General features: G+C 72.2%; 55 protein-coding genes (2 of these 55 only partly in view). 13 read left to right on the top strand and 42 right to left on the bottom strand.

Translation table 11 applies throughout. The features are described 5' to 3' along the window. The 4 genes from infB to rimP form a co-directional block, all read right to left on the bottom strand. A protein-coding gene (gene infB, locus ACQPY0_RS09120; RefSeq protein ID WP_432986827.1) for a translation initiation factor IF-2 crosses the window boundary here: on the bottom strand, positions 1-2,007 show its 5' portion. It extends 1,068 nt beyond the left edge of the window; the window shows 2,007 of its 3,075 coding nt (coding positions 1-2,007); it begins with the start codon at positions 2,005-2,007; its stop codon lies beyond the left edge, outside the window. A gap of 158 nt (positions 2,008-2,165) precedes the next feature. After that, the gene (locus ACQPY0_RS09115; protein WP_432995107.1) at positions 2,166-2,483 is read right to left on the bottom strand and encodes a YlxR family protein; all 318 of its coding nucleotides are present in this window, start codon (positions 2,481-2,483) and stop codon (positions 2,166-2,168) included. A 35-nt stretch (positions 2,484-2,518) separates the two neighbouring features. Further along, a complete protein-coding gene (gene nusA / locus ACQPY0_RS09110) occupies positions 2,519-3,553 on the bottom strand; it encodes a transcription termination factor NusA (protein WP_432986825.1) in 1,035 nt (344 codons plus the stop codon). Next, on the bottom strand, positions 3,550-4,101 hold the full coding sequence (gene rimP, locus ACQPY0_RS09105; RefSeq protein WP_432986823.1) for a ribosome maturation factor RimP: 552 nt from the start codon (positions 4,099-4,101) through the stop codon (positions 3,550-3,552). Before rimP ends, nusA begins: the two co-directional genes overlap by 4 nt. A 202-nt stretch (positions 4,102-4,303) precedes the next feature. Between rimP and ACQPY0_RS09100 the strand changes: the two genes are divergently transcribed. Both ACQPY0_RS09100 and ACQPY0_RS09095 read left to right on the top strand, forming a co-directional pair. Further along, a complete protein-coding gene (locus tag ACQPY0_RS09100; RefSeq protein ID WP_432986820.1) occupies positions 4,304-4,810 on the top strand; it encodes a hypothetical protein in 507 nt (168 codons plus the stop codon). Then, positions 4,807-5,238: a ferritin-like domain-containing protein gene (locus tag ACQPY0_RS09095; protein ID WP_432986818.1), complete on the top strand. Its 432-nt coding sequence runs from the start codon at positions 4,807-4,809 to the stop codon at positions 5,236-5,238. Before ACQPY0_RS09100 ends, ACQPY0_RS09095 begins: the two co-directional genes overlap by 4 nt. A gap of 231 nt (positions 5,239-5,469) precedes the next feature. Here the strand turns inward: ACQPY0_RS09095 and ACQPY0_RS09090 are convergent, their stop codons facing one another. Both ACQPY0_RS09090 and map read right to left on the bottom strand, forming a co-directional pair. After that, the gene (locus ACQPY0_RS09090) at positions 5,470-6,093 is read right to left on the bottom strand and encodes a VIT1/CCC1 transporter family protein (protein WP_432995105.1); all 624 of its coding nucleotides are present in this window, start codon (positions 6,091-6,093) and stop codon (positions 5,470-5,472) included. 77 nt (positions 6,094-6,170) lie between these two features. Beyond that, positions 6,171-7,028, bottom strand: a complete 858-nt coding sequence (map, locus tag ACQPY0_RS09085; RefSeq protein WP_432986815.1) for a type I methionyl aminopeptidase — start codon at positions 7,026-7,028, stop codon at positions 6,171-6,173. A 53-nt stretch (positions 7,029-7,081) separates the two neighbouring features. Here map and ACQPY0_RS09080 point away from each other — a divergent pair, with 53 nt between their 5' ends. Continuing rightward, positions 7,082-7,270, top strand: coding sequence for a hypothetical protein (locus ACQPY0_RS09080; RefSeq protein ID WP_432986813.1), 189 nt, complete (start codon positions 7,082-7,084; stop codon positions 7,268-7,270). Here ACQPY0_RS09080 and ACQPY0_RS09075 read toward each other — a convergent pair. The 10 genes from ACQPY0_RS09075 to ACQPY0_RS09030 form a co-directional block, all read right to left on the bottom strand. Continuing rightward, complete coding sequence (locus ACQPY0_RS09075) at positions 7,257-8,003, bottom strand: hypothetical protein (RefSeq protein WP_432986812.1); 747 nt, start codon at positions 8,001-8,003, stop codon at positions 7,257-7,259. The two genes, ACQPY0_RS09080 and ACQPY0_RS09075, sit on opposite strands and share 14 nt — an antisense overlap. Positions 8,004-8,085: 82 nt before the next feature. Then, positions 8,086-8,805: a gamma-glutamyl-gamma-aminobutyrate hydrolase family protein gene (locus tag ACQPY0_RS09070; RefSeq protein WP_432986810.1), complete on the bottom strand. Its 720-nt coding sequence runs from the start codon at positions 8,803-8,805 to the stop codon at positions 8,086-8,088. A gap of 4 nt (positions 8,806-8,809) precedes the next feature. Next, positions 8,810-9,712, bottom strand: coding sequence for an LLM class flavin-dependent oxidoreductase (locus ACQPY0_RS09065; protein ID WP_432986808.1), 903 nt, complete (start codon positions 9,710-9,712; stop codon positions 8,810-8,812). A 29-nt stretch (positions 9,713-9,741) separates the two neighbouring features. Next, positions 9,742-10,428 (bottom strand): gamma-glutamyl-gamma-aminobutyrate hydrolase family protein, encoded by a 687-nt coding sequence (locus tag ACQPY0_RS09060; RefSeq protein ID WP_432986806.1) that lies wholly within the window; start codon positions 10,426-10,428, stop codon positions 9,742-9,744. Between the two features lie 33 nt (positions 10,429-10,461). Next, entirely contained in the window at positions 10,462-11,229 is a 768-nt protein-coding gene (locus ACQPY0_RS09055; protein WP_432986804.1) for a 3-oxoacyl-ACP reductase, read from the bottom strand. Beyond that, a complete protein-coding gene (locus ACQPY0_RS09050; RefSeq protein ID WP_432986802.1) occupies positions 11,230-12,585 on the bottom strand; it encodes an aldehyde dehydrogenase family protein in 1,356 nt (451 codons plus the stop codon). An 11-nt stretch (positions 12,586-12,596) separates the two neighbouring features. After that, positions 12,597-13,949 carry a glutamine synthetase family protein gene (locus ACQPY0_RS09045; RefSeq protein WP_432986800.1) on the bottom strand — a complete coding sequence of 451 codons (1,353 nt, stop codon included), beginning with the start codon at positions 13,947-13,949 and terminating at the stop codon, positions 12,597-12,599. Positions 13,950-13,984: 35 nt separating this feature from the next. After that, positions 13,985-14,728, bottom strand: a complete 744-nt coding sequence (locus ACQPY0_RS09040; protein ID WP_432986799.1) for a FadR/GntR family transcriptional regulator — start codon at positions 14,726-14,728, stop codon at positions 13,985-13,987. Positions 14,729-14,788: 60 nt separating this feature from the next. Then, positions 14,789-16,348 (bottom strand): amino acid permease, encoded by a 1,560-nt coding sequence (locus ACQPY0_RS09035; protein ID WP_432986797.1) that lies wholly within the window; start codon positions 16,346-16,348, stop codon positions 14,789-14,791. Between the two features lie 52 nt (positions 16,349-16,400). Then, a complete protein-coding gene (locus ACQPY0_RS09030) occupies positions 16,401-17,360 on the bottom strand; it encodes a phosphotransferase (RefSeq protein WP_432986795.1) in 960 nt (319 codons plus the stop codon). 214 nt (positions 17,361-17,574) lie between these two features. Between ACQPY0_RS09030 and ACQPY0_RS09025 the strand changes: the two genes are divergently transcribed. Then, positions 17,575-20,076: a GcvT family protein gene (locus ACQPY0_RS09025; protein WP_432986794.1), complete on the top strand. Its 2,502-nt coding sequence runs from the start codon at positions 17,575-17,577 to the stop codon at positions 20,074-20,076. 22 nt (positions 20,077-20,098) lie between these two features. Here ACQPY0_RS09025 and ACQPY0_RS09020 read toward each other — a convergent pair whose 3' ends face one another. Then, positions 20,099-20,434 carry a YybH family protein gene (locus ACQPY0_RS09020; protein ID WP_432995103.1) on the bottom strand — a complete coding sequence of 112 codons (336 nt, stop codon included), beginning with the start codon at positions 20,432-20,434 and terminating at the stop codon, positions 20,099-20,101. 79 nt (positions 20,435-20,513) lie between these two features. Between ACQPY0_RS09020 and ACQPY0_RS09015 the strand changes: the two genes are divergently transcribed. Continuing rightward, positions 20,514-21,383: a LysR family transcriptional regulator gene (locus tag ACQPY0_RS09015; protein WP_432986792.1), complete on the top strand. Its 870-nt coding sequence runs from the start codon at positions 20,514-20,516 to the stop codon at positions 21,381-21,383. A gap of 37 nt (positions 21,384-21,420) precedes the next feature. Here ACQPY0_RS09015 and ACQPY0_RS09010 read toward each other — a convergent pair whose 3' ends face one another. Continuing rightward, positions 21,421-22,119, bottom strand: coding sequence for an SDR family NAD(P)-dependent oxidoreductase (locus ACQPY0_RS09010; RefSeq protein ID WP_432986790.1), 699 nt, complete (start codon positions 22,117-22,119; stop codon positions 21,421-21,423). A 104-nt stretch (positions 22,120-22,223) separates the two neighbouring features. Between ACQPY0_RS09010 and ACQPY0_RS09005 the strand changes: the two genes are divergently transcribed. Both ACQPY0_RS09005 and ACQPY0_RS09000 read left to right on the top strand, forming a co-directional pair. Next, a complete protein-coding gene (locus ACQPY0_RS09005) occupies positions 22,224-23,051 on the top strand; it encodes a helix-turn-helix transcriptional regulator (RefSeq protein ID WP_432986788.1) in 828 nt (275 codons plus the stop codon). 204 nt (positions 23,052-23,255) lie between these two features. Further along, positions 23,256-23,906 (top strand): Panacea domain-containing protein, encoded by a 651-nt coding sequence (locus ACQPY0_RS09000; RefSeq protein ID WP_432986786.1) that lies wholly within the window; start codon positions 23,256-23,258, stop codon positions 23,904-23,906. 726 nt (positions 23,907-24,632) lie between these two features. Here ACQPY0_RS09000 and ACQPY0_RS08995 read toward each other — a convergent pair. From ACQPY0_RS08995 to ACQPY0_RS08960, 8 genes are all read right to left on the bottom strand, one after another. After that, positions 24,633-25,187, bottom strand: coding sequence for a hypothetical protein (locus tag ACQPY0_RS08995; RefSeq protein ID WP_432986784.1), 555 nt, complete (start codon positions 25,185-25,187; stop codon positions 24,633-24,635). 90 nt (positions 25,188-25,277) lie between these two features. Further along, entirely contained in the window at positions 25,278-26,117 is an 840-nt protein-coding gene (locus ACQPY0_RS08990; RefSeq protein WP_432986782.1) for a GNAT family N-acetyltransferase, read from the bottom strand. A 115-nt stretch (positions 26,118-26,232) separates the two neighbouring features. Then, positions 26,233-27,399, bottom strand: a complete 1,167-nt coding sequence (gene ispG / locus ACQPY0_RS08985) for a flavodoxin-dependent (E)-4-hydroxy-3-methylbut-2-enyl-diphosphate synthase (protein WP_432986780.1) — start codon at positions 27,397-27,399, stop codon at positions 26,233-26,235. Between the two features lie 31 nt (positions 27,400-27,430). After that, entirely contained in the window at positions 27,431-28,726 is a 1,296-nt protein-coding gene (locus ACQPY0_RS08980) for a M50 family metallopeptidase (RefSeq protein ID WP_432986778.1), read from the bottom strand. Continuing rightward, entirely contained in the window at positions 28,723-29,919 is a 1,197-nt protein-coding gene (dxr, locus tag ACQPY0_RS08975; RefSeq protein WP_432995101.1) for a 1-deoxy-D-xylulose-5-phosphate reductoisomerase, read from the bottom strand. The genes ACQPY0_RS08980 and dxr overlap by 4 nt, the downstream gene beginning before the upstream one ends. 338 nt (positions 29,920-30,257) lie before the next feature. Continuing rightward, entirely contained in the window at positions 30,258-31,487 is a 1,230-nt protein-coding gene (aspS, locus tag ACQPY0_RS08970; protein ID WP_432986777.1) for an aspartate--tRNA(Asn) ligase, read from the bottom strand. Positions 31,488-31,921: 434 nt separating this feature from the next. Then, a complete protein-coding gene (locus ACQPY0_RS08965; protein ID WP_432986775.1) occupies positions 31,922-32,626 on the bottom strand; it encodes a DUF2786 domain-containing protein in 705 nt (234 codons plus the stop codon). Positions 32,627-32,636: 10 nt separating this feature from the next. Further along, positions 32,637-34,217 carry a Rieske 2Fe-2S domain-containing protein gene (locus ACQPY0_RS08960; RefSeq protein WP_432995099.1) on the bottom strand — a complete coding sequence of 527 codons (1,581 nt, stop codon included), beginning with the start codon at positions 34,215-34,217 and terminating at the stop codon, positions 32,637-32,639. 88 nt (positions 34,218-34,305) lie between these two features. Here ACQPY0_RS08960 and ACQPY0_RS08955 point away from each other — a divergent pair, with 88 nt between their 5' ends. Continuing rightward, positions 34,306-34,572: a DUF2631 domain-containing protein gene (locus ACQPY0_RS08955; RefSeq protein WP_432986773.1), complete on the top strand. Its 267-nt coding sequence runs from the start codon at positions 34,306-34,308 to the stop codon at positions 34,570-34,572. Between the two features lie 197 nt (positions 34,573-34,769). Here ACQPY0_RS08955 and ACQPY0_RS08950 read toward each other — a convergent pair whose 3' ends face one another. From ACQPY0_RS08950 to ACQPY0_RS08915, 8 genes are all read right to left on the bottom strand, one after another. After that, a complete protein-coding gene (locus ACQPY0_RS08950; protein ID WP_432995097.1) occupies positions 34,770-36,116 on the bottom strand; it encodes a DivIVA domain-containing protein in 1,347 nt (448 codons plus the stop codon). Positions 36,117-36,145: 29 nt separating this feature from the next. Beyond that, positions 36,146-37,336: a 23S rRNA (adenine(2503)-C(2))-methyltransferase RlmN gene (gene rlmN / locus ACQPY0_RS08945; protein WP_432986771.1), complete on the bottom strand. Its 1,191-nt coding sequence runs from the start codon at positions 37,334-37,336 to the stop codon at positions 36,146-36,148. A 281-nt stretch (positions 37,337-37,617) separates the two neighbouring features. Then, a complete protein-coding gene (locus tag ACQPY0_RS08940) occupies positions 37,618-38,637 on the bottom strand; it encodes a phosphatidate cytidylyltransferase (protein ID WP_432986769.1) in 1,020 nt (339 codons plus the stop codon). Further along, on the bottom strand, positions 38,637-39,194 hold the full coding sequence (gene frr / locus ACQPY0_RS08935; RefSeq protein WP_432986767.1) for a ribosome recycling factor: 558 nt from the start codon (positions 39,192-39,194) through the stop codon (positions 38,637-38,639). The genes ACQPY0_RS08940 and frr overlap by 1 nt, the downstream gene beginning before the upstream one ends. Then, complete coding sequence (gene pyrH, locus ACQPY0_RS08930; protein ID WP_432986765.1) at positions 39,191-39,982, bottom strand: UMP kinase; 792 nt, start codon at positions 39,980-39,982, stop codon at positions 39,191-39,193. Before pyrH ends, frr begins: the two co-directional genes overlap by 4 nt. A gap of 84 nt (positions 39,983-40,066) precedes the next feature. Next, positions 40,067-40,894: a translation elongation factor Ts gene (tsf, locus tag ACQPY0_RS08925; protein WP_432986763.1), complete on the bottom strand. Its 828-nt coding sequence runs from the start codon at positions 40,892-40,894 to the stop codon at positions 40,067-40,069. Between the two features lie 22 nt (positions 40,895-40,916). Then, positions 40,917-41,750, bottom strand: coding sequence for a 30S ribosomal protein S2 (gene rpsB / locus ACQPY0_RS08920; protein WP_432986761.1), 834 nt, complete (start codon positions 41,748-41,750; stop codon positions 40,917-40,919). 346 nt (positions 41,751-42,096) lie between these two features. Beyond that, positions 42,097-42,912 (bottom strand): pentapeptide repeat-containing protein, encoded by an 816-nt coding sequence (locus ACQPY0_RS08915; protein WP_432995095.1) that lies wholly within the window; start codon positions 42,910-42,912, stop codon positions 42,097-42,099. Positions 42,913-43,910: 998 nt separating this feature from the next. Here ACQPY0_RS08915 and ACQPY0_RS08910 point away from each other — a divergent pair. Beyond that, positions 43,911-45,053 (top strand): pyridoxal phosphate-dependent aminotransferase, encoded by a 1,143-nt coding sequence (locus ACQPY0_RS08910; RefSeq protein WP_432995093.1) that lies wholly within the window; start codon positions 43,911-43,913, stop codon positions 45,051-45,053. A gap of 53 nt (positions 45,054-45,106) precedes the next feature. Here ACQPY0_RS08910 and dprA read toward each other — a convergent pair whose 3' ends face one another. The 4 genes from dprA to ACQPY0_RS08890 form a co-directional block, all read right to left on the bottom strand. Beyond that, the gene (dprA, locus tag ACQPY0_RS08905; RefSeq protein ID WP_432986760.1) at positions 45,107-46,312 is read right to left on the bottom strand and encodes a DNA-processing protein DprA; all 1,206 of its coding nucleotides are present in this window, start codon (positions 46,310-46,312) and stop codon (positions 45,107-45,109) included. After that, positions 46,309-47,823, bottom strand: coding sequence for a YifB family Mg chelatase-like AAA ATPase (locus ACQPY0_RS08900; protein WP_432986758.1), 1,515 nt, complete (start codon positions 47,821-47,823; stop codon positions 46,309-46,311). Before ACQPY0_RS08900 ends, dprA begins: the two co-directional genes overlap by 4 nt. Beyond that, positions 47,823-48,176: a YraN family protein gene (locus tag ACQPY0_RS08895; RefSeq protein WP_432986756.1), complete on the bottom strand. Its 354-nt coding sequence runs from the start codon at positions 48,174-48,176 to the stop codon at positions 47,823-47,825. The genes ACQPY0_RS08900 and ACQPY0_RS08895 overlap by 1 nt, the downstream gene beginning before the upstream one ends. Before the next feature lie 161 nt (positions 48,177-48,337). Next, positions 48,338-49,261, bottom strand: a complete 924-nt coding sequence (locus ACQPY0_RS08890) for a bifunctional helix-turn-helix transcriptional regulator/GNAT family N-acetyltransferase (RefSeq protein ID WP_432986754.1) — start codon at positions 49,259-49,261, stop codon at positions 48,338-48,340. 163 nt (positions 49,262-49,424) lie between these two features. Between ACQPY0_RS08890 and ACQPY0_RS08885 the strand changes: the two genes are divergently transcribed. The 4 genes from ACQPY0_RS08885 (at position 49,425) to ACQPY0_RS08870 (ending at position 52,870) form a co-directional block, all read left to right on the top strand. Further along, positions 49,425-49,646: a hypothetical protein gene (locus ACQPY0_RS08885; RefSeq protein WP_432986752.1), complete on the top strand. Its 222-nt coding sequence runs from the start codon at positions 49,425-49,427 to the stop codon at positions 49,644-49,646. Next, positions 49,643-50,008, top strand: a complete 366-nt coding sequence (locus ACQPY0_RS08880) for a hypothetical protein (protein ID WP_432986750.1) — start codon at positions 49,643-49,645, stop codon at positions 50,006-50,008. Before ACQPY0_RS08885 ends, ACQPY0_RS08880 begins: the two co-directional genes overlap by 4 nt. Before the next feature lie 452 nt (positions 50,009-50,460). Further along, positions 50,461-51,372 carry a tyrosine recombinase XerC gene (locus ACQPY0_RS08875; protein WP_432986748.1) on the top strand — a complete coding sequence of 304 codons (912 nt, stop codon included), beginning with the start codon at positions 50,461-50,463 and terminating at the stop codon, positions 51,370-51,372. 334 nt (positions 51,373-51,706) lie between these two features. Next, positions 51,707-52,870: an aminotransferase class V-fold PLP-dependent enzyme gene (locus ACQPY0_RS08870; protein ID WP_432986746.1), complete on the top strand. Its 1,164-nt coding sequence runs from the start codon at positions 51,707-51,709 to the stop codon at positions 52,868-52,870. A 747-nt stretch (positions 52,871-53,617) separates the two neighbouring features. Here the strand turns inward: ACQPY0_RS08870 and ACQPY0_RS08865 are convergent. From ACQPY0_RS08865 to ACQPY0_RS08850, 4 genes are all read right to left on the bottom strand, one after another. Further along, positions 53,618-54,169, bottom strand: coding sequence for a murein hydrolase activator EnvC family protein (locus ACQPY0_RS08865; protein WP_432986744.1), 552 nt, complete (start codon positions 54,167-54,169; stop codon positions 53,618-53,620). A gap of 164 nt (positions 54,170-54,333) precedes the next feature. Further along, positions 54,334-54,654, bottom strand: a complete 321-nt coding sequence (locus ACQPY0_RS08860) for a DUF2469 domain-containing protein (protein WP_190249654.1) — start codon at positions 54,652-54,654, stop codon at positions 54,334-54,336. After that, a complete protein-coding gene (locus ACQPY0_RS08855; RefSeq protein ID WP_432986742.1) occupies positions 54,651-55,397 on the bottom strand; it encodes a ribonuclease HII in 747 nt (248 codons plus the stop codon). Before ACQPY0_RS08855 ends, ACQPY0_RS08860 begins: the two co-directional genes overlap by 4 nt. Before the next feature lies 1 nt (position 55,398). Then, positions 55,399-55,423, bottom strand: partial view of an NUDIX hydrolase gene (locus tag ACQPY0_RS08850; protein WP_432986740.1) — the 3' portion only. 434 nt of this gene lie beyond the right edge of the window; 25 of the gene's 459 nt are visible here — the last part of the coding sequence; the start codon falls outside the window, past its right edge; it ends in the stop codon at positions 55,399-55,401.

Raw genomic sequence — 55,423 nt, 5'->3', positions numbered from 1 at the left:
GCTCTTCGCCGAGATGTCGACGAACATCGTGTCGCCGCCGTACTCCTCGGCGACCAGCCCGTACTGCGTGAGCTCCTGCCGCACCTTGGCCGGGTTGGCCTCGGGCTTGTCGATCTTGTTCACCGCGACCACGATCGGCACCTCGGCCGCCTGGGCGTGGTTGAGCGCCTCGATCGTCTGGGGCATCACGCCGTCGTCGGCCGCGACCACCAGGACCACGATGTCCGTGGCCTGGGCACCGCGGGCACGCATGGCGGTGAACGCCTCGTGACCCGGGGTGTCGATGAAGGTGATCGCCCGGTCCTCGTCGCCGTGCTCGACGTGGACCTGGTACGCGCCGATGTGCTGGGTGATGCCGCCGGCCTCGCCGCCCGCGACGTTCGTCTGGCGGATCGCGTCGAGCAGCTTCGTCTTACCGTGGTCGACGTGACCCATGACGGTCACCACCGGCGGCCGGATGACCAGGCGCTCCTCGTCGACCTCGGCGTCGAGGTCGATGTCGAAGCGGGCCAGCAGCTCGCGGTCCTCGTCCTCGGGGCTGACGATCTGCACGTCGAAGCCGAGGTGCTCGCCGAGCAGCTGCAGCGTCTCGTTGGTGCACGACTGGGTGGCCGTCACCATCTCGCCCAGGTTGAACATCTCCTGCACGAGGGAGCCGGGGTTGGCGTTGATCCGGTCGGCGAAGTCCGACAGCGACGCACCCTGCGGGAGGCGGATCGCCTGACCCTGACCCCGCGGGGCGCCCGAGCCCATGGTGGGCGCGGAGAGGTTGTCGAACTCCTGTCTGCGCTGCTTCTTCGACTTGCGGCCGCGCGTCGGCCGGCCACCGGGACGCCCGAAGGCACCCGCGGCACCGCCGCCACGACCGCGACCGCCCGCGCCGCCACCCGGGCGACCGGCGCCGCCGGCACCCGCGCCGGGCGCGCCTCCGCCGCCACCGGGACCGCCGCGGAAGCCACCGCCGCCACCGCCACCACCGCCGGGACCGCCGCGGAAGCCACCGCCGCCACCGCCACCGCCGCCGGGGCCGCCGCGGAAACCGCCGCCACCGCCACCGCCACCGGGACCGCCGGGGCGACCGGCACCGCCGCCACCGGGACCGCCGCGGAAGCCGCCACCGCCACCACCGGGACGACCGGGACGGTCACCGCCGGGGCCGCCGCCCGGACGACCGGGCCGCTGGCTCGGCATCTGGGACGGGTTGGGGCGCGGACCACCCATCGAGGCCGGGTTCGGCCGCGGGGGCATGGAGGACGGGTTGGGCCTTGGAATGTTGCCGGGCGTCGGCGGGCGCGGGGTCGCGCCGCCGGAGACGCCGAACGGGTTGTTACCCGGAGACCGGGCCGGTGGACGGCCACCGCCGCCGGGGCGCGGGCCCTGACCGGGGCGCTGACCGCCCGGAGCCGGGGCGCCACCGCCGTCCCGGCCCGGCGCCGGGCCGGGACGGGGGCCGGGCGTGGGCGCGGGCCCACCGCCGGCGGGCGGCTGCGGGGTGTCACGCCGGGTGTTCTCCCGCTGACGGGCCTGCTGGGCGGCCTTCATCGCCGCTTCCTGCTCAGCCTTCAGCGCGGCGGCGCGCTGCTCCGCGGCCGCCACCTCGATGTCGTGTGCGCTCGTGGGCCGGACCGCCGGCGGGGCCGGACGCGGCGGGCCGGGCACGGGGCCACGGCCGCCCCCGCCTCCGGATCCACCTGATCCGCCGCTCGCGGGCGGCTGGGGCCGCTTCGGGGGTGCAAAGGGCTTCGCCGCCGGGGACGGCGTGGGACGGGGTGCCGCCGGAACGGGTGCCGACGGGGTCGCCGCTGACGGCGCAGGAGGTGCCGAGGGCGCCGGTGCGGACCCTCCACCGTTCTCGAAGCTCGCTCGCAGCCGGCGCGCCACCGGCGCCTCGACCGTGCTGGATGCGGACTTCACGTACTCGCCAAGCTCCTGCAGCTTCGCGAGCACGGTCTTGCTTTCGACCCCGAGCTCTTTCGCAAGCTCGTGTACGCGGGCCTTGCCTGCCACTACACTCCTCACCTCGAGGCCGGGCGGCAAGTTCCGCTCCGACCTCACTCGTGCACTTGAAGCCTGGTCATCTCAGGGACTTCATCGTGTGCTCATGTCCGTCGTCCTACCTTGCGTGTCCGGGTGGGGCGTCGCGCTCCCACCACCGGCGGTTCCGGTTACTGCGTATGCTCCGGCTCCGTCACCGCCGCCGAGGCGACGGCTTCGGCCAGCGGACCGGTGTCCAGGACTCCGGTGAGACGCAGTGCCCGCCCGAAGGCGCGCCTGCGCTCCGCCAGCGCGAGGCAAGCCGGATCAGGATGCAGGTGCGCTCCCCGGCCCGGCCGTCTGCGAGCCGGATCGGGGACAGCCCTGAACTGGCCAGGGCCGGTCTCGATCGCGACAAATCGCAGCAACTCGGAGGATGACGCACGCTTCCGGCATCCGATACAGGTGCGAACCGGCCGCGCAACAAACAGGGTCGGTTTCGCGGGCATGCCAGCCGGGGGCGTGCGACGTACCGTCAAGAAGTCTACCCTGCACTTTCGGCGCGCGCCGCGCCCGGTCCGGTGACGTGATCGACGTTGCTGTCCGGAGCGTTGTCCGGCTTGATGTCGATCCGCCATCCGGTGAGCCGCGCGGCGAGCCGCGCGTTCTGGCCCTCTCTGCCGATGGCCAGGGAAAGCTGGAAGTCCGGGACGGTTACCCGGGCGGCGCGGTTGGCCGCGTCGACGACCTCGACGTTGAGCGCTTTCGCGGGAGAAAGGGCATTGCCGACAAACTGCGCAGGGTCCTCAGACCAGTCGATAATATCAATTTTCTCACCGTGCAGCTCGCTCATGACCGCGCGAACCCGCTGCCCCATCGGGCCGATGCAGGCCCCCTTCGCGTTCACCCCCGCGACCGTCGAGCGGACCGCGATCTTCGTGCGGTGACCTGCCTCACGCGCGATCGCGGCGATCTCCACGGTGCCGTCGGCGATCTCCGGGACCTCCAGCGCGAACAGGCGCTTCACCAGGTTGGGGTGGGAGCGGGACAGGGTGACCTGGGGGCCGCGGAAGCCCTTGGCGACGTGCACCACGATCGCCTTGATCCGCTGGCCGTGCTCGTAACGCTCGCCGGGGACCTGCTCGGCCGCCGGCAGCATCCCCTCGATCTTGCCCAGGTCGATGGTGACGATGCCCTTCTCGGCCCGCGCCTCGTGCGCCTGGATCACGCCGGTGACCAGGTCGCCGTCGCGGCCGACGTACTCCCCGAAGTGCGCCTCGTCCGTGGCCTCGCGCAGCCGCTGCAGGATGACCTGCTTGGCGGTCATCGCCGCGATGCGCCCGAAGTCGTGGGGGGTGTCGTCGTACTCGCGCACGATCGCCCCCTCCTCGTCGACGTCCTGCGCGAGCACGGAGGCCGCGCCCGTGCGCCGGTCGATCTCGACCCGGGCGTGCGGGTTGGCCCCCTCGGTGTGCCGGTACGCGGTCAGCAGGGCCGTCTCGATCGCCGCGAGGATGGTCTCGAACGGGATCTCGCGCTCGCGCTCCAGGGCGCGCAGGGCCGCAAGGTCGATGTTCATGCCCCGCCCTCCTCTTCCTCGTCGTCTTCGTCGTCGTCGGCGTCGATGTCGTCTTCTTCTTCTTCGGGATCGGGCAGCTCGGCCAGCCGTTTGAGCTCGATTTCGACGCGGCCGGGGCCGAGGTCGGCGTACGAATACGTCTCCTTCGCCCCCTCGACGTCAAGCGTGACCCCGTCGTCGTCGGTGGCCAGCACCCGCCCGGTCACCTCCCGCCCGGCCGCCCTGACCTTCACCAGGCGGGTGCGGTTGCGCCGCCAGTGCCGCGGCAGGGTCAGCGGCCGGGACACCCCGGGTGAGCCGACCTCCAGCTCGTACTCCCCCGCGATGAGCTCGTCCCCCTCGGCCTCGGCCTTGTCCAGCGCCGCGGAGATGCTGCGGGAGAGCTCGGCGACCGCGTCCAGGTCCACCCCGGCGTCGCTGTCGACCGCGATGCGTAGCAGGTGCCGCCGCCCGACCCGGGTGACGGAGAGGTCTTCGAGGTCATAGCCGCCGGCCGCGACGACCGGCTCGACCACCGCCAGGAGGCGCTGTCGATGCTGCTGCGCCATTGATCGACACCCCTCCTTCAGACGCCCGCACGGGCGCACGACTCCACGCCGCCTGCGTCTTGGCGCGCGGGCGGCTCGTGCAGAGCGTAACGCGACGTGACTCGGGTCGTCCCGGCGGCGCTCCGAACGCCACCCGGGAGCGCCGTCGACCAGGGCTTCACAAGGGCGGGTACAGCACGAGGAGGGGCGATGGTGTTGACTAATGGCCGTGCCGATCCGCCGACGCGCCCTGCTCGCCGCCGCCGTGGCGGCCCCGACCGCGGTGCTGGCCGGCTGCGATCCGGGTGGCAAGGACGAGGGCCCGCGATACGACCCGACAACCGACACGCTCATGCCGCTGCTGACGCGCACGGTGGCGCTGCGCGAGCGCTACGGCGAGGTCCTGACCGCGTTCCCGGCGCTGCAGGACCGGCTCGGCCCGCTCAAGGACGACCACGCCGCGCACGTGATCGCCCTCGCCCGCGAGATCGGCCTGCCCGAGAACGGCCCGTTCCCGGCGCCGAGCGGCGCGACCGCGAGCGGCCCCGGGGCTGCGAGCGCCTCGCCGGTGCCGGCCGAGCAAGGCGCCGCCCTGAAGGAGCTCGCCGCGCTGGAGAAGGCGGCCCGGCAGGACGCGGAGGGGGCGTGCCTGGCCGCGCCGTCCTACCGCGCGGCCCTGCTCGGCTCGATCACCGCCTGCCGCGCCGGCCACCAGGAGGTGCTGGCGTGACGCCCGCCGACGAGCGGCTGATCGCCGCACTGGAGGCCGAGCACGCGGCCATCTACGGCTACGGCGTGCTGGGCCCCAAGCTCGACGGCGCCACGGCCGGCCTCGCGCACGACGCCGACAACGCCCACCGGGCCCGCCGCGACGCGCTCATGGTGCGCCTCGCCGGTGCCGGAGCGACCCCGCCGCCGACCGGGGCCTCCTATCAGCTGCCCTTCGCCGTCACCGACCGCGCGGCCGCGCTGAAGCTCGCGGTGCTGCTGGAAGAGCGCACGGCGGCGCAGTGGCGCCCGGCCCTGCCCGCCACCGACGGCGACCTGCGCAAGATCGTCCTCGACGCGCTCGTCGACTGCACCACCCGCGCGGTCGCGTTCCGCAAGGCGGGCGGTATGACCCCGCTCGTCCCGGCATTTCCGGGCAAGACCGGCTGAGTCCGGGCCTGCCGCCGGATACTCCCGAACTTGTGCCACAGCAAGGCCGCGGCACCCCGCCGGGCTGTCCGCTCCGCGACGATCGTTGCATCACGCCACGAGCGTCTAGACGAGAGGAGGGCCAGACATGCGCCGCACCGCGTGGGCCGGTCCGACGATGCAGCCGCGTCGTTAACGAGAACGCCGTCTCGTGAGCCTGCCGTCTCGGGGATGAACCGCCCCCGAGACGGGTCAGGCCGCGATACCGATCAGATGACCGATGAGATACGTCGCCCCGGCCGCCGCCGCCCCCAGCAGCAGCTGCCGGGCCCCGGACAACCACCAGGCCCGCCGCGTGAAGCGGGCGATGAGCGCGCCGGCCACGAACAGCCCCACCCCGCCCGCGCCCAGCGCGATCGGCAGCGACGCCGCGCCCAGCAGATACGGCAGCAGCGGCACCAGGGCCCCGAGCGAGAAGCAGACGAACGACGAACCGGCCGCCGTCCACGGCGAGGGCACGTCGGCGGGGTCCACGCCGAGCTCCTCCTGCGCGTGCACCCGCACCGCCGCCTCGGGGTTCTGCCCGAGGATCGTGGCCACCTCAAGAGCGAGTTTCTCCGGTACCCCCCGGGCCTGCCAGATCCGTGCCAGCTCGGCGGCCTCGGCCTCGGGGAAGCGCGCCAGTTCCCGGCGCTCCTTGAGCACCTCGGCCGCGACCTGCTCGTTCTGCGCCCGCACGCTGGTGAACTCGCCCAGCCCCATCGAGATCGCGCCCGCGACGAGGCCCGCGGCGCCGGTCAGCACGATCTCCCGCGGCGCCACCCCGCCCCCGCCGACGCCGGCGATCAGCGCGATGTTGGTGACCAGCCCGTCCATGGCCCCGAACACGGCAGCGCGCAGCCAGCCGCCGGAGACGTCGGCGTGGTGATACGCATCCTCCGCTGCGGGGTGGCTCACGGCAGGGTCAGGATCTCGAAGCCGTCCTCGGTCACCACGATCGTGTGCTCGAACTGCGCCGTCCATTTGCGGTCCTTCGTGACGACGGTCCAGCCGTCCTTCCAGATGTCGTACTCGTGGGTGCCCAGCGTGATCATCGGCTCGATGGTGAAGGTCATGCCGGGCTCCATGATCGTGGTGAGCCGCGGGTTGTCGTAGTGGGGCACGTAGAGCCCGGTGTGGAAGACTTCGTTGATGCCGTGCCCGGTGAAGTCGCGCACGACGCCGTAGTGGAAGCGCTTGGCGTACGCCTCGATGACCCGGCCGATCGCGTTGAGCGGCCGGCCCGGCGCGACCGCGCGAATCCCCCGCATCATGGCCTCGTGCGTGCGCTCGACGAGCAGCCGGGCCTCCTCGTCGACGTCGCCGACGCAGAAGGTCTGGTTGGTGTCGCCGTGCACGCCGCCGATGAACGCGGTCACGTCGACGTTGAGGATGTCGCCGTCCTCGATCACGGTGGAGTCGGGGATGCCGTGGCAGATGACCTCGTTGAGCGAGGTGCAGCAGGACTTCGGGAATCCCTTGTACCCCAGCGTCGACGGGTAGGCCCCGTGGTCGCACAGGAACTCGTGCACCACCTGGTCGATCTCGTCCGTGGTGACGCCCGGCCGCGCGTGCTCACCGGCCAGCACGGTCGCCTGCGCCGCCAGCTTCGAGGCGACCCGCATCCGCTCGACGATCTCGGGGGTCTGCACGTCGGACCCGCGGTGCTTGGCGGGCGCGCGCTTCCCGACATACTCGGGCCGCTTGACGGGGCCGGGAACCTGGCGCCAGGGAGTCTGCGTGCCGGGGGCAAGCGGAGCGCGAACCTTCATGGCCAGAAGCCTAACGCGCATCAACACAGGCCCGTCCGGGTAACCCCTCAGGCATGATCGACGACGAACGCATCCGCGACCGCTGCGACCTGCTGCCGGAGGAGCTGGCGGCCGGCAGCGACGACCCGCGGGCCCAGGCCGAAGCCGTCCTGCGCGACTCCGACGACCGGGAACAATACCGCGAGACCGCGCCTGACCTGCGCATCGAGCACCGTACGGCGGCCGAGGCTACCGCCGACTGACCGCTTCCCGGTGGAAGCGCTCCACCAGGGCCCGCGCCTCGTCCTCCCGCCCGGCCGGCACGACGAGGTCGGCCGTCTGCTCGCGAATGGGGTTGCCCCACTTCGTGCGCCGCGTCGCGGTGAACACGACCCGCATCGGCGACGCGGCCACCAGCTCCACGCCGGTCAGCGTCCCCGTGGGCGCAAACGCCGCGTACGCGCCCGGGCGCCGCAGCACCCCGAGCCGCCCGACCAGCACCTCCCCCGCGCGGGCGCGCCGCGCCGCCGGCCCGCCGCCGCCGAGCCACAGCACCAGCCCGCCGGCCGCGCCGGTGAGCACCAGGGCCCCGAGCACTGCCAGCAGCGCGGACACCTCGGTCACGAGCGCGGCCGCGACGGCCACGCCGACGACGACGCCGAGCGCGATGAAGGCGGGCCGGTTGAGCCGCCACTGCCGGGCGCGCTCGGCCGCGACCGCGGACGCCCACTGCGGCTCGTCGTAGCTCCACCTGACCCAGCCGCCGCCGGCCTCCAGTTCGGCCATCTCCTGGAGGTAGCGCTGCGGCCGCGTCAACCGCAGCACCACGAACCCCCCGATCCCCCAGACGATGGCCACGCCGGCCGCGACCGGCAGCAGATCGCCGGCCGGGCCCGGCCCGGTGAGCAGCCAGAAGACCGCCCCGAGCACGGGCGCGAGCCCGAAGATCATGACCAGCTGAATCCGTACGTGCTCAACCGCCAGGAGTCTGTTCACGGCCGCCGAGGGTAAGCAGGCTCACACGCGCCCCCGCCGCCTCGGACGACAACCCGACACCGTTACGTGCCGGTTCGGGGGGTCAAGGGCGGGTGGCCACCTGGTCCCGGCGGGCGCGGGCGGCCTCCACGAAGGCCGCGAAGAGGCGGAAGTCGGTGGTGTCCTCCGGGTGCCACTGCACGCCGACCGCGAACGTCTTCGACGGGTCCTCGACCACCTCGATCAGGTCGTCCTCCGGGCACCAGCCGGTCGGGACCAGGCGGCCCGGGTCGGCGCAGCCCTGGTGGTGGAACGAGTTGACGATCACCGCGTCGCCGAGGATCGCCGCCGCGCGGGAGCCGCGGGCCAGGCGGACCGGGTGCTCGCCGAACTTCGGGCCGCTGACCGGGCGGTGGTTGTGGTGGCCCAGCACGTCGGGCAGGTGCTGGTGGAGGCGGCCGCCGTACGCCACGCACATGAGCTGCATGCCGCGGCAGATGCCGAACAGGGGCAGGTCGGCCTCCAGGGCGGCCCGCATGAGCAGCAGCTCGGCGGCGTCGCGCTCGGGCTTGACCTTCGTGGTGGCGTGCGGGGGCTCGCCGTAGAGGTCCGGGTTCACGTCGGAGCCGCCGGTGAACATGATGCCGTGCAGGCCGTCGAGCACGTCGGCGTCGGGGTCGTCCGGGGTGACGAGCACCGCCCGGCCGCCCGACGCGTGCACCGCGTGCACGTAGGACAGCGGCAGGACCGCGGAGAAGGTGTCGTTGAGGCCGAAGCGGGTTTCCTCGGCGTACGTGGTCAGGCCGATGACCGGTCGCGACATGCCCTCAACTTAGCCCTACGGGGGTGAGGTTGTGCAGGATGTCCAGGGCCCGTTCCTCGGCCGCGACGGGGTCGACGTCCGGCCCGGCGATCGCGGGGTCGAAGTTGAGGTCGTAGAAGAGCTCGGTGACGCCCTGGGTGGAGAGCCACGCGACGTCCTCGCGGATCTTCTCCCAGGGGCCGTTGAGCAGGTCGCGGCCGGGCCGGAAGAGCACGCCGCGGCACACGATGCGCAGCGTGTCCGGGTCACGGCCGGCCTTCCGCGCGCCCGCGCGCACCAATGCGACGTCCTCGGCGATGCGGGACAGGTCCTGCGCGCTGCGGCTCACCCAGCCGTCGGCGATCTCGCCCGCGCGGCGCAGCGCGGCCGGCACGGAGCCGCCGAGCAGGATCGGCACGCCGCCCTCCTGCACCGGCCGCGGCCGCATGCGGCTGGGCGGGACGGTGTAGAAGTCGCCGTGGAACTCGCTCACCTCGTCGCGCCACAGCGTGCGCAGCACCGCGACGTACTCGCGCGCCCGCGCGGCCCGCTGGCCCCCGCTCGCCCCGGTGGCGGCGAACTCCGTCTCCGACCATCCGGTGCCCAGGCCGAGATCGACCCGCCCGCCGCTGAGCACGTCGAGGGTGCCGACCTGCTTCGCGACGTACGCCGGAGAGACGAACGGCAGGTTGACCACGGCCACGCCGAGCCGGATCGACTCGGTGCGCGCCGCGGCGAACCCGAGCGTGACGAGCGGGTCCAGCACGCTGCGATACACAGGGTCCAGCGGCTGGCCGTCGCCCACGAGCAGCCGCTGGAAGGTCCAGAGGGAGTCGTACCCCTGCCGCTGCGCCGCCACCGCGATGCGCCCCACCCGATCCGGCGTGGCCCACGTCCCCGACACCGGCAGCCCGAAACCGATCAGCATGCCCTGAACGTACCCAGATCCGGGCTCGCTCAGACGGAGTCGACGAGCGCGGCGAACGGCCGCACGTCGCCCGCCTCCTCCGGGTGCCACTGCACGCCGAGCACGAACCGGCGCGCCGGGTCCTCGACCGCCTCGATGACGCCGTCGTCGGCCCAGCCCGTGACGGTGAGCGACCCGGGCGAGTCGACGGCCTGGTGGTGGTACGAGTTCACGTCCGCCTCGTCCCCGAACACCTTCGCGGCCTTCGACCCCGCGGCGAAGCGCGCCGGATGCGCCCCGTACACCCCCGGCGCCGGCTGATGCCGCCCGTTGCCGAGCACGTCGGGCAGGTGCTGGATCAGCGTGCCCCCGTACGCGACCGCGAGCAGCTCCATCCCCCGGCACACGCCGAGCACCGGCCGGTCGGCGTCCAGCGCCGCGGCCAGCACCGCCAGCTCCCCCGCGTCGCGGTCCGGGCGCGTCTTCGTCGCCGGGTGCGCGGCCGCGCCGTAGCGCCCCGGCTCGATGTCCGCCCCGCCGGCGAGCACGAGCGCGTCGAGGCGCCTGACGAGGTCGGCCGCGTCATCGAGGTCGTCGGGCGGCAGCACCACGGGCCGGGCCCCGGCCTCGCGCACCACCCGCACGTAGGCCTCGGGAACCAGCACCGCCCGCGTGTCCCAGACTCCCCAGCGCGCCGCCTCCGCGTACGCGGTGATCCCCACGACCGGCCTCGCCATGCTGCTCTTCGCCCTCTCCCAAAAGCCGTAGCGCTACAGCGGCGTCACGTAGGCGCCGGTGATGCCGCCGTCGACCAGGAACGTCGACGCCGTGATGAACGAGGCGTCGTCGCTGGCCAGGAACGCCACCGCGCCCGCGATCTCCTCCGGCGTGCCGAACCGCCCCATCGGCACGTGGACCAGCCGCCGCTGCGCCCGCTCCGGGTCCTTGGCGAACAGCTCCATGAGCAGCGGCGTCGCGATCGGCCCCGGGCACAGCGCGTTCACCCGGATCCCCTGCCGCGCGAACTGCACCCCCAGCTCGCGCGTCATCGACAGCACGGCGCCCTTGGAGGCCGTGTACGCGATCTGCGAGGTCGCCGCGCCCAGCAGGGCCACGAAGCTGGCCGTGTTGATGATCGAGCCCTTGCCCTGGGCGAGCATGTGCGGGATCGCGTACTTGCAGCAGAAGTACACGCTCGTGCTGTTGACCTTCAGCACGCGCTCCCAGGCGTCCACGCCGGTGTCGAGGATGGAGTCGTCGTCGGGTGGGGAGATCCCGGCGTTGTTGAAGGCGATGTCGAGGCGTCCGTAGCGCTCGGCGACGCCGTCGAAGAGGGCCTTGACCGCGGCCTCGTCAGCCACGTCGGCGGCCACGAACTCGCCGCCGACCTCCTGCGCGGCGGCCCGGCCGGCGTCGGGGTTCAGGTCGACCGCGACCACCTTCGCGCCCTCGGACGCGAAGCGGCGCGCGGTCGCCAGGCCGATGCCGCTGCCGGCGCCGGTGATGACCGCGACGCGGTCCTGCAGACGTGGCTGCACCTATACCTCCGTGCTGAAGTAGACGTTCTTGACTTCACAGAACGCGGCGACCGCGTCCGGGCCGAGCTCGCGGCCGAGGCCGCTCTGCTTGACCCCGCCGAACGGGGTCCAGTAGCGCACCGAGGAGTGCGAGTTGACGCTGAGGTTGCCCGACTCCACGCCGCGCGCGACGCGGATGCCGCGGCCGAGGTCGCGGGTCCAGATCGAGCCGGACAGGCCGTACTCGGTGTCGTTGGCCAGCCGGACCGCGTCGTCCTCGTCGTCGAAGCGCAGCACGGACAGGACGGGGCCGAAGATCTCCTCGCGCCAGTGCCGGTCCCTGGTGGACCCGGCCGTGAGGACGGTCGGTGCCATCCAGTAGCCGGGGCCGTCCGGGGCCGTGCCGCGGAAGGCGACCGCCGCGTCGTCCACATAGGACCGGACGCTGTCGAGCTGGGCGGCGCAGATGAGCGGGCCCATCTGCGCCGACTCCAGGGCCGGGTCCTCGCAGCGGAACGCCCTGACGGACTGCTCCAGCAGGCCCATGAACTCGTCGTACACGCTCGCCTGGACCAGCAGCCGCGAGCGGGCGCAGCAGTCCTGGCCGGCGTTGTCGAACACGGAGCCGGGCGCGGACGCGGCGGCCTTGGCGAGGTCCGCGTCGGCGAAGACGATGTTGGCGCTCTTGCCGCCCAGCTCCAGCGTCACCCGCTTCACCTGCTCCGCGCAGCCGGCCATGATGCGCTTGCCGACCTCCGTGGACCCGGTGAAGCACACCTTGCGCACGAGCGGATGGGTGACGAAGCGCTGGCCCACGACGGAGCCCTTTCCGGGCAGTACGGTGAAGACCCCCTCGGGCAGGCCGGCCTCCAGGGCCAGCTCGCCGAGGCGGATCGCGGTCAGCGGGGTGAGCTCGGCGGGTTTGAGGACCACGGTGTTGCCCGCGGCCAGGGCGGGCGCGAAGCCCCAGCCGGCGATGGGCATCGGGAAGTTCCAGGGCACGATGACGCCGACGACGCCGAGCGGCTCGTAGAAGGTGACGTCCAGCCCGCCGGGGACGGGGATCTGACGGCCGCTGAGCCGCTCCGGGGCGCCCGCGTAGTAGTCGAGGACGTCGCGGACGTTGCCGGCCTCCCAGCGCGCGTTGCCGATCGTGTGGCCGGCGTTGCGGACCTCGAGCCGCGCCAGCTCCTCGTTGTGCGCGTCGACCACGGCGGCGAAGCGGCGCAGCAACCGGGCCCGGTCGCCGGGCGACACGGCCCGCCACGTGGCGAACGCGGCGTGGGCGCGCTCGATCGCGGCGTCGGTCTCCGCCTCGGTCAGCGACGGTACTGTCGCGACGACCTGCTCGTCGACCGGCGAGATGACCTCGTGCATTGGTTTACCCCTTAGAGACGTTCGAAGCCGCGCATGAGCTCCCAGTCGGTGACCGCCGCGTCAAACGCTGCCAGCTCGATGCGGGCCATGTTGGCGTAATGCGCGACGACGTCCTCGCCGAACGCCTCCCGCGCGGCCGCGCTGCCCTCCCACAGGACCAGCGCCTCACGCAGGGTCGCCGGCACGCGCGGAGCGGCGGCGTCCTCGTAGGCGTTACCGGTGTAGACGTCCTCGAGCTCCAGCGAGTGCCGGATGCCGTGCAGCGCGCCCGCGCACATGGCGGCGATGGCGAGGTAGGGATTGACGTCGGCGCCGGGGACCCGGTTCTCCACGCGCATCGAGGGGCCGTGCCCGACCAGGCGCAGGGCGCAGGTGCGGTTGTCCAGGCCCCAGCGGACCGCGGTCGGCGCGAACGAACCCGCCTGGAAACGCTTGTACGAGTTGATGTTCGGCGCGTAGAACAGCGTGAACTCGCGCAGCGTCGCGAGGATGCCGGCCATGGCACTCGCGAACACCGGCGAGACGCCGTGCCTGCCGTCGCCGGCCACCACGGGGTGCCCGCCGGCGGTGGAGCGCAGCGAGAAGTGGATGTGGCAGGAGTTGCCCTCGCGCGCGTTGGGCTTGGCCATGAACGTGATGGAGACGCCCTCCTGGGCCGCGATCTCCTTCGCCCCGTTCTTGTACAGCACGTGCCCGTCGGCGTTGGGCAGCGCGGCGTCGTAGCGGAACGCGATCTCCAGCTGCCCGAGGTTGCACTCACCCTTGGCGCTCTCCGGGGTGAGCCCGGCGCCGGCCATCCCGTTGCGGATGCGGCGCAGCAGCGGCTCGACCCGCGCGGTCTGCAGCAGCGAGTAGTCGGAGTTGAACAGGGTCACCGGCGTCAGGTCGCGGTATCCCTGGCGCAAGGCGTCCTCATAGGACTGCCGGAACGCGATGAACTCCAGCTCCGTGCCCGTGTAGGGGGCGTATCCGGCCTCGGCGAGCGCGCGCAGCTGGGCCTGCAGGATCTGCCGCGGCGAGGCGGTGACCGGCCCGCCGTCGAGCAGGCGCAGGTCGGCCAGCACCAGGGCGGTGCCGGGGTGCCACGGGATGCGGCGCAGCGTGGTGAAGTCCGGGATCATCGCGAAGTCGCCGTAGCCGCCGGCCCACGAGGACATCGCGTAGCCATCGACGGTGTTCATGTCGACGTCGACGGCGAGCAGATAGTTGCAGCCCTCGGTCCCGTGCGCGACGACGTCGGCCAGGAAGTGCCCGGCGTGGAAGCGCTTGCCCTGCAGCCGCCCCTGCATGTCCGTGATCGCCACGATGACGGTGTCGATCTCGCCGTCGTCCACGGCGATGCGCAGCTGCTCGACGGTCAACATCGGCTTCCCCTAAGGTCTAGAACCAAACCATAAACTCAACCCAGCAGGCCGCGCAACAACGCCGCGGTGGCGTCGCAGTGCTCCTCCATCTCGGCGCGGGCCACCGCCGGGTCACCCGCCAGGATCGCCTCGACCACCCGCTCGTGCTGGGCGTCGGAGTGGTCGAGGTTGCGCCGCAGCACCGGGATCGCGGCCAGCAGCCGGTCCAGGCGCAGCTGGACGTCGGCGATCGACGCCGCCACCGACGTGGAGCCGCCGGCCGCCGCGATCGCCAGGTGCAGCCGCGAGTCGTTGATCCGGCGGGTGAGCGGGTCGCGCGTCCGCGCGGCGGCCAGGCACGCCACCAGGTGCGCGCGATCGGCCGCCGACAGCGCCCGCGTGGCGGCCAGCGCCGCCGCGCCGGGCTCCAGCACGCGGCGGAAGTCCAGCGCGTCGTGCAGCGCGTCGCCCATCTCCCGGGCCAGCGCCGCGGCGTCCTGCGCCTGGCCGCCGTCCCCGGCCTCGCCGGTGGCGCGGACCACGAACGTGCCGCCGGAGCGGCCACGGCGCGACTCGAGGAATCCCGCCTCGCGCAGCGCCGCGATCGCCTCCCGCAGCGTGACCCGGCTGACCTGGAGCCGCTCGGCGAGCTCCCGCTCGGGCGGGAGCCGCTCGCCCACCGGCACCAGGCCGAGGCGGATCGCCTGGGCCAGCCGGGCGACGGTGATCTCGAACGCGTTGCCGCCCCGGACCGGCCGCCACATCGGCACACCCGACAGGGGCTCCGTCGCCACCGGCACCCGACCTCCCCGATAGGTCTCCGGGCCGGCGCGCGACGGCCGGCCCGGGACCATCATCCCCTACTCCGCGGCCGCGGCCGTGTCCTCGGCCAGGGCCTCGTCGATGGTGCGGATCGGGCCGTTGAACCACTTCTTCGCCGACAGCGCCCACCACAGCGCGGCACCGCCGATGACGATGAGCAGGGCCAGCGGCGCGTAGTTGACCGCGGTCCAGGTGAAGCCCTCGTGGCCCGGGATCGCGGTCGGCGTGAACGGCATGATGAAGTAGATCGACACGACGACGATCTCCACCACCGCGATCCAGCCGAGCACCTTGTACTTGCGCCCGAGCGTCCACGGACCGGGCACGAACCGGTCGCCCATGCGCAGCCGGAGATAGATCGGGATCAGGAACGCGACGTAGAGGCCGATGACGGCGACGGAGACGACGGCGTAGAACGCGGTCGGCGCGCCGGTCGGGCTCTTGTACAGCGCGGGCAGCGTCAGCACCAGGCCGGCGGCCGCCGCACCGATGATCGCGTTGACCGGCGTGCCGTTGCGGTCCACTTTGGACCACAGCCGCCAGCCCGGCACGGCGCGGTCGCGGCTGAACGCGTACGTCATGCGCGACATGCTCGTCACGCAGCTCATGCCGCAGAAGAACTGCCCGATCGTCGAGATGAGGATGACCGCCTTGAAGAAGCCGGAGCTCAGCGCGGTCTGGAAGATAGCGCCCGAGAAGCCGCTCGCCTTGGTGATCGCGTCGACGTCCGTCGCGGCGAACAGGAACGACAGCAGCAGAATCCAGCCGCCGATCGCCGAGTAGAAAATGGACTGCCACAGGCCCTTCGCGGCCGCCGTCGACGCGCCCTTGGTCTCCTCCGAGACGTGGGCACAGGCATCAAAACCGGTGATGGTGTACTGCGTGAGCAGGAACCCGAACGGCAGCACCAGGAACCAATAGGTGGCGTCGGAGTATCCGGAATTGTTGAAGCGCTCGGTGAACACGAACGACAGGCTCTGGTGCTTCTCCGGCACGAACACCAGGATCAGCACGACCGCGGCCGCGCCGACGACGTGCCACCACACCGAGACGTTCTGCAGCAGGTCGATGATGCTGTGGCCCCAGATGTTGATGGCCACGTGCGCGGCCAGGATCACCACGAAGAGCAGGAACGTCAGGTTGAGGTTGGTGCTGTCCCAGTCGGTGTAGGCGTCGAGCACGAGGCTCATGAAGGTGGCGCAGCCGTAGTCGACCGACGCGGTGACCGCGACGAGGCCGACCAGGTTGAGCCAGCCGGTGAACCAGCCGTGCACCGGCTTGCCCATCCGGGCCGCCCACCAGTAGATGCCGCCGGCCGTCGGGTACGCCGAGACCAGCTCCGACATGCAGAAGCCGATGATGAGGATGAAGATCGAGATCAGCGGCCAGCCCCACGAGATGGCGATCGGGCCGCCGTTCATCCAGGCCTGGCCGAAGGTCGTGAAGCAGCCGGCGAGGATCGAGATGATGGAGAACGAGATGGCGAAGTTGGAGAAGCCGCTCCACTTGCGGCGCAGCTCCTGCTTGTAGCCCAGTTCGGCGAGCCGCTTCTCGTCGTCGTCGATCGGCAGGTCGGCCTGGGTCGGCGATGCCGGCATGGCACCTCCTCTTTCACGGGGTTGGGATCCCTTTCGGGGGGGGTTGGGATCCTCAGGGGTTGGGGGTAGCGGTATTCCTTCCGGTCACCGTGCCCAGGAGGCGTCCGAGCCCGGGGTCGGCGAGCGCCTGCCGCGCCTGGCCCCACTTGTCGGCCGCCTCCGCCTCGTAATCGAAGCCCACCGGGTCATCGCCGCGGGCGGCGGCGAGCAGTCCATGGTGGACGGTGAACCACAGCGCCCAGGTCACGTTGGACGCGATGTGAAACAGCCGGACCCGCGCCAGCAGCGCCTCGCTGTGCTCGTCGCCGAAGTACGCGCCGGCCAGCCGGCCGGTGAGGTCCGGGTCGTAGTCCGCCTCGGCGGCGATGTCGGCGAGCTCGAACGCCGGGTCGTTGTTGCCGGAGAGCTGGTAATCGATGATCCGCACGCCGCTGGGCGTGGCGATGAAGTTCTCCGCGAGCAGGTCGTTGTGGCACGGCACGGCGCGCAGCGGGCGCTGCCCCAGCGCCGCGCGGATCGCGTCCACCGCGCGGTCCCCGTCCCGGTAGCCCTCCGGCAGCGGCAGGCCGTTTCGCGCGCAGACCTCGAGCAGCTCGTCGCGCTTGGCGAAGATGTCGAAGTCGTTGCCGAACGCGGGCCCCGCGTGCAGCCGCCGGCACGCGTCGGCCAGCGCCGGGATCACCTCGGACCGGCGCACCTCGGCCGGGCCGAGCGTGCGGCCGGGCAGGAACTCCAGCACGATCGCGGGGACGTCGGGCAGGGTGGCGTACACCTGCGCGCCGACCGTCGCCGCGGCCGTCTCGGTGTTGGCGATCTCCCGCTCGGGCGCGACGCCGAGCCCGGCGGCGGACACCGCGGGCTCGAGGACCCGCAGCACGTACGACACCCGCTCGACGTCGATCCGGAAGACATGGTGCGACAGCCCGCCCTCGAGCCGGCGCCACTCGACCGCGCGGCCCTTCCACGACGGGACCCGCTCCAGCAGGTCCGCGACCGACGGCACCGCACTCATGGCATCCGGCCCCTTCACCGCGATCCGCCGGCTCGAATTCGGGCGATGCCAGGCCTTTAACCCGGCGGGCGCGAAGTGATCGGCGTCATGGTGTGACCGAGTTAACGCCCCCGTCAGCCGCCCGTCAAGAGCAGTCCTCACGTTTACGCACCCGAAACAAGTGGCACGTGTTCAGACCTTTTCCGGGATGTGGTATTGGGGCCACAATCATGCGATGTCGATCGAGACGTACCCGGCTCCGGACCCGGCGGCCTGTCCGTTGCGCCTGGCCGTTGCCGCCGAGCTGCCCGGCGCGGCCCGCGCGGTCGTGATCGGCGGCGGGGTCGCCGGCTGCTCCATCGCGTACCATCTCGCCCGCCTCGGCTGGAGCGACGTGCTGCTGCTGGAGCAGCACGAGCTCACCGAGGGCACCACGTGGCACTCCGCGGGCTTCGTCGGGCAGCTGCGCTCCACGGTCAGCCAGACCCGCATGATCATGTACTCCTCCGGCCTCTACGCCGAGCTGCGTGAGCTCACCGGCCTCGACCCCGGCTGGCGCGGCGTCGGCGGCCTGCGCCTGGCCACGACCCCGGAGCGGGTCGAGGAGCTGCGCCGCCAGGCGAGCTCCGCGACCACCTACGGGCTGGACATGGACCTGCTCGGCCCGGCGGAGACCGTCGACCGCCTCCCGCTGCTCAACGTCGCCGACGTGCGCCTGGCCGGCTGGCTCCCCGGCGACGGGTGGCTCGAGCCCGCGCGCCTGGGCACGGCGCTGGCCGCGGCCGCGCAGCGCCTCGGCGTCCGCATCGTCACCGGCGTGCGCGTCACGGCCGTGGAGGCCGAGGGCGGTCGCGTCCGCGGGGTCGTCACGACGCGGGGCGCGGTCGCCGCCGAGGTGGTCGTCAACGCCGCGGGCGCGGCCGCGGGCCACGTGGGGCGCCTCGCCGGCGTGGAGCTGCCCATCGTGCCGATCAAGCATCAGTACGTCGTGTCGCGCCCGATCGCCGAGTCGTCCACGATGGACCTGCCGACGGTGCGCGACCCGGACCGCATCGTGTACTTCCGCGGCGCCGACGACACCGCGCTGCTCGTCGGCGGCTACGTGCGCGACCCGGCCCCGTGGCACCCCGACGCCGGCGCCCCGCTGGACGTCGCGCGCACCCTGTTCGAGCCGGACATGGCCAAGTTCGCCGAGTCGTGGGCCAACGCCCGCCACCGCGTCCCCGCCCTGCGGGAGCTGGAGATCGCCCGCGTCGTGCACGGCCCGGAGGCGTTCACCCCCGACGGCGAGTTCCTGCTCGGCGAGACCCCGGTCGCGGGCTTCTGGGTCGCCGCCGGCTTCTGCGTCCACGGCCTGGCCGCCGCGGGCGGGGTCGGCAAGGTGATGTCCGAGTGGATCGCCGAGGGCACGCCGGAGTACGACGTGTCCACGATGGACGTCCGGCGCTTCGCCGGCCACGCGGGCAGCCGCCGCTGGGCGGGCGCGCGGGCGCTGGACGGCTACTCGCGTTACTACGACGTGGTCTTCCCCGGCCAGGAGTGGGCGACCGCGCGACCGCTGCGCCGCTCGGCCGTCTGGCCCCGCCTGGCCGAGCTCGGCGCCGCCCTCGGCGAGAAGGCCGGGTGGGAGCGCGTCAACTGGTTCGGCGTCAACGCCTCGCTCACCCCGCAGGCCCAGCGCCCCAAGGGCTGGGCGGGCCGCGCCTGGTCACCCGCGATCGCCGGCGAGGTCGCCGCGACCGCGGGCGCCGCGGGGCTGTTCGACCAGTCCTCCTTCGCCAAGCTCGACGTGCGCGGCGCGGACGCGCTGGGGCTGCTGCAGCACCTGTGCGCCAACGACGTGGACCGCCCGGCCGGGCACCTGACGTACACCCAACTGCTCAACGCCCGCGGCGGCGTCGAGGCCGACCTCACGGTGACCCGCCTCGGGCCCCGGCACTTCCGCCTCGTGACGAGCACCGCCAGCGGCACCCGCGACGCGGACTGGCTGCGCAAGCACGCGCTGGCGCGCGGGGCGGACGTGCTGGTCGACGACGTGACGGGCGCCTACGGCTGCCTGTGCCTGTGGGGCCCGAAGGCGCGCGAGATCCTGCAGCCGCTGACCGACACGTCGCTGGCCGACGCCGACTTCCGGTTCATGCGCGCGGAACGGCTGTTCGCCGGCCCGGTCCCGGTCCTGGCCCAGCGCGTCACCTACGTCGGCGAGCTCGGCTGGGAGCTGTACGCCCCGACCGAGTACGTCCTGACGCTGTGGGACCTGCTCATGGAGGCCGGCGCCCCGCTGGGCCTGCGCCCGGCCGGCTACCGCGCGATCGACTCGATGCGCCTCGAGAAGGGCTACCGCGTGTGGGGCAGCGACCTCACGACGGACACGAGCCCGCTGGCGGCCGGCCTGGAGGCGTTCGTCCGCCTCGACAAGCCCTTCCTGGGCCGCGAGGCGCTGCTGGCCGAGCGCGAGGCGGGCCCGCCGCCGCGCCGGCTGCGCTGCCTGGTCCTGGACGACCCGGGCACCGTATGCCTGGGCGGCGAGCCGGTCCGCGTCAACGGCGTGCCCGCGGGCCGCGTGACCTCGGGCGGCTTCGGCTACCGCGTGGGCGCCTCGATCGCGTACGCCTACCTGCCCGGCGACGTCCCCGCGGGCACCCCGGTGGACGTGAGCGTCTTCGACCGCTGGGTCCCGGCGGTGGTCCGCCAGGACCCGCTCTACGATCCCAAGTCGCTGCGCGTGCGCGCCTGAGCGGCCGCCGCCCGCCGGCCGCTCAGCCGGCGTTCTCCGGGCGGTCGATCACCCGCAGCCAGCTGCCGTCGGGCTGGCGGCGGACCACCTGGACGCGGCCGCCCGTGCCGTCCTTCGCCCTGGTCGAGGTCAGGGCGAGGTCGCCGTGGTGGATCGTCGGGAGGGGCTCCTCCACCTCGAAGTGCGTGACGTGGCGCAGCATCTGCTCGCACACCGCCTGGATGGCCGCGCGGCCGACCGTGGTGCGGCCGGGCGGGTAGGCCAGGACGGCGTCGGGCTCGTACAGGGCGGCCAGACCGGCGGCGTCGCCGGCGTTGGCGCGCTCCACGAACAGGCGGGTCAGGTCTTCCGGGGTCATTGCCTTCATGGCTTCCACGCTCCCGCGCGGCATTCAGAAGACCAAGACCGGTTCGGCATGGCATCTAGAATCGCCGGTTATGGAGCTGCATCAGCTGGCGTACCTCGTCGCCGTCGTCGACGAGGGCGGCTTCACGCGCGCGGCCGCGCGGCTGCGGGTCGCCCAGCCCGGCGTCAGCGCGCAGATCCGCAAGCTCGAACGGGAGCTCGGGCAGCCGCTGCTCGAGCGGACCACGCGGTCGGTGCGGCTCACCGCCGCCGGGGAGGCCGTGCTGCCCTACGCGCGGGCGGCGCTCGCCGCCGTCGACGGGGCGCGGCAGGCCGTGGACGAGCTGGCGGGGCTCACGCGCGGGCGCGTGGCCGTCGGCACCGTCACCTCGCACACCGTCGACCTGGCGCGCATCCTCGCCGACTTCAACGCCCGGCACCCGGCGGTGGAGATCACGCTGGTCGAGGACGCGTCCGACCGGCTCGCCGACGCGGTGCGCGACGGGCGCCTGGACGCGGCGATCGTGGCGTTCGCGGAGGTGCCGGAGGGGCTCGGCGTGCACGTCGTGACCGACGAGGCGATCGACGCCGCGGTGTGGCCGGGCCACGAGCTCGCCGGCCGCGACGAGATCCCGCTCGCCGCGCTGCGCGACCGGGCGCTGGTGTGCCTGCCGCGCGGGGGCGGCATCCGGGCCGTCCTGGACGCCGCCTGCGCGGCGGCGGGCTTCGCGCCGCGGGTCGCCTTCGAGGCGGGCTCCCCTGCGGTCATCGAGCAGCTCGCGGCCCGCCGCCTCGGCGTGGCGATCCTGCCGGAGTCGATCGCGCGGCACCGGCCGCACCTCCACCCGCTGCGCATCGTCGAGCCGCAACTGCGCGGGCGTCTCGGCCTGGCCTGGCGCCGCGCCGGCCCGACCAGCCCCGCGGCCGCGGCCTGGCTCGCGCACGCCCGCGCCTACCTGTGACGCCGCCCCGGCCGCAATGAGGCGGCGGCCCGGTGCGCTACCACGGCACCGGGCCCTCGTCGTCGAAGCAGCCGCCCGTGGGCCCGTCCGCGGGCAGCGTGGCGAGCCGGATCGCCGCGACCGCGCCCTGCGCGGGGGTGCGGGGGCCCGAGAAGTGGTTGAGGTCCGTGGCACAGTAGCCGGGGTCGGCGAGGTTGACCTTGATGGCCGAACCCCGCAGCTCGTTGGCGTACGCGAGCGTCACCGCCGCCAGCGCGGACTTCGAGGAGTTGTACGCCAGCAGCGGATTGCGCGCGTAGACGTGCCCCGGGTCGGAGGCGAAGGCGAGCGAGCCCAGCCCGCTGCCGAGGTTCACGATCCGCGCGGCCGGGGCGCGGCGCAGGGCGGGCAGCAGCGCATTGGTCACCGCGACCACGCCGAACACGTTGACGGCGAAGGTCTCGCGCAGCATCCCCACCGGGGTACCGCTCGGCGGGGCGCCACGCTCCAGCAGGATGCCGGCGTTGTTGACGAGGACGTCGAGCGTCTCGACCTCCTCGGCGAGGCGGGCGATCGAGTCCTCGTCGGTCACGTCGAGCCGCACCGCGGTCGCGCCGATCGCCTCGGCGGCCTCCTTGCCGCGGATGGGGTCGCGCGCGCCGAGCAGGACGTTCAGGCCGAGGGCGCGCAGGCCCCGGGCGATCTGCAGGCCGATGCCCTTGTTGGCCCCCGTGACGAGGGCGGTTCCGGTCGTCATGCGCTCCACCGTGGCGCCCCGGGCGCGGCCGCGGCAGAGACCGTGCCGAACATCGGATCGGCGGTCCCTGGTTCGGGGCGGCGCGGTCGCGCAGCATGAAGGGCATGAACCGGGTACAGCTGGCCGAGTTCCTCAAGGACCGCCGCGCTCGGGTCAGCCCGGGCGACGCGGGCCTGGCCCCGGGAGCGCGGCGGCGCACGCCCGGGCTGCGGCGCGAGGAGGTGGCCCGGCTGGCCGGGATCTCCGTCGACTACTACGCGCGGCTGGAGCAGGCCCGCGGCCCGCGCCCGTCCCGCCAGGTCCTGGCCGCCCTGGGCCGGGCGCTGCGCCTGCACGAGGACGAGCGCGCGTACCTCTTCCAGGTCGCGGGCGAGCCGCCCGGCCCACCGGCGGGCCCGTCGCGCGTGGTGCCGCCCGGCATCCGGCACCTGCTGGAGCGCCTGGACGACACGCCGGCCTTCGTCATCGACGCGAAGTACGACCTGCTGGCCTGGAATCGCATGGCCGTGCGCCTCATGGGCGAGCCTCCGCCCGAGCGCAACATGATCTGGAACGCCTTCTGCGGCCCCATGCCGCTGACCCTGGACTCCCCGGCCGAGTTGCGGTCCTTCGCCGACGAGTCGGTGGCGGACCTGCGCGCCGCGTCCGTGCGCTACCCGGACGACGAGGGCATCCGCGCGCTGATCGACCGCCTCCTGGCGGCCAGCCCCGAGTTCACCCGCCGCTGGAACGAGCGGCGCGTCTGTGTGCGCCGCACGACGGTCAAGACGCTGACCCATCCGGTGTACGGCGAGCTGACCCTGGAATGCCAGGTCCTGCACGCCGACGAGGGCGGCCAGCGCGTCGTGTTCTACACCGCCGCCCCGGGCTCCCCCACTGCCGAGGTCCTCGCCCGCCTGAGGGAGCCGGCCCTCATCCAGGAAACCGTTTAGGAATGAATCCGTGTCACCGACCAAGCATGCCTGTGACCTGGGCGAACGTCTGAGTCTGAGAGGTCTCAGTCTAGGTCGTTGCAGGTACTCTGCACCTGGTGCGAGGTTGGCCCACCTCGGGACATACCAGCACTCTTCGAACTGGTGTACGATCTAGGGGCTGCTTGCGAGGTGTGGCGACAGGGGGCGGTACCGTTGACGGAAATGGTGGATCTGCCTCGTGTCATGCCGGTTGCGCCCCAGACGGTCGCGGCCTACCTTGCGGTGCTTGACGTCGCTCGCCTGCGAGGCATGCAGATCACTCGGACCAAGATAGCCAAGCTTCTGTATCTGACCGATCTCTGCGCCATTGAGGATGGTTCCAACCCGATCTCGGGCGTGGAATGGAAGTGGCTCGATCACGGCCCCTACAACAACGATCTCATCTCTCTTGAGAACCTTCTCGTGTCAACGTCGCTAGTTTCACGGCAACGCGAGGAATTCTACGGCGGCTGGGAACTGAGACTTTCAGGTGAGTTACCGCCGAATTTTGAGCTGCCAGAAGAGGATCGAGAGCTCCTCAATCGAATGATGGAGCGGTTCGGACGCTACGCAGCTACCACGCTCAAGGACATGAGTTATCAGACGTCTCCCATGGAAGATGCGCAGCGACGTGGTCGTGGCGTCGTGCTGAACCTCAACCTGGCTCGACCGCTCCCCGCTCTCAACCGAACGTCTGCTCGCATGAAGGCAGTCTTGCGTTCCCTCGCCGAGCAAGAAGATGATGAGGGTGCAATGGACGAGCTTGCCGAAGAGATCAACACCTTCAGCGCTGGGCGCATAACTGCGAACAGGACGCTTCTCGATGACAACTAGTGGGGCCGTCGTGCAAGGCGGCCTCTACTGGGTGAGCGACGCAGCTCTGACGCTTCCTCCCAACGACGATCGCCAGCTTCATCCGCGACGGATGGTCGTGGTACTTAGCGGACCCGATACCAACAGCGACCCAACGTGGCGATTTGTGTCTGTCGCGCCGCTGCCATCTGAGTCTTCGCGCAAGACACGATTCTGCGTGAGGATCCCAGCTGTAGGCGTTCTTGGCGCTGATCGCCTTGCGGAAATCCAGGCTCGCTTCTGGCAATACCTCGGCATGGTTGACGATTCAGCCGACGAGGACGATCCGTTCTAGGCCGCCGCTTGCGCCGCCAGCTGGCCGAGCGCGGCCGGCGTCGCAAAGCAGCCAGCCGTTCCCCGCCCGTCGTGGAGTCTCCCCGTATGCCATCGGCCACGCTCCAGGGAGTTGTGCTCGTGCATCGAGGAATCACTCGCGGAAGCGGGCATCGACGTCGAGGCCCTGGCAGCCCGGAACGGCCTGGCCCCGTCAGAAATCACGGACGAGTGGCGTGAGTAATGACCCGTGAGGCGCGCGCTGCATGAAATTCCGGCGCTGAGCTGGCCAAACAAGGGTCAAGATCATTGCACGTGTCCTGCACGGAGGGCTGCAACAGGGGCTCAGAGCGACTTTCATGGCCCCTGACTGCACATTCGTCGAGAGACAGTATCCGCAGGTCGCGACCAAATGAGAGTGCTGCGACACACGGTTTAGGAAACCGGCTCGGTCGCGTCGGGGTCAAGGCGGCGAGTCGCGTCCGGGTCGAGGCGGCGGGTCGCCTCCGGGCCGACGAACTCGGTCGCCTTGTCCGAGGAGTGGCTCAGGCGCACCGCCAGCAGCGACGCCTGCCGGGCCAGCCCGAAGGCCACCCCCGGCACCAGGGGCAGCAGCCAGTCGGCGAAGACGCCGGTGGCCGGCAGGTGGACGATGATCAGCGCGGCCAGCCCGATCGCCCCGCCCTCGGCGAAGCCGCGCCAGCTGGCCCGGGACGCGGCCGTGAACACGGCGCGGCGCGGGGTGCGGGCGTCGATGGCGTCGGCGGCGGCCAGGTCGCGGCGGCCGAAGTTGAAGCCGGCCACGCCCGCGGCGGCGGACAGGCCCAGGACGGTGGAGGTGAGCCAGCTGTGCGTGAAGACGTACGCCAGACCCAGCACCGCCCCGCCGGCCGTCACCGCGACGAGGGCGCGCAGCCACTCCTTCTTGTCGCCGGGATACCAGTAGTAGCGGGTCGTGTTCGGCCCGATCTGCCGGATCATCTGGCCCATGCGAGCTTCTCCTCGTTCGGCCGCTGCGGGTCCCTCGTGATCATGCGCCTCGCGAGGGGGGTTCCGCCGACATTCCGGACAAATCCGGTGTTAGAACAGAACCGTCGCGAACGTGCCGACCTGCTGGAAACCGCAGCGTTCGTACACGCGGCGGGCGGGGAGGTTGTAGTCGTTGACATATAGGCTGACCGATGGCGCGACCCGGCGCAACGCGTCTCGCACCACGGCGGCGATGCCGGCCGTCGCCAGGCCGCGCCCGCGCAGCTCGGGGTCGGTCCAGACGCCCTGGATCTGGGCGGTGTGCCGGGTGACGACGGCGAGCTCCGCCTTGAACACGACGCGACCCTGGTGGAAGCGGGCGTAGGCGCGGCGGGCCCGGATCAGCTCGCCGATGCGCTCGCGGTAGGAGCGCTCGCCGCCGTCGGTGGTCGGGGAGACGCCGACCTCCTCGGTGTACATCGCGACGGCGGCCGGGAAGAGCAGGTTGATCTCGTCGGGGCGGACCAGGCGCACGCCCGGGTCGGGCGCGACCGGCGACGGGGCACTGATCGCCATGAGCGGCTGGTTGGGGCGCACGTCGCGGGACGGGCCCCAGGCCGGCGCCAGGTGCGACCAGAGGCCGAGGACCGCCTCGGCCGAGCCGACGATCGAGGAGCAGCCGCGGGGCTCACCGGCGACCATCTCGGCGAAGGCGGCGACCGCGGCGGCCGAGGCGTGCACGGGGATCAGGTTGGCCCCGACCCAGCACAGCGACTCGAGGTTGCGCCGGGAGCCGTATCCGAAGATGCGCGCGTCCTGCCGCCACCACGCGAGCCCCGCCATGGCGACGCGCTCGGCCACCTGCGCGCCCCCGAACGGGTCTCGATCGAGCAGCCGCTCGACCGATCCGCGCTCGGCGTCGCCGAGCAGCCGCGCAGCAACCGTCAGCATGCGTACCAGCCTGCCAGATCTTCCGGAGTATGGCTTCTCATACCCCCGGCCCGGTGAAAGCGGTCCCCGCCGAGGACGACGGGGACCACCGGGACGAGGTGCACCAGGACGATGTTCAGTGAACCGTCACGGACGGGCCGGCGCCGCGCAGCTCCTCGGGCAGGTCGACGCCCTGCTCCTCGGCCAGGCGCAGGGCCTCCTCGACCAGGGTCTCGACGATCTGCGACTCGGGCACGGTCTTGATGACCTGGCCCTTGACGAAGATCTGGCCCTTGCCGTTGCCGGAGGCTACGCCGAGGTCGGCCTCGCGGGCCTCGCCCGGGCCGTTGACGACGCAGCCCATGACCGCGACCCGCAGCGGCGCCGGGAAGCCGTCCAGCGCGGCGTGGACCTGGTCGGCGAGGCTGTACACGTCGACCTGGGCGCGGCCGCAGGACGGGCACGAGACGATCTCCAGGCCGCGCTCACGCAGGCCGAGGGACTCCAGGATCGCGGTGCCGACCTTGATCTCCTCGACCGGCGGGGCGGACAGCGAGACCCGGATGGTGTCGCCGATGCCCTCGGCGAGCAGGGCACCGAACGCGACCGAGGACTTGATCGTGCCCTGGAACGCGGGGCCGGCCTCGGTGACGCCGAGGTGCAGCGGGTAGTCGCACCGCTCCGCCAGCTGGCGATAGGCCCGGATCATCACGACCGGGTCGTTGTGCTTCACGGAGATCTTGATGTCCCGGAAGCCGTGCTCCTCGAAGAGCGAGCACTCCCACAGCGCCGACTCGACCAGCGCCTCGGCGGTCGCCTTGCCGTGCTTCTCCAGCAGCCGCTTGTCGAGGGAGCCCGCGTTGACGCCGATGCGGATCGGCACCCCGGCGTCGGAGGCCGCCTTGGCGATCTCCTTGACCTTGTCGTCGAACTGGCGGATGTTGCCCGGGTTGACGCGGACCGCGGCACATCCGGCGTCGATGGCGGCGAAGACGTACTTCGGCTGGAAGTGGATGTCGGCGATCACCGGGATCTGCGACTTCTTCGCGATCGCCGGCAGTGCCTCGACGTCGTCCTGGCTCGGCACGGCGACCCGCACGATCTGGCAGCCGGACGCGGTGAGCTCGGCGATCTGCTGCAGGGTGGCGTTGACGTCCGCGGTGAGGGTGGTGCACATCGACTGCACGGACACCGGCGCACCGCCACCGACGGGCACCGAGCCGACCATGATCTGACGGGAATCGCGCCGGGGCGCCAGCGGTGGCGGCGGCACAGTGGGCAGGCCGAGGCTGACAGCGGTCATGGGAGAGGCCCTTACCTTCGCGAAAGAGGTCTTACTTCAGCGTGATCGGGTTGACGAAGTCGGCCGTCACCGTCAGCAGGACGAAGACGCCGAGGACACCTATCACGGCCAGGGTGAGAGGCGCCAGCTTGTAGTAGTCGACGCGACCTGGGTCGGGCTTGCCGAGCCTCGCGGCGATCCACGAGCGGACCCGTTCGAACCAGGCGATCGCGATGTGCCCGCCGTCCATGGGCAGCAGCGGGAACAGGTTGAAGATGCCGAAGAACAGGTTCAGGGTGGCGAACAGCGACAGCAGCGAGGCCCAGTCGCCGAGCTCGAACAGCTCGCCGCCGATCCGGCTGGCGCCGACCACGCTGACCGGGGTGTTCGGGTCACGCTCCGCGCCGAAGATCGCCTTGAACAGGTTCGGGATGCGCTCGGGGATCGCCTTGAACGAGGCGAACGTGCGCTCGACCAGCGTGGCGGTGGCCGAGGCCGTCTGGCCGGCGCCGTCAACCGGGCCGTAGCGCAGGACGGGCAGGTCGGCGCTGCGGATGTCGACGGTGATGCCGAGCATCCCGCCCCGCTCGAGGTCCTCGGCGGTGACCTGGTCGGCGGTCTTCTCGACGCCGAGCCTGAGCCGCTGGGCCTCCGGGATCTGCGCGGTGCCGCTGAGGGTCTCTTCCCCGCGCTTGTACTGCACCGTCACGCTCTTGCCGACGTCGGCCTTGAGCTCGTCGCGCAGCGCCTGGTTGCCGCCGATCGCGTGCCCGTCGATGGCGAGGATGACGTCGCCGGGCTGCAGGCCGAGCTGGGCGGCCGGGCTCTTGGGGTCGGAGTTGGGGTCGCAGGCCTTCTGGCTCTTGGTCTGCGGGTCGTACACGAACGTGGGGCTCACGCACTGGCTGACCGAGCCGACGCGGACCGGCACCTGGTTGGCGTAGCGGCCGTCGGGGATGCCGACGAAGCTGAACAGCACCCACAGCGTGATCAACGCCAGCGCGAAGTGGGTGATCGAGCCCGCGGCCATGACGATGGTCCGCTTCCAGACCGGGAATCGCCACATGGCCTTCGGGTCCTCGGAGCCCGACCGGCCGGTCTCGGGGTCGATGTCCTCCTCGTTGGGCGTCATCCCGACGATCTTGACGAACGCGCCGAAGGGCAGGGCCTTGAGCCCGTACTCCACCCCGTTGCGCTTGAACGCGAAGATCGTCGGCCCGAAGCCGATGAAGTAGCGGGTCGCCTTCATGCCGAACCATCGGGCCGACCAGAAGTGCCCGGCCTCGTGGATCGCGACTGCGATCAGGATGCCCAGTGCGAACAGGACGATCCCCAACGCGAAGGTCATTCGGCCCCTCTCCGGTCGGTGCTGGCGGCGATGAGCGCGCGAGCGTGCGCCCGCGCCCAGGACTCGGCGGCGAGCACGTCATCGACGGTACCTGGTTCGGGGAAATCCGGGGCCTCGCCCAAGGTTCGCTCGAGCGTCTCGACGATGCCGAGGAAGGGCAGATCACCCGCTGTGAACGCGGCCACACACTCCTCGTTGGCGGCGTTGTAGATCGCCGGGCGGCACCGGCCGGCCTCCCCGGCCGCCTTGGCCAGGGCGACGGCGGGGAACGCCTCGTCGTCGAGCGGGGTGAGCTGCCACGTGTGGGCCTTCGTCCAGTCGACGGCGGGCGCCGCGTCGGCGACACGGTCGGGCCAGCCCAGCGCCAGCGCGATCGGGATGCGCATGTCGGGCGGGCTGGCCTGGGCGAGGGTGGAGCCGTCGGCGAACTCGACCATGGAGTGGATGACCGACTGCGGGTGGACCATGACCCTGATGTCGGCATAGGGCACGTCGAACAGCTCGTGCGCCTCGATCACCTCCAGCCCCTTGTTCACCAGGGTGGCGGTGTTGATGGTGACGACCGGGCCCATGTCCCAGGTGGGGTGGGCGAGCGCGTCGGCGACGGTGACGTTCGCCAGCTGCTCTCGGGTGCGGCCGCGGAAGGCGCCCCCGGAGGCGGTCAGCACCAGCCGGCGCACCTCGCCGCGGGCGCCCCCGCGCAGGCACTGGGCGAGCGCGGAGTGCTCGGAGTCGACCGGCACGATCTGGCCGGGCCGGGCCGCGGCGCGCACCAGGGGGCCGCCGGCGACCAGGGACTCCTTGTTGGCCAGCGCCAGGGTGCGCCCGGCCCGCAGGGCGGCGAGCGTGGGCGCGAGGCCGAGCGAGCCGACGACGCCGTTGAGCACCGTGTCACAGGGCCACTGCGCGATCTCGGTCATCGCGTCCGGGCCGGCGAGGATCTTCGGCAGCCGGAAGTCGCCGGTCGCCCAGCCGCGCCGCTGCGCCTCGGCGTAGAAGGCGAGCTGGAGGTCCTGGGCGACGCTGGCCCGGGCCACCCCGACCGCCTCGACGCGCAGCTCGAGCGCCTGCCGGGCGAGCAGGTCCACATTGGCGCCGCCGGCGCCGATCGCCACGACGCGGAACCGGTCGGGGTTGCGCCGCACGATGTCGATGGCCTGTGTGCCGATCGATCCGGTCGAGCCGAGAAGCACGATCTCGCGGGAGGTCACATCCTCATTGTGTCAGGCCGCGCCGGCCCGCGACCGCCACGTGGCCCCCGTCTGCGACAAACGTTCACGAAAGTACCCAGGATTTGTGAGTCCACTGTGGAATCGGGCCGAGGGGTGGCCGGCAGAATCCCCCCGCCGGCCACCCCTCACCGTGCTCCCGACCAGCCCCGCCGAACCCGATCAACAGCGGTTTGAACTGGTCCGATGCGACGCACGCCGAGCGCGCTCCGCATCCGTCAGCGCATCAGTCCCAAATGCCGTCCCCGTTCGTACACATGTATTAATTATAGATCATCACTTGTTACCTGACAATCGATTTTCTACGGGGCCAGCCGGTGCAGGTCGCGCGGGAACAGGGTCGTCTCGCGCACGTTCGCGGCCCCCGACAGCCGGGCCAGGAACCGCTCCAGGCCGATCGCGAAGCCTCCGTGCGGCGGCATCCCGTGCCGGAACGCCTCCAGGTACCCGGCGAGCCCCGCCGTGTCGCCCCCGAGGGCGGCGACGTAGTCGGCGTACACGTGCCGCCGCTGCCCCCCGGTCACCAGCTCCATCCCCCGGAAGAGCAGGTCGAAGGAGTTGGACCAGCGCGGGTCCGACGGCTGCGGGTGCGTGTAGAAGGGGCGCTTGCTCATCGGGTACCCCTCGACGTACAGCAGGTCCGAGCCGTGCTCCCGCGCCGCCCACACGCCCAGCGCCCGCTCGTGCTCGGGCGCGAGGTCGGGCTCGTCCGGGTCGGCCCCGGCCAGGCGCAGGGCCTCGGTGAAGTGCACGACGGGAATTTCGTCCGGCATCCGTACCGCGCCGAGCCCGGCCGCCTCCACCATCGCCCGCACGCACCGGGTCAGGACCGCCATCACGTCGCGGTGGTCGCGGATGAACCCGAGCTCGGCGTCGAGTGACGTGTGCGCGGCCAGGTGCCGCGAGGTGTCGTGCGGCTCGGCCCGGAACACCGGCCCGGCCTCGTAGACGCGCTCGAAGACCCCGACCATCGTCTGCTTGTAGAACTGCGGCGACTGGGCGAGGTACGCCTTGCGGCCGAAGTAGTCGAGCGTGAAGACGTTCGCACCGCTCTCGGTGGCGCTCCCGACGATCTTCGGGGTGAAGATCTCGGTGAATCCCAGCCCGTCGAGGGTGCCGCGGAACGCCGCGACGGCGGCCGCGCCCGCGGCGAACACCGCCCGGCGCGCGGGGTGGCGCAGGCTGACCGCGGCGTGGTCGAGCAGCGCCGGCAGCCCGGCTTCGAGCGCCGGACGGAACAGCTCGACCGGGGGCGCCTCGGCCGGCGAGATCACCTCGATCGCCCCGTAGGCGACCTCGTGCCCGCCCGGCGCGGCCGCGTTGGCCACGACGGTGCCGGTGACCTCGACCACGGACTCCTCCGGCGGCACGGGTACCCCGGCGGGCACCACCACCTGGGCGAGGCCCGCGCGGTCGCGCACGATGAGGAACGTGACCCGGGCGAGGACCCGGCGGCGGTGGACCCACCCGGCGAGCCGGACCGGCTCACCCGGATGCTCGGCGATCTCGGCGGACAGCACGCGTTGCGACATGAAACACCTCCTGGAAGGGACACTCCCCGGGGGTGTGGGCGATGGGGCCGGTCGCGGTGCCACCACACCTTCGCCGCGGCGGGTTGCCGCGGCCTCTCGGCCCCATGACGTCGGGCCGTCCCGGCGGGGCATTCACGGCGGTCGTCACTCGCCGCCCCGCACCCCCGAGCATGCCGGGTTCGCCGCGCGGGCGCGACAGGTATTTCCGCACGGGTGAGCAGCGCTCGGCACGGCACCGTGCCGTCGGCGGCCCTGCGGTGGGGCACCAGCGCCCTGCTGCTGCGGGCGAACGTGACGGGGATCGTGCTGCGCTTCGGCATCGCCTTCGGCGCCCAGCTGGAGGCCCCGCCACGTCGGCGTCCCGGGCGCCCGGCCGGTGGGCCCCGCCCGGACACGTCCGCCGCACCGCGTGAGCGCCCGCCTCAGCGCGGGCGTCAGCGGCCGGCGGTGACCTCGGCGCGGCCGGTCGCCTCGACGCGTACGCCGCCCAGGTCGGCTCGCTGCCCGGCCTCGTTGCCGGCCTCGAAGCCGCCACCGCTCAGGCGGCGGCGACGACCGGCGCGAACGTTCGGGTACTCGGCCTCGACCGCCAGGTCCACGGCCCGCTCGCGGTCGGCGAGGACCAGCGCGGTCCCCGGCGCCGCCGGCTCCCGCTCCCGCGCGGCCGCGGCGGTCAGGCGCTGGGCCACCGCCGAGCCGAAGCCGATCAGCCACGAGCGGCGCCACGCGGCCGGCTGCTGACCGCCGGGCACCGGCTCGCGCAGCAGGCCCCGCGCCGCCTGGACCAGCAGCGACGCGAACAGCAGCTCGACGCCGGCGACGTCGGAGTCGAAGCCGAAGAGGTGCACGGACACCTTCAGCCCGTCGGCGGTGCGCCGCTCCAGGCGGATCGAGCGGCACCGCAGCGCGGCCGCGACCACGTGCAGCAGGTAGGCCTTCTCACGCAGATAGGGCGCGTTGAGCTCCACGAGCCGGCTGCCGACCACCGCCGGGCGCTCCCGCCGGGCGTCGAGCAGGGCCTGGTCGATGCCGTACTTCGCGATGAGGGCGGCCGCCTTGGCCGTCAGCGCATCGGCCTCCGCCGGCGTGCACGCCGGATCCTCGGCCTTGGCCAGCAGCTTGCGAACCTTGTCGAGCACGGGCGCCGCGTCACTCGCCGATCGGGGTAGCAGCGGCCGTTTCCGCGCCCGGGGCCGGGGTGCCGGCCGGACGCGAGCGCAGCTCGTGCCCGACGCTGGTCAGGCAGCGGCCGCTGGGCAGGTCGAACTTCCAGCCGTGCAGCTGGCAGGTCATGGTGTTGCCGTCGATGATGCCGAAGCGGGTCAGGTCGGCCTTGAGGTGCGGGCAGCGCCGCTGGACGATCCAGTCGCCCAGCTTGACGTCCTCCGCGTCGGGCTTCTGCTCGGAGAACCAGCCCTCGGCGTACTGCAGCCGCTCCTGCGACAGGCACTTGAAGAACGAGTAGACGAACTCGTTGTACTGCCCGATCCGCGCGGCCGAGAACCGGCAGGACAGGAAGAGCGAGTTGACCCAGTCGATCTCCTCGATGAACAGGAGGTGCTCGATCAGCGCGCGCTCGGTCCGGAAGCGGTACCGCACCTTCTCCTCGGCGTAGGCGCGCACCTGCTTGCCGGGGAAGTCCACGACGATCGACTCGACGGACTCGCCGTCGTAGCCCACCAGGTCGAAGCGCACGGGTCCGCCGACGCCCTTGGCCAGGTACACCGACTCGTCCAGCAGCGGCTCGATGCGCCGCTGCATCTCCTTGAGCACGTCGATCTCGGGGTGGCGCCAGGTCGCCTTGGCCGCCTCGATGACGGGCTTCTTGCGCTCCCGCATCTCCTGCAGGTGCTCACGCTTGTGCGCGAAGAACTCCTCGACGTCGCTCGGGTGCGTGGTCTCGGCCGAGTCCGCGGTGAGCTCCATCACCGAGCCGGGCAGCAGGACCGTGGAGTTCGTGCCGCCGGCCTTGGCGTATTCCTGCTGGAAGACCCACTGGTCGGGGAAGATGTTGCCCTCGTCGCCGAAGATGTCGTTGAACTGCCACAGCTCGTCGTCGAGGAAGCACGGCGGCCCGGCGATCGGGATGACGTTGGAGGCCTTGAGGTCGTCGATGTAGCGGAACGTCCGGTCGAACTGGCGGTCCCGCTTCTGCTTGCCGAACGCGCGCTTGGCCGCCTCGGGCAGCTCGTAGACCATCGGATACCAGATCGCGCCGGAGAACTGCAGCAGGTGGGCGTGCACGTGGCCGAGCGCGTGGAAGGTGGTCAGGTCCGTCGGGCGCGCGTCGTTCTGGTTGAGGATCCGCACGCCGTCGTACTCCACCCACAGCGACGAGTCCCCGATCGGCCCGTCGGTCGGCGAGGTCAGCGCCTGGATCATGATCTTCAGGCCGCCGTCGAGCTCGTGCACGTGATCGGTCTGGGTCTCCAGGAACCGCGTGAAGCCCAGCGCCTCGAGCTCGTCGCGCATCTCGCTCGTCGGGAACTCGGGCAGCAGCACGGTCGCCTTCTTCGACACGAACCGCTTGAGGTGCTCGGCGTCGAAGTGGTCGCGGTGCAGGTGCGAGACGTAGAGGTAGTCGCAGTCGCCCAGCGCCTCCCAGTCAAGCTGCGAGTTGTCCGGGAACGGGAACCACGAGGCGAAGTAGGCGGGGTTGACCCACGGATCGCACAGGATGCTCCCGGCCGGGGTGTCGATGCGCAGGCTGGCGTGGCCGGTCCCGGTGATCCGCACCGCTGTCCTCCTCGATCTGGTACCCGCACCTTGCGCGACCGACGCTACCCGACCGACCCGCAACCGTCCCGGGCGGTGCCGCATGCCAGACTTTGTCCTGAGAACTTCGCTGCCACCGAAAGGACGAGCCGTGTCCGAGCACGAGCCAGTGACCTCACCCGACCAGCACAAGCCGGGTCACCCGCGCGCGGCCCGCATCGGGGCAGCCGTCTCGGCGCTCGTCCTGCTCTCGATGCTCATCGGCAACCACCGCGGCCGGGTCGAGGACATCTTCCTGATCGTGGGCGCCGCCATCCTCGTGCTCGCCCTGGTCGGCGACTGGGTCCTGCGCCGCAACGGCCTGCGCTGACCCCGCCGGGCGCCGGTCGAGGCGTCCATGCGGCCGTCAGCCACCCCGCCGGCCCGGACAGCCCGGCGCGCCCCGTTTCGAGCGCCGGGCGATCACGTTGCGTAGCGATCTCGCTATTGCCGAGCAAGTGTCATGTTTCGAACTGCACATGCGAAGAGGGCGCGCCGGGCGCGCCCTCTTCCACGTTCTGCGATCGGTCAGCGACGCCGTGTGACGATGTCGCGGACCTCCTTCAGCGCCGCGTCGACCTCGGCCTCGAAGTAGCCACCCGGCACCAGGTTGAAGTGCGACGGGTCGAGGTCCCCGTCGGTCAGCGGGCCGCCGCGGCCGGTCAGCGAGGCCATCACGCCCTCGAAGAGGCGGTCGACCTGGGACCGGTCGTAGCCACTGCCGAACCGGCGCAGCTGGAAGGTGCGGCGCAGCTGGTCGATGCGGGCCACCTCGGTGGACTGGTGCTGGACCGGCGGGCCGCCCTGAGGCCCGCCGTACGGATCACGCTCGGCCGGGGCGCCGTACGGCTCGCGCTCGGGCGGGGCACCGTAGGGGTCGCGCTCGGGCGGAGCGCCGTACGGGTCACGCTCGGGCGGGGCACCGTAGGGGTCGCGCTCGGGCGGGCCGCCGTACGGGTCGCGATCCATGCCGCCGGCCGGGATCGCACCGGTCATCGAGCCGCCCATCGGGCCGGGGCCGGGGCCGGGGCCGCCGCCGTAGGTCGGGGGCTCCGGGCGGTCGAGGCGGATCTCGGCGGTCATGTCCGCACGCGGGGCCCGCGGGGCCTGGTCGTAGGGGGCGCGGTCCTCGTCGAAGGCGCCGCCGTAGGTGGGCTCGTCATAGCGGCCGTACCCCTGGTCGCGCGGCGGCTGGCCGCCCGGCGCCGGGGTGGGCCGGGTCGGCAGCGGGGCGCCGGGCGGCGGAGGTGCCGGGCGCTCCATCGTGCGGTCCATGGGCGGCGGGCCCATCCGGTCCATCGGCCGGTCCATGGGCGGCCCCATGCGCTCCGGTCCGGGGGGCGGCCCCATCCGGTCGGCGCCGGGCGGCCCCATGCGCTCCGGTCCTGGCGGCGGCCCCATGCGGTCAGCGCCGGGCGGCCCCATACGGTCCGGTCCGGGTGGCGGCCCCATACGGTCCGGTCCTGGCGGCGGCCCCATCCGGTCAGCGCCGGGCGGCGGCCCCATGCGGTCGGGTCCGGGCGGGCCAAGGCGGTCGGGCGGCGGGGGCGCCATGCCGACCCGGTCGGGCATGCGATGCGACTCCATGCGCTCCGGCATCCGCTCGGGCTGCATGCGCAGCTCGCCGCTGCGGGAGTCCAGGGCCCGGCCGAAGCCGCCGCCGCTGCCGCGCTCCTCCAGCTCGGCCAGCTGGCGCTCGACGCGGTCGAGGTGCAGGTCGACCTGCCACTCGTCGTATCCGCCGAAGCGCACGCGGAAGACCACGTCGTGGACCTCCTGCGCGCTCACCGGCGCACCCATCGGGTCTCCGGAGAGGGTGGCCTCCACCCGGTCGAGGAACGAGTCGACCTCGTCGACCTTGTATCCCCGACGCATCGCACGGCGCCGGAACCGCTGACCCTGACTCACTGTGTCTCCTCGTTCGCTCGCCGTGCTAGCAAGCCGTTCTCACGCTCTCCCACCTTGCCACCTCCGGAGGCGGCAAGCTGCCCGCAGGCACCGTCAATCTCCCGACCCCTGGTGTCACGCACCGTAGTGGGAACACCGGCGGCCCGAAGTCGCCGGACGAACTCCCGCTCAACGGGCTTGGGGCTCGCGTCCCACTTGCTGCCCGGTGTCGGATTGAGCGGGATGAGATTGACATGTGCCAGACGGCCGGACAAGAGCCGACCGAGCAGATCCGCCCGCCACGGATGGTCGTTCACATCCCGGATCATTGCGTACTCAATGGACACGCGCCGTCCGGTGCGAGCCGCATACTCGAACGCGGCATCAAGCACTTCGGCGACCTTCCAGCGTTGGTTGACCGGTACTAGCGTGTCGCGCAGATCATCATCGGGCGCGTGCAGCGACAGCGCAAGCGTCACCGACAGCCCCTCCTGCGTCAACCGGCGGATGCCGGGGACCAGCCCGACGGTCGACACCGTGATGTGCCGCTGAGACAGGCCCAGGCCCTCCGGGGCGGGCTCGGTCAGCCGCCGCACGGCGGCGATCACCCGGTTGTAGTTCGCAAGAGGCTCGCCCATGCCCATGAACACCACGCGGGAGAGCCGGTCGGGGCAGCCGGGCAACGCGCCGCGGGCGGCGAGACCCGCGAACCACACGACCTGGTCGACGATCTCCGCGGTGGACAGGTTGCGGGTCAGCCCGGCCTGGCCGGTGGCACAGAACGGGCACGCCATGCCGCAGCCGGCCTGACTGGAGACGCAGACGGTGACGCGGTCCGGGTATCCCATCAGCACGCTCTCCACGAGCGAGCCGTCGTGCAGCCGCCAGAGCGTCTTGCGGGTGGTGCCGTTGTCGGTGGCGAGCTCGCTGACCGGCTCCAGCAGCCGCGGCAGCAGCGTCCCGGTGATCGCCTCGCGGGTGCGGGCCGGCAGGTCGGTCATCGCCGCGGGCTCGCGCACCAGGCGGCCGAAGTAGTGGGCGGAGACCTGCTGCGCACGGAAGGCCGGCTCCCCCAGCTCGGCGACGGCGGCGCGACGACCGGCGAGATCGAGGTCGGCCAGGTGCCGCGGGGGCAACGAAGCGCGACGGCCGGCGGGGGTGGTGCCGGTCGCCTCGGAGGACAGGTTGAGTACGGGCAGCTGCGTCATGGCGATTCCAGTGTCCCATGCCGCGTCGCGTGTTCTCCAAGACCGCTGGACAGCACGGCCGGGCGACCTGCGGACCGACGCCGGGCCGTCGGCCGGACCGCCCGAAGCCTGCTCGGGCCGCCCGGAGCCTGCTGCGCCGGACCGCCCGGAGCCTGGTCGGACCGGCTGGAGAGCCGCGAACAGGCCGCCAGGGGGAGCTGCTGGTCCGGCTGGGGGCGCGCCTGGCCGGCCGGTGAACGCGGCCGGCCGCGGCGGGGTTCAGACGGGGAACGGGGGATTGATCACTTCGTCCAGGGGACGAGGAAGGCCAGCACCGCGTAGGCGGTCGGCAGCGCCAGCAGGACCGAGTCCAGCCGGTCCATCAGGCCGCCGTGGCCCGGCAGCAGGTTGCTCATGTCCTTCACGCCGAGGTCCCGCTTGATCAGCGACTCGCCGAGATCGCCGAGCACCGAGGCGATGGACACCGCCACGCCGAAGATCGCGCCGTGCCACCAGACGGCGTCGTCGAGCAGCAGCGGCAGGGCGATCGCGCTGCCGGCGCCGGTCCACACGATCGAGCCGGCGAAGCCCTCCCACGACTTGGCGGGGCTGACCGACGGGGCCATGGGGTGTTTGCCGAGGAAGACCCCGGTGGCGTACCCACCGGTGTCCGACAGCACGACGGCGAGAATGGTCACCAGGACCCGCGCCGCGCCGTCGTGCGCGGGGTAGGCCAGCAGCGCCGCGAACGAGCCGAGGAAGGGCACGTAGACGGCGATGAGCGCGCCGGCGGTGACGTCGCGCTGGTAGTGTGCCGCTCCCTCGGCGAAGCGCCACACGAAGATGAGCAGCAGCGTGCCGAGCAGGCCCAGGGGCAGCCGCGCCGCGCCGCCGAACCAGGCCAGGCAGACCATGGCGGGGGCGCCGAGCAGCAGCGGTACCAGTGGCGGGCGGGCCTTCTGGACGCTGACCGCGCGGACCATCTCCCAGACACCGACCATGACGGCGGCGATGACCAGGCCCAGGAAGAGCCACTTCTCCAGCACGAACAGGGAGAGCACGACGAGCCCGCCCAGCCCGACGCCGACCCCGATGGCCGCGGGCAGGTTGCGCCCCGCCCGGCTCTTGCGCGGAGCCTGGTCGCCCGGTTGTACGGGGTGACCCGGTGTCGCGGGGCCCGAGGACAGAGCGAGCGGGTGGGGTACAGTATCCGGCTCTTGCGCTCTTGGCTCTTCCACAGACGACTCGGGCGCGGCATCGTCCTGCCGCGCCCGCGTCGACGACGGGTCGTGGGCCTTCTGAGCCCGGTCCAGATGGGCCATCAGACCTCGAGTAGCTCGGTTTCCTTGTGCTTGAGCAGCTCGTCGACCTGCGCGACGTACTTGTGCGTCAAATCCTCGAGCTCCTTCTCCGCGCGGCGCACCTCGTCCTCGCCGGCCTCGCCGTCCTTGACGATGCGGTCGAGCTCCTCCTTGGCCTTGCGGCGCACGTTGCGGATCGCGACGCGCGAGTCCTCGGCCTTGTTGCGGGCGACCTTGATCATGTCGCGGCGCCGCTCCTCGGTCATCTGCGGCAACAGGATCCGGATCTGGGTGCCCTCGTTGTTGGGGTTTACACCCAGATCGGAGTCGCGGATGGCCTTCTCCATCGCGCCGATCTGCGAGGTGTCGTACGGCTTGATGATCGCCATCCGCGGCTCAGGGATCGCGATCGAGGACATCTGCGGCAGCGGCGTCGGGGTGCCGTAGTAGTCGACCATCACCTTGCCGAACATCGCCGGGCTGGCGCGGCCGGTGCGGATGACCGCGAACTCCTCCTTGGCATGCTCGATCGCACGATCCATCTTCTCTTCGGCCTCGAAGAGTGCTTCTTCGATCACGTGGTCTGTCCTCCTCGATCCGGGACGGGCTCGGCGGTGATGAGCGTGCCGATCCTCTCACCACTCAACGCGCGAGCGACGTTGTCCTCCCCCTCCGCGCCGAAGACCAGCATCGGCAGCGCGTTCTCCTGGCAGAGGCTGAACGCCGTCTGGTCGACCACCCGCAGCCCCTTTACCAGCGCCTCGGCGAACGTGAGGCTGTCGAGCTTGCGGGCCGTCGGATCGGTGCGCGGGTCGGCGGTGTACACGCCGTCGACGCCGTTCTTGCTCATGAGCACGGTGTGCGCGTGGATCTCCAGGGCGCGCTGGGCGGCGACCGTGTCGGTGGAGAAGTACGGCATGCCGGCGCCGGCGCCGAAGATGACCACGCGCCCCTTCTCCAGGTGGCGGATCGCCCGCCGGGGGATGTACGGCTCGGCGACCTGGGCCATCGTGATCGCGCTCTGTACGCGCGTGTCGATGCCCTCCTTCTCCAGGAAGTCCTGCAGCGCCAGGCAGTTCATCACGGTGCCGAGCATGCCCATGTAGTCGGCGCGCGAGCGGTCCATCCCGGCCCGCGAGAGCTCGGCGCCGCGGAAGAAGTTGCCGCCGCCGACGACGACCGCGACCTGCACGCCCCGGCGCACGACCGTGGCGATCTGGCGCGCCATGCCGCGCACCACGTTGGGGTCGACGCCGACGGCGCCGCCCCCGAACACCTCACCGGAGAGCTTCAGCACGACGCGCCGCGCCCCGATCGGGGCGGGGGTCAGGGACTGCCTGGCCGCTTCGACGGCGGTGTTCGTCATGTGCGCACCCTTCTGTCTCGTGGAAAGGGGGTCACGGTCTGCATCCAGTAGACCGTGACCCCCTCACTGCTGTTGTACTGCCGGTCAGGCCTGGCCGACCTCGAAGCGCACGAACCGTGTGACCTCGATACCGGCCTCGGCCAGCACCTGCTTGACCGTCTTCTTGTTGTCGCCGACCGAGGGCTGCTCGATCAGGACGAAGTCCTTGAAGAAGGCGTTGACCCGGCCCTCGATGATCTTCGGCAGGGCCTGCTCGGGCTTGCCCTCCTCGCGGGCCGTCTCCTCGGCGATGCGCCGCTCCGACTCGACGACCTCGGCCGGCACCTCGTCGCGCGTGAGGTACTTCGGCCGCATCGCGGCGATCTGCATCGCCACGCCGCGGGCGTCGGCCACGGCCGCCTCGTCGGTCTTGCCGGTGAACTCGACCGCGACGCCGACCTGCGGCGGCAGGTCCGGGCTCTTGCGGTGCATGTAGATCGCGGCCGGCTCGCCCAGCACCGCGATGCGGTTGATGACGAGCTTCTCGCCGATGCGGGCCGACTCGGCCTGCACCAGGTCGGCCACGGTGGCGTCGCCGAGCTTCGAGGCCAGCAGCGCGTCCACGTCGGCCGGCTTGATCGCGTCGACCTGGGCCGCCAGCTTCTGGCCCAGCTCGACGAACGCCTCGTTCTTGGCGACGAAGTCGGTCTCGCAGTTGATCTCGACCAGGCCCGTCCCCGAGTGCGCGACCAGGCCGTTGGCCGTCGTGCGCCCGGCACGCTTGCCGACGTCCTTGGCGCCCTTGATGCGCAGCAGCTCGACGGCCTTGTCGAAGTCGCCCTCGGCCTCCTCGAGCGCCTTCTTGCAGTCCATCATGCCGGAGCCGGTCAGTTCGCGGAGCCGCTTGACGTCCGCGGCGGTGAAGTTGGACATGACTCTCTCTCGCTCTGTGGGGTTACGCCTGGTTGTTCTCTTCGGCGGCCGGAGCTGCCGGAGCGTCGCCGGACTTGGCACCCTCGAGCAGCTCGCGCTCCCACTCGGCGAGCGGCTCGTCGCCGGCCACGACGCCCGGCTCGGGCTTCTGGTCGGCACGGGTGGCGCGCCCGGAACGCGCGATCAGCCCGTCCGCGACCGCGTCGGCGACCACGCGGGTCAGCAGCGCCGCGGAGCGGATGGCGTCGTCGTTGCCGGGGATCGGGAAGTCGACCTCATCCGGGTCGCAGTTCGTGTCGAGCACGGCGATGACCGGGATGCCCAGCTTGCGGGCCTCGTCGACCGCGATGTGCTCCTTCTTGGTGTCGATGACCCAGATCGCCGACGGCAGCTTCTGCATGTCGCGCAGACCGCCCAGGGTCCGGCTGAGCTTCGTCTGCTCACGGGACAGCTGCAGGGTCTCCTTCTTGGTGTACCCCTGCGCGGTGCCCGTCAGGTCGAGGCTCTCCAACTCCTTCATGCGCTGCAGCCGCTTGTACACCGTCTGGAAGTTGGTCAGCATGCCGCCGAGCCAGCGGTGGTTGACGTAAGGCTGGCCGACCCGCGTCGCCTGCTCGGCGATCGCCTCCTGGGCCTGCTTCTTGGTGCCCACGAACAGCACCGAGCCGCCCTCGGCCACCGTGTTGCGGATGTAGTCGTACGCCTTCTCGATGTAGTCGAGCGTCTGGCGCAGGTCGATGATGTAGATACCGTTGCGCTCGGTGAAGATGAAGCGCTTCATCTTCGGGTTCCAGCGGCGGGTCTGGTGCCCGAAGTGCACGCCACTCTCGAGCAGCTGACGCATGGTCACGGCCATGTTCGGCGGGATCCCTTCGATCCTGGTTGTACGGCGGACCGGTCGGCCCGTCGTCCTGGCGCCCAGTCGTCGGCCGTCTCACCCTTCGCGCACGCGGTCTCGCGTGTTCTCATGGGACCAGGGCGGCCGCCGCCCTTTGAAACGCTCACCCGGCACGGAAGAGAATGCGGCGGGCTAAGGGAGGGCGCGCGAGGTCGACCGCACGGTGTGCGGTCGCCGGGGGAAAGTGTACGCGCCAGGCGGCGGTGACCACGAATCCCCCCGGTCGCGTGTTCTTCGTCCGGTTACGTGGCGAAATTTCCGATTCGGCGCGAGGCGGCCCGCCGGCGGGTCACCGCGCGAGGCTTCACTCACGCGACGACCGCGTCCGTTTCACCCACGGCACCACCCCCGCGGGCCGCGCCTTGTTGTTCGCTTCTTCCGCGGCCTGCCTCGTTCGGCTGCCTACCTCGTTCGGCTGCCCTATCTCGTTCAGCTGCCCTATCTCGTTCAGCTGCCCTATCTCGTTCAGCTGCCTTATCTCGTTCAGCTGCCTTATGAGGCGGCAAGTCCGGCCGCGAGGAACAGCAGCAGCGCCACCGGCAGGTACACCAGCGGGGTACGCAGCCAGACCCGTCCCCCGGGCGTGGCCGCGGCCGCCCCACCGATCAGGCCGTACAGCCCGAGCGCGAACATCGGCAGCGCCGGAATCATGAAGATCCCGGCGAGCGTGGCCCCGGCGGGAATCTCCTTGGCGGTCATCGCGCTGAGGAAGAGCCGCAGCACCGGCACCTCGAACAGAACCGTCAGCAGCACCAGCACCGTCGCCAGCCCCGGCCGCTTGCTGCGGTACACCGCACCGCCGGGCTCCCCGGCCCCGAACTGCTGCTGCGGCGCCGGCACGGCCGCGGTCAACGCCGTAGGGGCGGCGAACGCGTTCGTGGCCGGCCCCGGCGCACCCGCCCCGGCCGGCCCACCGGACACCGGCCCGGCACCCCCGCCACTGGGCTGGATGGTCGGCATCTGCATCGGCGCCCCGGAAGTCAACCCGGGAATCGGCGCTCCGGAGGTCGATGCCCCCGAGGTCGGCACCCCGGAGATCGGCGCGCCGGAAGTTGGCAGCGCCCCTGGCGACAACCCCGGAATCGGCGCCCCGGACGACGACAGCCCGCCACTGGCGGATGCCCCGCCACCGGAGACCGGTCGTTGAAGGGCGCTGCGATCGAGCGCCTCCGACCGCCGGGACCGGCTGACGAACTCCCCGGACAGCTCCCCGGAGTCTGAACCGCGCCCCGGCTCGGACGGGCGCGCCAGGTCCGACGGCCGCCCGGGGTCCGACGGGCGCCCCAGGTCCGACGGGCGGCCGGCGGCGGCCGGCGTGCTGAACTGTCCGCTGGGGCTGTCGCCGTAGCTCAGCGGGTCGCTGTCGTACCCGCGCCCGCCTCCCCGAGGCTCCGGAACCCGATACCCGCCGTCGTCGTACTCCCGCTCATCCGCATACCGCGTCGGCGTGTACCCGCGATCCGCGTCGTCCCGCCCCCGCGACTCCCGCGAGCGGTCGTCCCAGTCCCGATCGTCACGGCGGTCGTGATACCCGCGCTCGTCCGAGTACCAGCGCGAATCCGCGTCCGGGTCCTGCGAGTAGTTCCGGCGTCCATCCACGGTCCGTCACGGTAGGCCCTCCGCATGATCCTCGCCACCCGGCAAAGGTCCGTGTAATCTGCGTCGCTGCCAGTCAAGCGCCGCCGCCACCCGCCTGGCCTCCCACGTATCGCGCCCTGCCGACCACGCCTCCGGCCTCGGCCTGTCCGGTTCCCGCCACGGTCGTCGCGGTCTGCGACGGCCGCCATCGGCCCAGACCGCTCGCGCGGGAAGCCTCTCGCCCGCCAGGGGGTGAGAACGACGCACCCACCTTCCGCAGCGCCGCCGCTCAGGCACCGTAGCTCCTGGTAGCTCGGGCAGTACCGCTCCCGACCGCCCGGACGCGGCCCCTCCCGGCAGCCCAGGTGCCACCCCTCCCCGCAACCGAGGCACCACCTTTCCCGGCAGCCCAGGCACCGCCACTCCCGGCAGTGCAGGCGCTGGCCGAGCCTGTCCGGTCGCCGCACTGTCCGGCGCTCCGCCCGATGGCCGCATACTCTGGGGGTGACAGACGCCTCGCGTGATCCGCTCGTCGCCCGCATGCGCCCGTTCGGCACCACCATCTTCGCGGAGATGTCGGCCCTCGCCGTACGCACCGGCTCCGTCAACCTCGGCCAGGGCTTCCCCGACACCGACGGCCCGACCGCGATGCTCGACGCGGCCGCGGCGGCCCTTTACGGCGGCCGCAACCAGTATCCGCCGGGCCCCGGCATCCCCGAACTGCGCGCCGCGATCTCGGCGCACCAGCGGGCGTTCTGGGGCCTCGAGTACGACCCGGACGGCGAGATTCTCGTGACCGCCGGCGCGACCGAGGCCATCGCCGCGAGCATTCTCGCCCTCTGCGAGCCCGGCGACGAGGTCGTCTGCTTCGAGCCCTACTACGACTCCTACGCCGCGTCGATCGCGCTCGCCGGCGCCGTCCGCCGCCCGGTGACGCTGCGGGTCACCGACGGCCGATACTCCTTCGACCCGGCCGAGTTGCGCGCCGCCTTCGGCCCTCGGACGCGCCTGGTCCTGCTCAACTCGCCGCACAACCCGACCGGCAAGGTCTTCACCGCCGCCGAGCTCGCCCAGATCGCGGAGCTGTGCGTGGAGTTCGACGTGCTCGCGGTCACCGACGAGGTGTACGAACACCTGGTCTTCAGCGACGCGACCGCCCCGCACGTGCCGCTCGCCGGCCTGCCCGGCATGCGGGAGCGGACCCTGCAGATCTCCTCCGCCGGCAAGACGTTCTCGTGCACCGGCTGGAAGATCGGCTGGGTGTGTGGCACTCGCCCGCTGGTCTCGGCCGTCACCCGGGTCAAGCAGTTCCTCACCTACGTCAACGCCGGCCCGCTGCAGCCGGCCGTCGCGGTGGCGCTGGACTTGCCGACGTCCTACTACCAGGAGTTCCGCGACGATCTGCAGCGCAAACGCGACCGCCTGTGCAAGGGCCTGGCGGAGGCCGGGTTCGCGGTGCTGCAGCCCGAGGGCACGTACTTCGTCACCGCCGACATCACCCCGCTGGGCGGCACCGACGGCGTCGAGTTCTGCCTGTCGCTGCCGGAACGCTGCGGCGTCGTCGCCGTGCCGACGCAGGTCTTCTACGACGACGTCGCAGCCGGCCGGAGGCTCGTGCGGTTCGCGTTCTGCAAGCGCGACGAGGTTCTCGACGAGGCCGTCGCCCGCCTGCAGCGGCTCTGACCCGATCACCGGCCCCCGTCCCCGCCCGACCGCCGCTTCCCGTCTGAGCCCCTTCACCGGTCCTCCTCCTCGCCGATCGGGGCCCGCGGCGTGCTGCGCAGCCGATACCCGTCCGGCCCCGACACCACGAACCCGAGCTCCTCCAGCAGCGGCAGGCTGCGCCGGGCGTCACGCCCGCTCACCCCGGCGACGGCGGCGATCTGCTCCGCGGTCATAGCCCGCCGCGGCCGGACGGCGTCGAGGATGCGAGCCTGCAGCGGGTCGAGCACGTCCTCGGGCCGCCCCGCGCCCTGGATCGGCTCGGCCAGCTCACCCACGCTGCCGACCTCCTCGATGATCTCCTCGACCCTGCTCACCAGCACGGTCCCCGGCTGCCGCAGCTCGATGTGGCAGCCGACCGACATCGCCGAGTTGACCGGCCCGGGCACGACCATCGCCGAGCGTTGCAGCAGCCTGGCGTATCCGAGCGTGCTGCGCGCCCCGCTGCGCGACCCGGCCTCGACCATCACCGTGCCTCTGGTCGCCGCGGCGATGACCCGGTTGCGGGTCAGGAACCGGGTCTTGTGCGGCTGCGTGCCGGGCGGCCACTCCGTCAGCAGCAACCCCTCGGCGCCGATCTGCTCCAGCACCGCCGCGTTGGCCGCCGGGTACGCCCGGTCGATCCCGCAGGCCATCACCGCCACGGTGTCCCCGCCCCCGGCCAGCGCGCCGCGGTGTGCGGTCACGTCCACGCCGAGCGCCCCGCCGGAGACGACCGTCCAGCCCCGCTCCGCCAGCCCGTACGCGAACTCGGACGCCACATACCCGCCGTACCCAGTGATTGCCCGTGCTCCGACGACCGACACCGACCGCTCCAGCGTCTCCGCGAGCCGCAGCGGCCCACGCAGCCAGATGCACATCGGCGGATCTGTGTCCCGCCGCAGCATGTTGCCCTCGCGGCTGGCCCGCACCAGGTCGTCGAATGCCGCCGGCCACTCCTCATCGACGGCGGTGATGATCCGCGCCCCGAGCCGCTCCGCCAGCCCGTCCATCTGCTCGGCGAGCTGCCCGGCCAGGTCCGCCGATCCCTCCACGCCGGCCGCACGCATCCTGGCCCGCACCGCCCCGGCCAGCGCTGGCTTGACACCGAACCCGCCGACGGCCCGCCCCAGTGCCTCCGGCGCCCCGACGTTGCGGACCAGCACGCCGAGCTCCCGGCTGCCGGGCTCGACGAGCATCCCCAGCGCCATACGCGCCACCCGGTCCTCGCCGGCCCTCATCGCGCGTTCCTCGATCGCAACTCGAGCGCCTCACGCACATCGGCGGTCTCGGGGCGGACCCGTCCTTCGAGGTCCGCGATCGTCCACGCCACCCGCACCGCCCGGTCGAAGCCCCGGGCCGAGAGCCGGCCGCGGTCCATGGCGTCGGTCAGCGGCTTCACCACCGTCCTGGGCAGGAGAAACCTCGGATCGCGCAGCAACGGGCCGGGCGCCTCACCGTTCGACCGCGCGGCCGGCTTCCACCGCTCGCAGGCCGCACCGCGGGCGGCCAGGACCCGCTTGGCCACCACCGCCGTCGGCTCGACGATCTCGTTGGCGACGAGTGCGGCAGAGCGCACCGGGTCCAGATCCACCTGAAGATCGACGCGATCCATCAGCGGTCCGGAGAGCCGTGCCTGGTAGCGGCGGCGCACGATCGACGGGCACTCACACATGTGCTTGCCGCCCGGTTTCGCGCAGGGACACGGATTGGCCGCGAGGACCAGCTGAGTGCGCGCCGGATACACCGTCTCGCCATGGGCCCGCCGCAGCCGGACCTCACCCTCTTCCAGCGGCTGCCGCAGGGCTTCCAGCGTCCCGCTGGGGAACTCCGCACACTCGTCGAGAAAGAGCACCCCGTGATGTGCCAGGCTGATCGCGCCGGGCCTGGCCAGCCCGCTTCCGCCACCGACGAGAGCAGCGACCGAGGCCGTGTGGTGCGGCGCCTGCAACGGGGCACGGCGGATCAGCGTGCTGCCCGGCGTCAGCGCCCCCGCGATCGAGTGCAGGGCCGTCACCTCGATGGCCTCCTGGTCGCCGAGGGGCGGCAGGACGCCGGGCAGGCGCGCGGCGAGCATGGTCTTGCCGGCGCCGGGCGGGCCGAACATGGCGACATGGTGCCGGCCCGCGGCAGCGAGCTCGATCACGCGACGGCCGCGCTCCTGGCCGAGGACGTCGGCCAGGTCGAGCGGGGCGGCATCCGGAGACGACGGCTGGGACGCCGGATCGAGCAGATCCTCGGTGCGGTGCAGGTAACCGATGATCCGGCCCAGGCAGTCCGCGGCACGAACCTTGATGTCGGGCACCAGGCGGGCCTCGGTGACATTGGCGGGTGGCACGAGGGCCAGACCGACCCCGGCCCGGCTGGCCGCCAGCACGGCCGGCAGCACCCCACGGACCGGCCGAAGGGTGCCGTCCAGGCCGAGTTCGCCGAGCACGACGGCATCAACGAGGCGACCGATCGGCAGTTGTGCGCCGGCAGCGAGGACAGCCAGGGCGACCGCCGCATCGAATCCGGAGCCGTGCTTGCGGACGTGGGCCGGGAGCAGGTTGACGGTGACACGGGCCTGGGGCCAATAGGCCCCCGAGTTGTGCACGGCCGCACGGACCCGGTCGCGGGCCTCGCTCAGCGCGGCGTCCGGCAGCCCGGACACCACGAGGCTGGGCAGGCCGGGTGCCACGTCGGCCTCGACCTCGATCACCTCGCCGACGACGCCGTGCAGGGCGACGGAACGGATCTTCGCGTAGCCCATCAGAACGCTCCACGCAGATGCTGCAGCGCCACCGATCTGCCGACGAGCACGCTGATCACGTCGAAGCGCACGTGTTCGCAGCGAACGTCATTGGCGGCGAGCCACATCCGGGCGAGCGTGCGCAGGCGCCGGACCTTGGCCGGCACGACCGATTCGGCGGGCATGCCGAACCGTGTGCTGCGGCGGGTCTTGACCTCGACGAACACCACGTCGGGGCCGTCCCGGGCGACTACGTCGAGCTCGCCGGCGCGACTGCGCCAGTTGCGATCGAGCAGCACGAGGCCCTGTGACACGAGGTATCGGCAGGCGACGCGTTCGCCGAAGCCGCCGACGAGCTGGTTGCGGTTCGTCATGCGGGCGACTGTCGCGGATTCAGGCGATCAATGCGGCGCAGTGAAGATCAAACTGTGGATAACCGAGTGCTTGTGGATGAACTTCGGACAGTTATTTGATTTTGGTATGGGCTGGGGTCGCAGCGCAGGCCGGACCGGATGTGGCCATTACACGGCCCGATTCAGAAAATTTTGCGCCAGTGCTGGTGGACGAGGTCCAGGCCGTACGCCGGCTTGCGCTCCTCGTGGTCGAGCTCGAAGCCGGCGCGCCGGTAGAGGTGACGCGCGGCGTCGAGGACGTCGTGCGTGAACAGGACCATGTCGCGATATCCGGCGCGCTGGGCGAATCGGACGCACTCCTCGACGAGCCGGCCACCGACGCCCAGGCCGCGGGCCTTCGGCTCGACCAGCAGCAGTCGCAGCTTCGCGGTCGACTCGCTCGCGCGGACGCAGAAGATCGACCCGACGGGCTCGCCGTCGACCTCGGCGATCCAGCCGCGGTCCCAGCGCTCGTCGTGCGAGTCGGCGTAGTCCGCGACGATGCGCGCGACCATCGCCTCGAACTCGGCGTTCCAGCCGTACTCCGCGGCGTAGAGCGCACCGTGGCGCTGAACGACCCAGCCGAGGTCGCCCGGGCCCGGGGGCCGCAGCACGACGGTGGGCGCGGATGGGGTGACACCGCCGAGAATGGACTCGATCGCGCTCATGGCACCGGCCAGGCGGCGCTCGTCCGCCCGCGTCGCCGCCGACAGCAGGGCGGCGGCCTGCGCGTCCGAGCGCTTGTCGAGCTCCGCCTGGGCCGCCCGGCCGGCGTCGGTCAGCCTGATCCGCTGCTTGCGCGCGTCCACGTCCGAGCGCTCCCGCACGACAAGGCCGTCGGTCTCGAACCGGCCGAGGATGCGGCTGAGGTAGCCCGCGTCCATGTCGAGCCCCTGACGCAGATCGGCGACCTCCAGCACCCGCGCGGGCGCGGCGGCGAGCTCGTACAGCACCCGCGCCTCGGCGAGTGAATAGGGCGAGTCGAGCAATCCGGCCCGCAGCACGCCGATCAGATTTGTGTAGAAGCGATTGAAGCGCCGTATCGCAGCAACCGTCTCGATAGTCATAGTTGACATCGTCAGGTGATCTGTTGACGTTGTCAACTAATTTCGGAAAGCCGGGCGACGTGGCGTTGTAACTGCCGGGAAACGCGGCGTCGTCAGGCTGGGGCCCATGTCGCTACGTCACGTAATCGTCGAACTTCCCGACCGGCCCGGCTCCCTCGGCCAGGTGACCACGCTGCTCGGCCGCCTGGGCGTCGACATCCGCCAGATGCGGGTGCTCGGCCGCGACGGCGTGGTGGCAACCGACGAGTTCGTGGTCACCGTGCCGGGCCCGGTCATCGATCGGACGCTGCCCGAGCTTCTCGAGGAAATTCAAGGTGTACGTGTCGTGTCGATGGAGCCGACCGAAAGCGATAGCGGGATATCGGGCGCTATCGTCTCCGTATGACCGCTGCTGTCGACAAGCTCGTGGAGCTGCTCGAGACGCTTCCTGTCGCCACCCGCCAGGAAATCACCGCCTGGCTGCTCGGACGCACCGATACGACGGACCGGCGCGCCCTGTTCGCCGGCGAGGCGACCCGCGGGCACCGGCTCGTCGGCGCTTCCGCCCTCGGTCCGGAGCCGGCGGCACAGGGCACGCTCGGCGGTTTGCTGCCAGTCGGCACCGACAGCCAGCTCGTGACGTTCCGCCTGCCGGCCGAACGGCACGCCGAGCTGCGCGCCTGGTGCACCGAGCACGGCTTCACGATGGCGGCCGTGGTGCGCGGGCTGATCGAGCGGTTCCTCGAAGAGCAGCAGCGACGCAGTTGAAGCCGCCCGAATCGACACCCAGCGGCCGCGCGGACGTGCCGGCCACGGACGCGTCCGCACGGCTTCACGACGCTGATGTGTCCACGGCAGGCGGCGCAGCAGCCAGCCAGCCCGCGCCCGCGCGTCTACGCGACGTCATGGCGTCCGCGCGGGCCACTCGCGAGGACGCGCGGACTCGGCCGAGCGCTCAGCGAGCCGCGCCGGGCGCGAGCCCGGGTGCTGGCCAGGGCGGCCTCGACGCCGCGCGGGCACAGGACGACCCTGACGGCGTCCAGAGCCAGGCCGAACGGCACGCCGAGGGGAGACCGGCCGAACGCGGTGACAAGGCGGTGACAAGCAAGCCGGAGCGGGCCGGGCCGGGCCGTGGGCAAGGACGGTCCGCGCGGGGCACTACCAGGAGCACCGGCACCCGACGAGAACGCACCGACGCTCCCGCGCCGGGGACCGCGGAGATGCACGAACGGTTGCCCGCGGCCATGCGGGATGCGGTCGACGACTTCGCGCGATACCTCGCGGCGGAGCGGAACCGATCGGCGCACACGGTGCGGGCGTATGTCGGCGATGTTGTTTCGCTGCTCGACTACGCGGCGGCCGGGGGCGCAGACACGCCCGCGCGACTGACGCTCACGGTCCTGCGGGGGTGGCTCGCGCGGAGGCGGTCGGCCGGGGACGCGCGCACGAGCCTGGCCCGGCACGCCGCGGCCGCGCGGACGTTCACCGCGTGGGCGAAGCGCGAGGGACTGGTCGAGGCCGACCCCGGGCAGCGGCTGGCCAGCCCCAAGGCCCACCGCGACCTGCCCACCGTGCTGCGCGCCGAGCAGGCCGAGACGCTGGTGACCTCGCCAGCCGGGCGCGCGGACGCGCTGGGCCTGCGCGATCGCCTGGTGCTGGAGCTGCTGTACGGCACCGGGATCCGGGTCAGCGAGCTGTGCGGCCTCGACCTCGGCGACGTCGACCGAATGCGGCGGGTCGTGCGGGTCGTGGGCAAGGGCAACAAGGAGCGTTCGGTGCCGTACGGCCTGCCTGCCGACGGGGCGCTGACCGCCTGGCTCCGGCACGGCCGGCCCGCGCTCGAGGGCGCACAGAGCGGCTCGGCGCTGCTGCTCGGGGCGCGCGGTGGCCGGCTGCAGGCGGGCGCGGCGCGACGGATCGTGGACGCGTACGCGCGGGCGGCCGGGCTGCCGCACACGTCGCCCCACGATCTGCGGCACTCCGCGGCCACGCACCTGCTCGAGGGCGGCGCCGATCTGCGGTCCGTGCAAGAGCTGCTCGGACACGCCTCGCTGTCCAGCACGCAGATCTACACCCATGTGTCGATCGAGCGGTTGCGCGCCGCGTACGAGCAGGCGCATCCGCGCGCGTAGCCGCGCTGACCGGCCCAGGCGGATCGTGGAGTGGTTTGCCGGCCGGGTGGGACTGCCGACCGAGCGGCCGGGCAGCCGGCTGGCCAGGTAGCTGGATACGCCGGGCGGCCGGACGCCCCAGGCGCTCGGACGCCCCAGGCGCTCGGACGCCCCAGGCGCTCGGACGCCCCAGGCGCTCGGACGCCCCAGGCGCTCGGACGCCCCAGGCGCTCGGACGCCCCAGGCGCTCGGACGCCCCAGGCGCTCGGACGCGGCGGGACGAGGTGAGCCGGACAATGGACCGGAGCCGTGCAACTGGGCGCGAGTGGCGGGATGGAGCCCTAAGATCGTTGATGTGTCCGCACCCGAGCCGATTCCGGGCGCGCGGCTGCTGTTCTCGCACGACGCAGCCGTCGCGCATCTGAACCACGGGGCGTTCGGGATGGTGCCGATCGCGGTGCAGCGGGCCCAGCAGCGGCTCCGCGACGAGATGGAAGCCAACCCGCACCGGTTCTTCGCCGTCGGGCTGGAGGAGCGGATCGCGCACGTGCGACGCCATCTCGCCAGCTTCGTCGGGGCCGATCCGGACGGGACCGCGCTGGTCGAGAACGCCTCCACCGGGACGTCGACCGTGCTGGGGAGCCTCGATCTCGGCACCGAGGACGAGATCGTGACGACCGATCACGGCTACGGCGCCGTGGATCTCGCGGTCGCAGCCACGTGCCGGCGCACCGGGGCGGTGCATCGGGTCGCGCGGGTGCCGCTCGCCGCCGACGACACCGCGGTGACCGCCGCGGTGCTGGAGGCGACGACACCGCGGACCCGGCTGGTGATCGTCGACCACGTCACCGCCGCGACCGCGCGCGTCTTTCCGGTGCGCCGGATCATCGAAGCGGTGCGTGGGCGCTGGGGCGACCAGGTGGCCGTACACGTCGACGCCGCGCACGTCCCGGGGATTCTCGACCCGGCCGTGAGCGAACTCGGCGCGGACTCCTGGGTCGGCAACCTGCACAAGTGGGCGTTCGCGCCGCGCGGCACCGCTCTGCTGGCCGTCGCGCCCGCGCGGCGGGACCGGATCCGGCCGCTGGTGCTGTCATGGTCTGCCGAGGCTGGCTTCCCCGCGAGCCTGGAGTGGCTCGGGTCGCACGATTACACCCCCTGGCTCGCGGCGCCGACGGGGCTGTTCGTCCTGCGCTCGCTGGGAATCGAGCCTGTACGGAGGCACAACGCGGCGCTGGCCGAATACGGGCAGCGCGTGGTCGCGGAAGCGCTCGGAAGCGAGGTTCCGCCGGCGACCGGGCTGCCCATGACCCTGGTCCCGCTGCCTCCGGGCGTGGCGAGCGACCCGGCGGCCGCGTCCGGGCTGCGTCGCCGGATCTCCGACGAGCTCTCGGCCGAGGTGGGGCTCGCCGGCTGGCGCGGACGCGGGTATCTCCGGCTGTCAGCGCAGATCTACAACCGCCCCGAGGACTACGAGCGCCTGGCCACCGGCCTGCCGAAGCTCCTCGCGCGCTCCTGAGCAACTCGCGCGGACGCGGCGGTCCCGGCGCCAGCAGGCGACACGCCCGACGCACGGGCGGGGGCGCCCGACGCACGACAAAGGCAGGCCACTCAGAGGGCCATGAGTCGGTGCCGGAATGGCGCACAAGTGGCAGGCGAGGGCACGGCAGGCCAGCGCCACGACACGCAGGCGCGGAAGGCGGAAGCACGACACGCAGGCGCGGAAGCACGACGCGAGCAACGCGAGGGCGCGGAAGCGCGACGCGAGGGCGCGGAAGCGCGACGCGAGGGCGCGGAAGCGCGACGCGAGGGCGCGGAAGCGCGACGCGAGGGCGCGGAAGCGCGACGCGAGGGCGCGGAAGCGCGACGCGAGGGCGCGGAAGCACAGGCAGCGCGACGCAGAAGCCGGCACGCAAGGCGCAAGCAAGACCGCGACACGCAAGCACGCAGGCGGGGAGCCGAGCCGCGGCGCAGCCGCGCGCTGAAGCCGACGCAAGGGCGGAAGCGGAGACCACGACACGCAGGCAGGAAGGCGCGAGCCGCGCAGGCACAGCGCGACGCGGACGCAGGCCCCAAGGCGAAAGCGAGACCGCGACACGCGAGCACGCAGGCGGGGAAGCGCGGCGGGGAGGGCACGGAGGTGCAGGCACAACACGGTACGGAGGCAGAGGGACAGCGGCCGGCAGGCGGGCACGCACGGGAGTCAGTGGCTCAGCGAGCGCCCGCAGGCATCGGGAGGAGGCCAAGCCGGGGACGAGGCCGCGGATCAGGTGATCGGGAGGAGCCTCACGCGATGCCGGCGGAGGAGGCTGAGCGGGTCGAGGTACACATTCTGGTCTGTTCTCAGGCCCCAATGCAGGCACGCCTCGTCCGGGCACGGGTGGCCCGGTCTCAGCGTCCCCAGCGGCGTCCCCGCCGCCACCGCCTGCCCCGCCACCACCGAGGCCGCGACCGGCTCGTACGTGGTCCTCACCCCGCCGGGATGCTCGACGCTCACCACCGGCCGCCCACCCACCATCCCGGCGAAGACCACCTTGCCGGGGCCGGCGCTGCGAACCGTCTGCCCGGGCACGCCGACGAGGTCGACGCCGCGGTGGCCGGCCGCGTATCGGTCGGAAGGCGGCTCGAAGCCCCTGGTCACCGTCACCGGCCCGTCAAGGGGTGCCTGGTAGTCGGCGGCGGGCTCGTCGGGGGCCTCGTGAGCGGATGGGCGGGGCGTGGCGAGGGCGGCGGAGGCGGCCGCGAGCGCGGAGCCGGCGGCGGCGAGGACGGAGGCGGCGAGAACGAGGAGACCGGCGCGGAGGAGGTTCTTGAACATGCGTGCCAGGGTGGCGGAAACGGCCGGGCGGAGTGGACGTGATCATGGCGAACCTGTGGACAACCAGGCGCCTGTGGATAACGGGGCAGCCGGACTCGAAGTGTGCTAGACGAATCGGACCCGCACGGTGACGTGCGGGTCCGCGGTGAGACAGATCGACGAAGTCAGCTGCCGAAGCCGTTGTCGGGCAGAGAAATATCCGGCTTCTCGAGCTCCTCGACGTTGACGTCCTTGAAGGTCATCACTCGGACGTTCTTCACGAACCGGGCAGGCCGGTACATGTCCCAGACCCAGGCGTCGTGCATCTCGACCTCGAAGTAGACCTCGCCGTCGGAGTTGCGCACGTGCAGGTCGACCTGGTTGGCCAGGTAGAACCGGCGCTCGGTCTCCACCACGTAGGAGAACTGGCGGACGATGTCGCGGTACTCCCGGTAGAGCTGCAGCTCCATCTCGGTTTCGTACTTCTCGAGATCTTCGGCGCTCATCGCGGTCCGCCTTCCATAGCCACATTGTCGCCCACTTGCGCCGGAACCCGTGCGGCCTCGCCGGGCGCCACGCCGACGTTACCGCGCCTTTCGCCCGGCCGCCCCACCGCCGCCACGTTCGCGTAGGAGAAACGGTGCTCCGGGCAGGGGCCGTGGGCGGCGAGGGCGGCGCCGTGCACCGGGGTCGAATAGCCTTTGTGCTCGTCGAAGCCGTACTGCGAGTACGACTCGTGCAGCTTCTGCATGATCCGGTCCCGCGTGACCTTCGCCACGACGCTGGCCGCAGCGACGCAGGCGGCGACCTGGTCGCCCTTCCAGACGGCGAGGCCGGGAATGCCCAGGCCGTCGACCTTGAAGCCGTCGGTGAGGGCGTACTCGGGGCGGACCGACAGGCTCGCGAGGGCGCGGCGCATGCCGGCCAGGTTGCACACGTGCAGGCCGCGGCGGTCGATGTCGCCGGGCGGGATGACGATCGCGCTCCACGCCTCCGCGCGGCGGACCACCTGCTCGTAGACGCGCTCCCGCGCGGTGGCGGTCAGCAGCTTGGAGTCGTTGAGCTCCTCGATCTCGCCGCGGCGGCCCTGCGGCAGAATGACGGCGGCGACCACGAGGGGCCCAGCACAGGCCCCACGACCCGCCTCGTCGGCCCCGGCCACCCGGTTGAAGCCCCGCCGCTGCAAGGCCCGCTCCAGGGCCCACAGACCGGCTGCGCGATGCACCACAGTGCGAGGAGGCGCGAGCATCTCAGCCCACCTCCCGCAGCAACGAG

The organism is Dactylosporangium sp. CA-233914 (genome assembly GCF_050942935.1).
Classification (GTDB): Bacteria; Actinomycetota; Actinomycetes; order Mycobacteriales; family Micromonosporaceae; genus Dactylosporangium.
Note: the sequence above shows the minus strand (reverse complement) of the source record. Positions and strands in the feature narration are given on the sequence as shown.

Excerpts from the sequence above, each read along its gene's own strand:
- dprA (WP_432986760.1), bottom strand. The coding sequence starts at position 46,312 with ATGAGGGCCGGCGAGGACCGGGTGGCGCGTATGGCGCTGGGGATGCTC.
- ACQPY0_RS09050 (WP_432986802.1), bottom strand. The coding sequence starts at position 12,585 with ATGCACGAGGTCATCTCGCCGGTCGACGAGCAGGTCGTCGCGACAGTA.
- ACQPY0_RS09025 (WP_432986794.1), top strand. The coding sequence starts at position 17,575 with ATGTCGATCGAGACGTACCCGGCTCCGGACCCGGCGGCCTGTCCGTTG.
- rpsB (WP_432986761.1), bottom strand. The coding sequence starts at position 41,750 with ATGGCCGTGACCATGCGTCAGCTGCTCGAGAGTGGCGTGCACTTCGGG.
- ACQPY0_RS09000 (WP_432986786.1), top strand. The coding sequence starts at position 23,256 with ATGGTGGATCTGCCTCGTGTCATGCCGGTTGCGCCCCAGACGGTCGCG.
- ACQPY0_RS08890 (WP_432986754.1), bottom strand. The coding sequence starts at position 49,261 with ATGACTATCGAGACGGTTGCTGCGATACGGCGCTTCAATCGCTTCTAC.
- ACQPY0_RS08940 (WP_432986769.1), bottom strand. The coding sequence starts at position 38,637 with ATGGCCCATCTGGACCGGGCTCAGAAGGCCCACGACCCGTCGTCGACG.
- ACQPY0_RS09115 (WP_432995107.1), bottom strand. The coding sequence starts at position 2,483 with ATGCCCGCGAAACCGACCCTGTTTGTTGCGCGGCCGGTTCGCACCTGT.
- tsf (WP_432986763.1), bottom strand. The coding sequence starts at position 40,894 with ATGTCCAACTTCACCGCCGCGGACGTCAAGCGGCTCCGCGAACTGACC.
- ACQPY0_RS08860 (WP_190249654.1), bottom strand. The coding sequence starts at position 54,654 with ATGAGCGCCGAAGATCTCGAGAAGTACGAAACCGAGATGGAGCTGCAG.
- rlmN (WP_432986771.1), bottom strand. The coding sequence starts at position 37,336 with ATGACGCAGCTGCCCGTACTCAACCTGTCCTCCGAGGCGACCGGCACC.
- ACQPY0_RS09100 (WP_432986820.1), top strand. The coding sequence starts at position 4,304 with ATGGCCGTGCCGATCCGCCGACGCGCCCTGCTCGCCGCCGCCGTGGCG.
- ACQPY0_RS08875 (WP_432986748.1), top strand. The coding sequence starts at position 50,461 with ATGCACGAACGGTTGCCCGCGGCCATGCGGGATGCGGTCGACGACTTC.
- pyrH (WP_432986765.1), bottom strand. The coding sequence starts at position 39,982 with ATGACGAACACCGCCGTCGAAGCGGCCAGGCAGTCCCTGACCCCCGCC.
- ACQPY0_RS09020 (WP_432995103.1), bottom strand. The coding sequence starts at position 20,434 with ATGACCCCGGAAGACCTGACCCGCCTGTTCGTGGAGCGCGCCAACGCC.
- ACQPY0_RS09060 (WP_432986806.1), bottom strand. The coding sequence starts at position 10,428 with ATGGCGAGGCCGGTCGTGGGGATCACCGCGTACGCGGAGGCGGCGCGC.
- ACQPY0_RS08990 (WP_432986782.1), bottom strand. The coding sequence starts at position 26,117 with ATGCTGACGGTTGCTGCGCGGCTGCTCGGCGACGCCGAGCGCGGATCG.
- ACQPY0_RS08865 (WP_432986744.1), bottom strand. The coding sequence starts at position 54,169 with ATGTTCAAGAACCTCCTCCGCGCCGGTCTCCTCGTTCTCGCCGCCTCC.
- ACQPY0_RS08895 (WP_432986756.1), bottom strand. The coding sequence starts at position 48,176 with ATGACGAACCGCAACCAGCTCGTCGGCGGCTTCGGCGAACGCGTCGCC.
- ACQPY0_RS08855 (WP_432986742.1), bottom strand. The coding sequence starts at position 55,397 with ATGCTCGCGCCTCCTCGCACTGTGGTGCATCGCGCAGCCGGTCTGTGG.
- nusA (WP_432986825.1), bottom strand. The coding sequence starts at position 3,553 with ATGAACATCGACCTTGCGGCCCTGCGCGCCCTGGAGCGCGAGCGCGAG.
- ispG (WP_432986780.1), bottom strand. The coding sequence starts at position 27,399 with ATGACCGCTGTCAGCCTCGGCCTGCCCACTGTGCCGCCGCCACCGCTG.
- ACQPY0_RS08980 (WP_432986778.1), bottom strand. The coding sequence starts at position 28,726 with ATGACCTTCGCGTTGGGGATCGTCCTGTTCGCACTGGGCATCCTGATC.
- ACQPY0_RS09045 (WP_432986800.1), bottom strand. The coding sequence starts at position 13,949 with ATGTTGACCGTCGAGCAGCTGCGCATCGCCGTGGACGACGGCGAGATC.
- ACQPY0_RS09015 (WP_432986792.1), top strand. The coding sequence starts at position 20,514 with ATGGAGCTGCATCAGCTGGCGTACCTCGTCGCCGTCGTCGACGAGGGC.
- aspS (WP_432986777.1), bottom strand. The coding sequence starts at position 31,487 with ATGTCGCAACGCGTGCTGTCCGCCGAGATCGCCGAGCATCCGGGTGAG.
- rimP (WP_432986823.1), bottom strand. The coding sequence starts at position 4,101 with ATGGCGCAGCAGCATCGACAGCGCCTCCTGGCGGTGGTCGAGCCGGTC.
- ACQPY0_RS09090 (WP_432995105.1), bottom strand. The coding sequence starts at position 6,093 with ATGGACGGGCTGGTCACCAACATCGCGCTGATCGCCGGCGTCGGCGGG.
- ACQPY0_RS08900 (WP_432986758.1), bottom strand. The coding sequence starts at position 47,823 with ATGGGCTACGCGAAGATCCGTTCCGTCGCCCTGCACGGCGTCGTCGGC.
- ACQPY0_RS09080 (WP_432986813.1), top strand. The coding sequence starts at position 7,082 with ATGATCGACGACGAACGCATCCGCGACCGCTGCGACCTGCTGCCGGAG.
- ACQPY0_RS09030 (WP_432986795.1), bottom strand. The coding sequence starts at position 17,360 with ATGAGTGCGGTGCCGTCGGTCGCGGACCTGCTGGAGCGGGTCCCGTCG.
- ACQPY0_RS08880 (WP_432986750.1), top strand. The coding sequence starts at position 49,643 with ATGACCGCTGCTGTCGACAAGCTCGTGGAGCTGCTCGAGACGCTTCCT.
- map (WP_432986815.1), bottom strand. The coding sequence starts at position 7,028 with ATGAAGGTTCGCGCTCCGCTTGCCCCCGGCACGCAGACTCCCTGGCGC.
- ACQPY0_RS09070 (WP_432986810.1), bottom strand. The coding sequence starts at position 8,805 with ATGTCGCGACCGGTCATCGGCCTGACCACGTACGCCGAGGAAACCCGC.
- ACQPY0_RS09010 (WP_432986790.1), bottom strand. The coding sequence starts at position 22,119 with ATGACGACCGGAACCGCCCTCGTCACGGGGGCCAACAAGGGCATCGGC.
- ACQPY0_RS08950 (WP_432995097.1), bottom strand. The coding sequence starts at position 36,116 with ATGCGTCGGGGATACAAGGTCGACGAGGTCGACTCGTTCCTCGACCGG.
- ACQPY0_RS09065 (WP_432986808.1), bottom strand. The coding sequence starts at position 9,712 with ATGCTGATCGGTTTCGGGCTGCCGGTGTCGGGGACGTGGGCCACGCCG.
- ACQPY0_RS08995 (WP_432986784.1), bottom strand. The coding sequence starts at position 25,187 with ATGGGCCAGATGATCCGGCAGATCGGGCCGAACACGACCCGCTACTAC.
- ACQPY0_RS08955 (WP_432986773.1), top strand. The coding sequence starts at position 34,306 with ATGCCAGACTTTGTCCTGAGAACTTCGCTGCCACCGAAAGGACGAGCC.
- ACQPY0_RS08910 (WP_432995093.1), top strand. The coding sequence starts at position 43,911 with ATGCGCCCGTTCGGCACCACCATCTTCGCGGAGATGTCGGCCCTCGCC.
- ACQPY0_RS09005 (WP_432986788.1), top strand. The coding sequence starts at position 22,224 with ATGAACCGGGTACAGCTGGCCGAGTTCCTCAAGGACCGCCGCGCTCGG.
- ACQPY0_RS09035 (WP_432986797.1), bottom strand. The coding sequence starts at position 16,348 with ATGCCGGCATCGCCGACCCAGGCCGACCTGCCGATCGACGACGACGAG.